We start from the raw sequence: 57,078 nt of genomic DNA, 5'->3' as shown, positions 1-57,078 counted from the left end.
CAGGCCGCCGGAAACGGCGTAGCCGCCGCCTCCGAACTTGCCGCCCGCGTGCAGGACCGTCAGGACGACCTCGACGGCCGGCTTGCCCTCGGACGGAACGATGCCGACCGGGATACCGCGACCGTTGTCGACCACGCGCACCCCACCGTCGGCGAGGATCGTCACGTCGATGGTGTCCGCGTGCCCGGCCAGCGCCTCGTCGACCGAGTTGTCGACGACCTCGTAGACGAGGTGGTGCAGACCACGCTCACCCGTCGAGCCGATGTACATACCCGGCCGCTTGCGGACCGCGTCCAGGCCCTCGAGGACCTGGATCGCACTGGCGTCGTAATTCTTCTCGTTGGAGTCGCCGGAATCGGCCACGAAGCGCCCTTTCTGGCACAGCGCAGCCCGTACTCCGGACCAGCAAATGCGCCGGCGGGAGCGGCCGCGTCGTTCTGCGTTGTCTGCGTGATCCCGCGAACGGGCGGGATTCGCTTCAGTCTACCGGTACCACGGACATGAATGGGGGTTTGCCGGTACCTGAGTCCGCATGTGCCGCCCTGAACCTCCTCTCTCCGACTCCCCACATCCGGGAAGGGGCTCAAAGAGGCTCACGCGGGCACCCAGCCCTTCGGGCTGTCAACCTCCGACTACCGTGAGGGACGCCACCCGAATCTGCCGATCTCCAGCCCCGCCGGCATGCGAGGCACGGGGTCGGGGGCGGAGCCCCGGACCCCGCGGAGCGGGCGGTACGTACCCGCTCGCGCGGGGTCGGAGGGAACCCGGCAGGGCCCGTCAGCCGTAGGTGTCCCCGGGACCCTTGCTGCCCGGCGCCCGCCAGGGCCCGTACCCCTTCGGCCGCCCACCGGGACCGTGCACCTTGATCATCCGCACCGTGCCCTGCCCCAGATCCGCGTTCAACCGCGCGACCAGCTGCGGAGCCAGCAGCTTCAGCTGCGCCGCCCACGCCGAGGAATCGCACCGCACGACGAGTTCACGGTCCTCGTACCGCTGCGGTTCACAGTGGGCCGCGATCTCCGGGCCGACGATCTCCGGCCAGCGCTCCATCACGCCCGCCACCGCCATCGGCATCTCCCAGCCGCGTTCGGTGCGCAGCCGGTCCAGCGCCGCCATCAACGGCATCGGGTCCCGGCCGTCCGCACGGGCCCCCGAGCGCAGCCCCGGCTGGTGGCGCCGCTTCCCGCCGGCCGCGTTGCCCCGGGCCCGCGCCTGCTCCCGCGCCGCCGCCAGGGCCTGGCGTGCGAGGTCCACCCCGGAGACCTCCGGGCTCCTGCGACCCTCCTGCGGGTCCTTGGCCTGCTCGTTCACAGCCGGGTCACCTCACCGCCGGACACCCCGAACCGCGATCCCACCAGCACCCCCGGGACGTCGTCGTCGACCGCCGCCGTCACCAGTACCTGCTCGCCGGGGGCCACCAGCTCCGCCAGCCGCTCCCGGCGCCGTGTGTCCAGCTCCGCGAACACGTCGTCCAGGATCAGCACCGGCTCGCTCCCCTCCGAGCGCAGCAGCTCGTACGAGGCCAGCCGCAGGGCCAGCGCGTACGACCACGATTCCCCGTGGCTGGCGTACCCCTTCGCGGGCATTTCGCCCAGCCGCAGCTGCAGGTCGTCACGGTGCGGGCCCACCAGGGTCACACCCCGCTCGATCTCCTGCTTGCGCACGTCGGCCAGCGCCGCCAGAAGCACCTCGTAGAGGGCCTCGCGGGTGCGCGCCGTACCGCTGTCCACCGGCTCGCCGGCCGAGGACCGGTACGCCAGCCCCAGCGGGCCGCCGCCGGGCGCGAGCTGCTCGTACGCCTTGTCGGCGAGCGGCAGCAGCGTGGCGATCAGATCCAGTCGCTGCGCCAGCATTTCCGCGCCCACGCGCGCGAGGTGCTGGTCCCACACGTCGAGGGTGGACAGGTCCAAGGAGCGCCCGCCGTGCCGGCGGGCCATCGCCGCGGACTTCAGCAGGGTGTTGCGCTGCTTGAGCACCCGTTCGTAGTCGGAGCGGACCGCGGCCATCCGCGGCGAGCGCGCCGTGACCAGCTCGTCCAGGAACCGCCGCCGCTCGCCCGGGTCGCCCTTGACCAGGGCCAGGTCCTCCGGTGCGAACAGCACCGTCCGTATGATCCCCAGCACGTCCCGGGGCCTGACCTGCGAGGACCGGTTGATTCGGGCCCGGTTGGCCCGCCCGGGATTGAGCTCCAGCTCCACGAGCTGCTGTCGCTCGCCCTGGGTGACGGCCGCGCGGATCACCGCGCGGTCCGCGCCCATCCGTACGAGCGGGGCGTCCGAGGAGACCCGGTGGCTGCCGAGGGTCGCGAGGTAGCCGATCGCCTCGACGAGGTTGGTCTTGCCCTGGCCGTTGGGGCCCACGAAAGCGGTGACGCCCGGGTCGAGGGGAACCTCGGCCCGGGCGTACGAGCGGAAGTCGGCCAAAGAGAGATGCGAAACGTGCATACGGCGCCGACCTCCCCCGGCTTCCCACTGCTTGCTGTGGTGCTGTGCTGCTGTCTTCCTGCTGCCGTTCTGCTCCGCCGAGCGCTAGGCCTTCTCGACCGCGTGGCCGCCGAACTGGTTGCGCAGCGCGGCGATCATCTTCATCTGCGGGGAGTCGTCCTGCCGCGAGGCGAACCGAGCGAACAGCGAAGCGGTGATCGCGGGCAGCGGCACGGCGTTGTCGATCGCAGCCTCCACCGTCCAGCGTCCCTCGCCCGAGTCCTGCGCGAAGCCCCGCAGCTGCTCCAGGTGCTCGTCCTGGTCGAGGGCGTTCACGGCCAGGTCCAGCAGCCAGGAGCGGATGACGGTGCCCTCCTGCCAGGAGCGGAAGACCTCGCGGACGTCGGTGACCGAGTCCACCTTCTCCAGGAGCTCCCAGCCCTCGGCGTAGGCCTGCATCATGGCGTACTCGATGCCGTTGTGGACCATCTTCGCGAAGTGGCCGGCGCCGACCTTGCCGGCGTGCACCGCGCCGAACTCGCCCTCGGGCTTGAGGGCGTCGAAGATCGGCTGGACCCGTGCGACGTGGTCCTTCTCGCCGCCGTACATCAGGGCGTAGCCGTTCTCCAGGCCCCACACCCCGCCCGAGACGCCGCAGTCGACGAAGCCGATGCCCTTGGCCGCCAGCTCCGCGGCGTGCTTCTCGTCGTCGGTCCAGCGCGAGTTGCCGCCGTCGACGACGATGTCGCCGACCGACAGCAGTTCGGCGAGCTCGTCGACCGTGGACTGGGTGGCCGCACCGGCCGGGACCATCACCCACACGACGCGAGGGGCCGGCAGGCTGTCCACAAGCTCCCGCAGGCTGTGGACATCCGCGAGGTCCGGGTTGCGGTCGTATCCGATGACGGTGTGGCCTGCGCGGCGGATGCGCTCGCGCATGTTGCCGCCCATCTTGCCGAGACCGACGAGACCAAGCTCCATCAGGTGGTTCCTTAAGCGTTGTGGCCGTCTTTGCCTGGGCTTCCCCGGGGTGTGTCCTCGCCGGACGCGCAGGGGGTCGCCCACCGGATCCGAGCCTACGCCCGGCCGCCTCGGCGGGCCGTACGGGCGCTCCATGGGGGCCGGTCCGGCTTTCGGGGCTTTGCGGGTTCCCGCGTCCAGGGCCCGGCGCCCTGCCCTGCTGTGGACGGCGTCGGGCCCGGTCCCGCTGCGTGCGAGACCGGGCCCGACGTCGACAGGTGGGGCGTCAGCCGGACAGTCGCACCGGCATGATCAGGTACTTGTACGCCTCGTCCGCTTCCGCGTCGATCGCCGGGCGGCCGCTGAGCAGCGCCGGCTTGGTCGACGTGGTGAAGCTGAGCTGGGCCACCGGGGAGGCGATCGCGCTCAGGCCGTCCAGCAGGAAGGTCGGGTTGAAGGCGATCGAGATGTCGTCGCCGTCCAGCTGGGCGTCGACCCTTTCCACAGCCTGTGCGTCGTCGGAGGAACCGGCCTCCAGGATCAGCACGCCCTTCTCGAAGCTGAGGCGGACCGGGGTGTTGCGCTCGGCCACCAGAGCCACGCGCTTGACGGCCTCGACGAAGGGCGCGGTCTCGATCACGGCGATCGAGTTGAACTCCGTCGGGAACAGGGTCCGGTACTTGGGCAGGTCGCCCTCCAGCAGCCGGGTGGTGGTGCGGCGGCCGGCGCCCTCGAAACCGATCAGGCCCTCGCCCGCACCGGATCCGGACAGCGCCAGGGTCACGGTGTCACCGCTGGTCAGCGAGTTGGCGATCTCCTGGAGCGTCTTGGCGGGCACCAGGGCCACGGCGGACGCGTCCGGGTTCTCCGGCTTCCACAGGAACTCGCGGACCGCGAAGCGGTAGCGGTCGGTGGAGGCCAGGGTGACGCGGTCGCCCTCGATCTCGATGCGCACACCGGTCAGCACGGGCAGCGTGTCGTCACGGCCGGCGGCGGTGGCCACCTGCTTGGCGGCGGAGGCGAAGACCTCGCCGGCCACGGTGCCGGTCGCGGTCGGCATCTGCGGCAGTGCCGGGTACTCCTCCACAGGCAGGGTGTGGAGTGTGAACCGCGAGGAGCCGCAGACCACGGTCGCCCGTACACCGTCTGTGGAAATCTCCACCGGGCGGTTGGGGAGGGCGCGGCAGATGTCGGCGAGCAGCCGGCCGGAGACCAGGACGGTGCCGTCCTCCTCGACGTCCGCCTCGACCGAGACGCGGGCCGAGACCTCGTAGTCGAAGCCGGAGAGGCTCAGGGTGCCTTCCTCGGCCTTGAGCAGCAGGCCCGCGAGAACGGGCACCGGCGGCCGGGCCGGGAGGCTACGGGCGGCCCAAGCCACCGCCTCCGCGAGTACGTCGCGCTCCACCCGGATCTTCACCGGAACCGCCTCCTGCTGTTGCTCGCTCGTCTGCCGGCCTTCGTCGTCGGCTCGTCGATGCCTCGACCGATGCCGGGGACCAGTCTGACGCACTGCGCCGACAGTCGGTGCGGCCGGCGGTCAAGTCGGGAGCGAGGCGTCGGGGCGGGCGATCGACGAGTTGTGCACAGGACCCGCTTGAAAACCGAAACCGGCCTAACTCTCTATGGGGGTAGTAGTAGGGCCTGTGGAAACGGTGGATAAGCCTGTTTTCGCAGGTCAACCCCAGTTTTTTATCCACCGACCCTGTGGGCGACACCGGTGGACAACCCCGTGTCTCTGTGGAGAACAGAAAGTTCTGCACAGGCTGTCCCCAGGGGACCCCAACTACTCCACAGGTGTGTCCCCAGCTTTCCCCCGGTACTCCACAACCCAAACGTCTACATCCGTGTGACGGCTTTCACTCCGGGCGGTGAGAGGGGGTGGTGTGTTGCCGAACAGTGGACAAGGGTGTGGAGAAGACACCGGATCCTGTGCACAGGACGTGGAAACCTGTGGGCCGACGGTGGACAACGCCGTGGACAGTGCTGTGGACGAAATATTTGTCCACAGCCTGTGGACAGTCTTTGTGCACAATTCCACAGGGTTCTGACCTGCCCTGATGGGGACTCACCCCGCACCCCTGTGGACAGATTGTGGGCGACGCGGGGCGTCCCCAGGGTGTGGACGGAAGAAAGTCTCCCAATCTGTGGATGAGTTGCTCCCGCGGGGGCGTATTCGAACAGGTCAGGGGCGCGCGAACGAAGAAGGGCGCCCCCGTTGTGGACCGGGAGCGCCCTCTGCATGCGTTTGAAGGGGCCCTGAAGCAGCCCCGAACCAGGTCTCGGCGGGCCGAGCTCAGGCGTTCTTGATGCGGTTCGTGAGCTCGGTGACCTGGTTGTAGATGGAGCGGCGCTCGGCCATCAGAGCGCGGATCTTGCGGTCCGCGTGCATGACGGTCGTGTGGTCGCGGCCGCCGAACTGCGCCCCGATCTTGGGCAGCGACAGGTCGGTGAGCTCCCGGCACAGGTACATGGCGATCTGCCGGGCGGTGACCAGCACCCGGCTGCGCGAGGAGCCGCACAGGTCGTCCACGGTCAGCCCGAAGTAGTCGGCGGTGGCCGCCATGATGTCGGAGGCGGTGATCTCCGGTGCGCTGTCCTCGCCGCCCGGGATCAGGTTCTTCAGGACGTCCTCGGTCAGGCCCAGGTCGACCGGCTGCCGGTTCAGGCTCGCGAAGGCCGTGACCCGGATCAGCGCCCCCTCCAGCTCGCGGATGTTGCGCGAGATGCGGGAGGCGATGAACTCCAGTACCTCCGGCGGGGCGTTGAGCTGCTCCTGGACCGCCTTCTTGCGCAGGATGGCGATACGGGTCTCCAGCTCGGGCGGCTGGACGTCGGTGATCAGGCCCCACTCGAAGCGGTTGCGGAGCCGGTCCTCCAGGGTGACCAGCTGCTTGGGCGGCCGGTCGGAGGAGAGCACGATCTGCTTGTTGGCGTTGTGGAGCGTATTGAAGGTGTGGAAGAACTCCTCCTGCGTCGACTCCTTGCTCGCGAGGAACTGGATGTCGTCGACGAGCAGGATGTCCATCTCGCGGTAGCGCTTGCGGAACGCGTCGCCCTTGCCGTCGCGGATGGAGTTGATGAACTCGTTGGTGAACTCCTCGGAGCTCACGTACCGCACCCGGGTGCCGGGGTACAGGCTCCGCGCGTAGTGCCCGATGGCGTGCAGCAGGTGCGTCTTGCCGAGGCCCGACTCCCCATAGACGAAGAGGGGGTTGTACGCCTTCGCCGGTGCCTCGGCCACGGCGACCGCGGCGGCGTGCGCGAAGCGGTTGGAGGCGCCGATGACGAAGGTGTCGAAGAGGTACTTGGGGTTCAGCCGCGCGGTCGGCTCCAGCGGGCCCGAGGTGGAGCCGCCGGACGGGGACGGGGGCGGCGAGGGCCGGCCCGGGGCCTGGCGCGGCGCGGGCTGTTCGTACTGCTGGGGCTCGTAGCTCTGCTGCTCGTACTGATGGCCCTGGTGCTGCTGCTGGGACTCGTACTTCTGCTGCTCGTACTTCTGCTGTTCGTAGGAGCCCTGGTCGTAGCCGGAGGGCTCGGACTGCTGCATGTAGCCCGGCTGCGGGGAGGCGTACGGGTCGCGCTCGGGGAAACCGCCGAGGCGCGGCTGCTGCCAGCCGTAGTCGTCCTGCTGGCCGCCGCGGGGCCAGGCGCCGGGCTCGGGGCGCTGCTGCTGGTAGTCCGGGTAGGCGGGGCGGGCGGTGGGAAGCTGGTCGTCACCGTTGCCGCCGCCGGGGCGCTGGCCGCCGTAGGGCTCGTAGCCGCCCTGCTGCTGGGGCGGGGAGGGGGGCGCGGGCTCGCCGGCGGAGTCGTCCACCGTGATCGCGATCCGGATGGGGCGGCCGCACTCCCGGCTCAGCGCGTCACTGATCAGCGGGGCGAGGCGGCCTTCGAGGACGCGCTTGCCCCATTCGTTGGGGACGGCGAGCAGTGCGGTGTCGGCGACGAGTGCCAGGGGCTGACAGCGTTCGACCCACTGCTTGTCCTTCGGTTCGATCCCCGGCTGTCCCTCCCCGAGGAGCTTCTCGAGCACCCTTGGCCACACTGCGGCAAGATCGGCAGGTACGTCAGCCACAGAGCACGCTCTCTCACAGGGGTCCCACGAATGTGTGGTTCTTTGGGACGGTCGGGACAAAAAATCCGGGGTCAGGCAACGGTAGTCAGGCCAGCGGGTACGGTTCAAGTCGTTGTCCACAGCCTGTGCACAGTGTGGGGCCACGTCGACTCGGTTTGACCGGATGGCGTAGCCGCGCGTACCGTAACGAGGTCGAGTTGTCGATGGCTGCTGCCGCCTGCCTACCGATGGGCGAAGGTCACTTTCAGTGATCATTTAGCGGTGCCACTCGGGCGAACACGCGAGTTTCCTCGTGGGCGCACGGTGACAGCCAGGCGATGTCCCGCCACAACGATTCATTCTCTGGAGCCCCCGAGTGAGCAAGCGCACCTTCCAGCCGAACAACCGCCGTCGTGCCAAGACCCACGGCTTCCGCCTGCGGATGCGTACCCGTGCCGGTCGCGCGATCCTCGCGAACCGTCGTGGCAAGGGCCGCGCCGCCCTTTCCGCGTAACAACACGCAGGTCGTGACGTCGTGCTGTCTCCCGAAAATCGGCTGAGGCGGCGCGAGGACTTCGCGAGCGCGGTACGTCGAGGTCGTCGGGCTGGTCGCCCGCTCCTCGTCGTCCACCTACGTACAAGCGGTGCAACGGACCCGCACGAGCCGGGGGAGATCGATCCCTCGACGCGTGCGGGTTTCGTCGTCAGCAAAGCTGTCGGCAATGCCGTCATACGTAACCGGGTGAAGCGCCGTCTTCGCCATCTGGTCCGTGAGCGGCTGCCACAGCTGCCCCCCGGTAGCCTGGTGGTGGTACGAGCGTTGCCCGGAGCGGGCGATGCCGGCCCCGACGAGCTGGCCCGGGACCTGGATGCCGCTCTGGTGCGGCTCCTGGGAGGCGTGGCTCGATGAAGTACCCGCTGCTCGCTTTGATCAAGCTGTACCAGTGGACGATCAGTCCGCTGCTCGGGCCGGTGTGCCGCTACTACCCGTCGTGTTCGCACTACGGGTACACGGCCATCGACCGGCATGGTGCGGTGAAGGGGACGGTTCTGACCGCCTGGCGGATCCTGCGGTGCAATCCGTGGTCCCCGGGTGGTGTGGACCATGTCCCACCCCGTAAACGCCCGCGTTGGCACGAGCAGCTGCGCAGTGCGTTGCGTAGATCTCGCAATGCTCAAGGAGCCTGATTAGTGGACACGATCGCCGGTCTGTTCAGCTTTATCACCACACCCGTTTCCTGGATCATCGTCCAGTTCCACTCGCTCTACGGTGCGGTCTTCGGGCCGGACAGCGGGTGGGCCTGGGGCCTGTCCATCGTGTCCCTGGTGATCTTGATCCGTATCTGCCTGATCCCGCTCTTCGTGAAGCAGATCAAGGCGACGCGGGGTATGCAGGCGCTCCAGCCGAAGATGAAGGCGATCCAGGAGCGCTACAAGAACGACAAGCAGCGTCAGTCCGAAGAGATGATGAAGCTGTACAAGGAGACGGGTACCAACCCGCTCTCCTCGTGCCTTCCCATCCTGGCGCAGTCCCCGTTCTTCTTCGCCCTGTACAGCGTGCTCTCCAGCATCGCCAGCGGCAAGGAGATCGGCTACATCGACGGTCCGCTGCTGGCCAGTGCGCGTCAGGCCCACATCTTCGGTGCTCCGCTGGCGGCGAAGTTCACGGACAGCGCCGCGAAGGTCGCGACCCTGGACGCCTCGATCACCGATGTGCGCATCGTCACCGCCATCATGATCATCCTGATGTCGCTGTCGCAGTTCTACACCCAGCGTCAGCTGATGCAGAAGAACGTCGACCTCTCGGTCAAGACGCCGTTCATGCAGCAGCAGAAGATGCTGATGTACATCTTCCCCGTGATCTTCGCGGTCATGGGCATCAACTTCCCCGTCGGTGTCCTCGTCTACTGGCTGACCACGAACGTGTGGACCATGGGCCAGCAGATGTACGTGATCAACCAGAACCCGACGCCGGGCAGCAAGGCGCAGGACCAGTACCTGACCCGCCTGCTGAAGCACATCAGCTCGCACGGTGACGTGAAGGGCCGGAGCAAGAAGAAGATCGTCGCGGCGATCGTTGCCAAGGGCCCGGACCGCAATGACAACGAGCGCAAGTTCATCACCGCCCTCACCAAGCAGGGCCTGGCGGCCCAGCCCGACGGCAGTGTGATCAAGAGTTCCGAGGCCACGGCAGACTCGGATGCGGCGAGCGGCGGTACGGCCAAGCGGCAGCAGCCGAAGCGCCAGTCGAAGTCGCAGCGTCAGACGCCCAGCAAGCCCTCTCCCAAGAAGTAAGAAGGAGTCCCTCCCGTGACGGAAGGCACCACCACCGCCGCCGCTGAGAGTGGCGACACCCTGACCCGCCTTGAGCAGGAGGGTGAGATCGCGGCCGATTACCTCGAGGGTCTGCTGGACATCGCCGACCTGGACGGCGACATCGACATGGACGTCGAGGCCGACCGGGCCGCGGTGTCGATCGTCAGCGACTCGGCCGGCCGCGATCTGCAGAAGCTCGTGGGCCGCGACGGTGAGGTTCTGGAGGCTCTGCAGGAGCTGACCCGCCTCGCCGTGCACCGGGAGACCGGGGACCGCAGCCGGCTGATGCTGGACATCGCCGGGTTCCGTGCGAAGAAGCGCGAGGAGCTGGCGGTGCTGGGCGCCCAGGCCGCGGCGGACGTGAAGGCGTCCGGCGAGCCGATGAAGCTGGCTCCGATGACCCCGTTCGAGCGAAAGGTCGTCCACGATGCCGTGGCGGCCGCCGGTCTGCGCAGCGAGTCCGAGGGCGAGGAGCCGCAGCGCTTCGTCGTTGTGCTTCCGGCCTGATCGCCTGCGAGATGTGTTCGGCCCCGTCTGTGTCGCAGACGGGGCCGATGTTTGTCAGCCTGGCCTGACAGGCGAACGACGCTTCACCTTGAAGACGTGGTTCTTCAGAACCATGCGTACGGAAGGACGGTCCCCGTGACGGAGGCAGCTGAGCTTCCCCCGGCGCCTGAACAGGCGCGCGCGGTGTTCGGTGAGTTTTTCCCGGAAGCTGTGCGGTACGCGGAGCTGCTGGCGGACGCAGGAGTCAAGCGGGGCCTGATCGGGCCGCGCGAGGTGCCGCGCCTGTGGGAGCGGCACCTGCTGAACTGCGCAGTGCTGTCGGAGGTGGTGCCCCAGGGCGTCACGGTGTGCGATGTGGGCTCGGGTGCAGGGCTGCCCGGTATCCCGCTCGCTCTGGTGCGTCGGGATCTCAAGATCACGCTGCTCGAACCGCTGCTGCGGCGTACGACCTTCCTTCAGGAGGCCGTGGAGCTACTGGGTCTGGATCACGTCACGGTGATGCGCGGGCGGGCCGAGGAGGTCCTGGGCAAGCTCCAGCCGGTGCACGTGGTGACGGCGCGGGCGGTGGCTCCGCTGGACCGGCTGGCCGGCTGGGGCGTACCTCTGCTGCGCCCGTACGGCGAGATGCTGGCGCTCAAGGGCGACACCGCGGACGAGGAGCTGGTGTCGGCGAAGACGGCGCTGGCGAAGCTGGGTGTGGTGAAGACCTCAGTGCTCCAGGTCGGCGAGGGCCTGGTGGACCCGCTGACGACAGTGGTGCGGGTCGAGGTGGGAGAGAGCCCCGGCGGGGTGAGGTTCGCGGCCAAGCGGGCTAAGGCAGCCCGGGTGGGACGTACCCGTCGCCGCCGGTGATGGTCGTCTGATTCTCTGCGGACCGGGGCCCGCACGGATATTTGATCCGTGTTGGGCCCTATAGGTATGGATTTCGGAGTGTCGTAGCGGCCCGAAGACCCTGTCTGGGTACTGGCCGGGCATCGTGTTTCACGTGAAACGTCGCTCTCTGCTGCACGGAATCATCAGCCGCGGTCGTGCGGCCGCGTCCCCCCTCAACCGCAAGGACGCAAGGGGGACGGAGTTGTCCACAACGGTGGATTCATCCACAGGAGTACGGGCCCCGCTGGTTCGCGACCCGGGTGACATGGCAGGCTCTGTTCATCGCGAGCCTGATGTCGAGGAGAGTGACACCGTGCGGTCCGACGCCAACCTCGCGGGGCCGATGGCCGATCCGGTCCCCGGTCCCCGCTCTGAATCGGCGGGTGAGGATGTTTCACGTGAAACATTGCCTCCGCCTCTTGTAGACAACGACACCCCCATCGGCCGAGCTGCCCAGCAGGCGGTCGAGGCGCTGGGGCGCGCCGGAGAGAGGCTGCCCCGGCCGAACCAGACGCGGGTCATGGTGGTGGCCAACCAGAAGGGCGGCGTGGGCAAGACCACGACGACCGTGAACCTGGCGGCCTCGCTGGCCCTGCACGGCGCGCGCGTCCTGGTGGTCGACCTCGACCCGCAGGGCAACGCGTCCACGGCGCTGGGGATCGACCACCATGCCGATGTGCCCTCGATCTACGACGTGCTCGTGGACAGCCGGCCTCTGCTGGAGGTCGTCCAGCCGGTGGTGGACGTGGAGGGGCTCTTCTGTGCTCCGGCCACGATCGATCTCGCGGGTGCGGAGATCGAGCTGGTGTCGCTCGTGGCGCGAGAGAGCCGGCTTCAGCGGGCGATCCAGGCGTACGACCAGCCTCTCGACTACATCCTGATCGACTGCCCGCCCTCGCTCGGGCTGCTGACGGTGAACGCGCTGGTGGCCGGCGCCGAGGTGCTGATCCCGATCCAGTGCGAGTACTACGCGCTGGAGGGTCTGGGCCAGCTGCTGCGCAACGTCGATCTGGTGCGGGCCCACCTCAACCCGACGCTCCATGTGTCGACCATCCTGCTGACGATGTATGACGGCAGGACCCGGCTGGCCTCGCAGGTGGCGGAGGAGGTGCGCAGCCACTTCGGCAAGGAGGTGCTGCGGACGAGCATCCCCCGGTCGGTGCGTATTTCCGAGGCGCCGAGCTATGGGCAGACGGTGCTCACGTACGACCCGGGTTCCAGTGGTTCCCTCTCCTATCTGGAGGCAGCGCGAGAGATCGCGTATCGGGGGGTCGGAATGCAGTACGACGCTCGGCACGCCCATCTGGGCCCGGGTATGAACAGCACGCAGAATGTGGCGGAGGGGATCCAGTGAGTGAGCGACGTAGAGGCCTGGGGCGGGGGCTCGGTGCGCTGATCCCCGCAGCCCCGCAGGAGAAGACGCCGCCGGTGATCAGTGCCGGCTCGACGTCTCCGTCGGCGGTGCCGACCTTGGCTTCGGAGCGGGGGGTCGCGGCGGCGAAGCTCGCTTCGCTCGTACAGGCCGATGTTTCACGTGAAACATCGCTCGCGGTTGTCCCGGTGGCAGAGCCGGAGCCCGAGGCCGAGACCAATGTGGTGGCAGGGGCGACGTTCGCCGAGCTCCCGATGGATGCGATCACGCCGAACCCGCGCCAGCCGCGCGATGTGTTCGACGAGGACGCGCTGGCCGAGCTGGTGACCTCCATCCAGGAGGTGGGTCTGCTCCAGCCGGTGGTGGTGCGGCAGTCGGCCCCGGGCCGCTATGAGCTGATCATGGGTGAGCGGCGCTGGCGTGCCTGCCGGGAGGCCGGGCTGGAGGCCATTCCGGCGATCATCCGGGCGACGGACGACGAGAAGCTGCTGCTGGACGCGCTGCTGGAGAACCTGCACCGGGCTCAGCTGAACCCGCTGGAAGAGGCGGCGGCCTACGACCAGCTGCTCAAGGACTTCAACTGCACCCACGACCAGCTGGCCGACCGGATCGGGCGCTCGCGTCCGCAGGTGTCGAACACGCTGCGGCTGCTCAAGCTGTCCCCCTCGGTGCAGCGCCGGGTGGCTGCGGGAGTGCTGTCCGCCGGGCACGCGCGTGCGCTGCTCTCGGTGGAGGACTCCGAGGAGCAGGACAAGCTGGCGCACCGGATCGTGGCCGAGGGGCTCTCGGTGCGTGCGGTCGAGGAGATCGTGACGCTGATGGCCTCAGAGCCGTCGAGTGCGGTGAAGCCGAAGGGCCCGCGTGCGGGTGCCCGGGTGGCTCCGGCGCTCAGCGAGCTTGCGACGCGGCTGTCGGACCGGTTCGAGACGCGGGTGAAGGTGGATCTGGGCCAGAAGAAGGGCAAGATCACCGTCGAGTTCGCCTCGATGGAGGATCTGGAGCGGATCCTCGGAACACTGGCGCCGGGCGAGGGCCGGGTGCTGGAGCAGGGTCTCACCGGGGAGTGATCCCCGGGCCGCCGAGGGGCGGATCGCGACGGTGTGCACCGGCGCGGTCCGCCCCTTCGCTTTGCTGTCGAAGAACGATCGACCAGTGGATACGATGCGTTCATGGGTCGTCGGCTGGTACCGCTCACGCTGGACAACCTCCAGGATCTGCCCCGTCGTTGCCGGTCCTGTGTGTTCTGGGAGCTGGACCCGGTCAGCGGCGAGGCCGCGGTGAAGGCGGGTACGCCGGCGCAGGAGAAGGAGGCGTGGATCTCCGCCGTCCTGCTGGAATGGGGATCCTGCGGCCGAGTGGTCTACGTGGACGAGGTTCCGGTGGGCTTCGTCCTCTACGCGCCGGCGGCGTACGTTCCGCGTGCCACCGCCTTTCCCACCAGCCCGGTTTCACCCGATGCCGTGCAGCTGATCACTGCGTGGATCATGCCGGGGTATCAGGGCCAGGGTCTGGGCAGGGTGATGGTGCAGACGGTGGCGAAGGACCTGCTGCGGCGGGGCTTCCGGGCGATCGAGGCCTTCGGGGACGCGCACTGGGAGGGCCCGGCGTGCCTCCTGCCGGCCGACCACCTGCTCGCGGTGGGCTTCAAGACGGTCCGGCCCCACCCTGTGCATCCGCGGCTGCGGCTGGAACTCCGCTCGACGCTGTCGTGGAAGGAAGACGTGGAGCTTGCGCTGGACCGTTTGCTGGGAGCGGCTCGCAAGGAGCCGGCGCTGCGGCCGCTGTGAGCCCGGTACGCGGAACGGGGCCGCCCCCTGCAGGGGGCGGCCCCGTTCCGCGTGAAACGTCGATTGCCGTCAGGCGGTCTTGACCTCGACGAACTCGGCGAGGTCGCGCAGGATGGCGGCCTTCGGCTTCGCACCGACGATGGTCTTGGCGACCTCGCCGCCCTGATAGACGTTGAGCGTCGGGATGGACATGACGCCGTACTTCGCAGCCGTGGCCGGGTTCTCGTCGATGTTGAGCTTGACGATCTCGATCTCGGGGTGCTCGGCGGCGATCGCCTCGAGGGACGGCGCGATCTGACGGCAGGGTCCGCACCAGGCGGCCCAGAAGTCCACCAGCACGGGCTTGTCGCTCCTGAGGACCTCGGCATCGAAGTCATCGTCGGTCACATTCTTGAGGGTGCCGGCCACAGCGGCCTCCTTCTTCTTTCCTGCGGGGTGTGGGGTGGGGCTGGACGGGGCGGAGCGGCGATCAGACCGCTGCGTGAGCCTTCTCGGCGTCCGCGAGGGCGGCGAGGAAGCGCTCGGCATCGAGGGCGGCGGAGCAGCCGGTGCCCGCTGCCGTGATGGCCTGACGGTAGGTGTGGTCCACGACGTCGCCGGCGCCGAACACGCCGGTGACGCTGGTCCGGGTGGAGGGGGCCTCGACCTTGAGGTAGCCCTCCTCGTCGAGGTCCAGCTGGTCCTTGAAGAGCTCGGTGCGCGGGTCGTGGCCGACGGCGATGAAGAGGCCGGTCACGGGCAGCTCGGAGGTCTCACCGGTCTTGGTGTTGCGCAGGGTGAGGCCGGAGAGCTTCTGCTCGCCGTGGATCTCGGAAACCTCGCTGTCCCAGGCGAACTTGATCTTCGGGTCGGCGAAGGCGCGGTCCTGCATGGCCTTCGAGGCGCGCAGGCTGTCGCGACGGTGGACGATCGTCACGGACTTGGCGAAACGGGAGAGGAAGGTGGCTTCCTCGATCGCGGTGTCGCCGCCGCCGACCACGGCGATGTCGTGGTCCTTGAAGAAGAACCCGTCGCACGTGGCGCACCAGGAGACGCCGCGGCCGGAGAGGGCGTCCTCGTTCGGCAGACCGAGCTTGCGGTGCTGGGAGCCGGTGGTGACGATGACGGCCTTGGCGCGGTGCACGGTGCCGGCGGTGTCGGTGACGGTCTTGATCTCACCGCTGAGGTCCACGGACACGATGTCGTCCGGAACCAGCTCGGCGCCGAAGCGCTCGGCCTGACCCCGCATGTTGTCCATGAGGTCCGGGCCCATGATGCCGTCCTGGAAGCCCGGGAAGTTCTCCACCTCGGTGGTGTTCATCAGGGCGCCACCCGCGGTGACGGCACCTTCGAAGACCAGGGGCTTGAGCGAAGCGCGTGCGGTGTACAGGGCGGCGGTGTAACCGGCCGGCCCGGAGCCGATGATGATCACGTTTCGAACGTCGCTCACGGGTTTCTTCCTCGTCTCTGCGGACTGCGTACTGCCTACCGGGGGCCGGTGCGGACTCTCACCCCACCCAACGGATCCTACGGCGCATGCATTCCCCACCCGCCCCACTACGGCCCCGAACGCCCCGGCTATCGGGGATAGGTGCTCGTCAGGAGGACCTTCCCGGGGGCTCCTGAGGCGGTCTGCTCACACGCGGTGTCGACGAGGTAGGCGTCCACGCGCGCGGAGTCGGCCGGATGGGGCAGGACGACGAGATAGACGGAGGCGCCCTGGTAGTTGCCGCGTTCGGCGGCGATCGGGGCGTCGGGGCGGCCAGTGGCCTGCTGGACGCAGCTGGGCAGGGCAGGCGACACCCGCTTGTCGCCGGGAGCGACCCCCGGGGCGGGGCTGGTGTTCTCCAGCCCGAGCGTGTTGTTCCCCTCTTCGGGGGCGGTCTTGGCGCCCCGGTCGGCCGCGATGAGCTGCCGGACGTTCTCCTGCAGGCCCTGAGCGGTGTAGTCGCGGCCACCGGAAGCGACGGACGGCTGCTCGGCGGAGTCCGACGCCTCGCCGCGGGTGGCGGTGTCATGGGCGGGCGTGCCCGCGAAGTCGCCGAACAGGAACAGGCCCAGGGCGCAGGCGGCGGCTCCGGCCAGACCCGCCAGGACGGCGATCCTGCGGCGCGCGCGACGGCGCCCGGGGCCCGTTGGGCCGGTCGGGTGACCGGCGGGCGATGTTTCACGTGAAACATCGCGGTGCGGCGTGCGGGTGCGGTCGGCCGGTACGGCCCGGTCCCGCGGCTGCGTGGAGTCGAGGAGGGCCTCCGCAGCGAGGGCCGCGTCGATGCGCCCCGCGATGTCGGCGGGCATCCGGGCCGGGCCGGGGAGGGTGCCGAGGAGGGAGCGGATCTCCTCCAGAGAGTCACGGACATCGGCGCACAGGGTGCACTCGTCGAGGTGGCGGGTGATCTCGGTGGTTCGGGACGGCGAGAGAAGACCTTCGGTCAGGTCGGAGATCTCCGAGACGTCCGGGTGCCGGATCGTGCCGGTCGTGCCGGTCGTGCCGGTTGTGGGGCTCACGGTCGTCCACCTCCGCCCTTCACAGCGTCTGGGTCTGAATGCCGGGGTTCTGCCGCTGGTGGGACGGGTGGGCCCGGCGTCCGGTTCCTTCCCCGCTCGGTGGCGGTGTTATCCCCGGCATTCGTGCGCAGATGAGTGAGGAGCGGTACGAGTTTTGCCCGGCCCCGCGCGCACCGGCTCTTTACGGTGCCGGTGGGGATGTCGAGGATCCGGGCGGCCTCGGCGACGGGGTATCCCTGCATGTCGACGAGGACCAGCGCGGCCCGCTGATCGGCCGGGAGGGTGCTCAGGGCGGCCAGGAGCTCACGGTGGAGGTCCTGGCGCTCTGCGGGGGCCTCCGCGGACTCGTGCGGCTCCAGGAGGCGCTCCAGGCGGTCCGTGTCGTCGAGGGGCGCGGTCCTGCGGGACGCGGCCTTGCGGGCCCGGTCCAGGCAGGCATTGACGGTGATCCGGTGCAGCCAGGTGGTGACAGCGGATTCCCCACGGAAGGTGTGGGCGGCCCGGTAGGCGGAGACCAGAGCGTCCTGCACCGCGTCCGCGGCCTCCTCACGATCGCCGAGGGTCCGCAGGGCCACGGCCCACAGCCGGTCGCGGTGCCGCCGCACGATCTCGCCGAAGGCATCGGGATCACCGGCGGCATGCAGCGCCAGGAGTTCCTGGTCACTGCATGCGCCGGGCGTCGTGTCGTTCAACGATGAGCCCCTCCCGGTCCTGCGGTCAGCCCGTGAACTTCACGTCCGTGATGGCCTGCTTGTATCCCGGATCGCTGAAGTCGTCGAGGGGCGCGTGCGGCATGGCGGTGATCCACACGAGTACGTACCGCGTCTTGACCGGTTTCTCGGCAGTCAGCTGGAGGGCGGTCTCCGAGGTGGTGGTTCCGGCGATCTTCGTCATGGAGCCGACGGAGCCCTTGGGAGACTTGGAGTCGGTGGCGTACAGCGTGAGGGTCGTGTGCGCGCCGCCGAACTTCAGCGCTATCGAGGCCCCATTGACCTCCTGCTCGGACCCGAGGTCGTAGACGATGCCGAGGCCGTCCTTGATCTTCACTTCGGGGCCGTCGTAGAAGCTCTTGGTTCGCCAGTAGGTGGCGGGGTTCCCGTCGTACGTGTTCGAGACGTTCTCGGCATTCTGCGGCTTGCCGTCCGGGGCGTACTCCTGGGCACCGGCGATCGTCAGGGGGGTCGGCTCCTTCTTCTCCCCGCTGTCGTCGGTTCCGGTGTTGGTGTTGTTGTTGGTGCCGCTGTTGCCCTTCTGGGTACCGCGCTCCAGGAGGGTGTCGGCCAGCTGCCAGCTGCCCAGGCCGAGGGCGGCGATCAGCAGGGCGGCGACGCCCCACTTGAGGGCCCGGCCCGTACGGCTCTGCAGCGGGGGCGGCGGAGGCGCCACGGGGCGGCTCTGGACGGTGTTCCCGCCGGGAGGCGTGGGACGGCCGTAGTTGCCCTGCTGGTAGGTGGTGTGCTGGTACTCGGGCGGGGCGGTGAAGGCGGGCTCCGGCGGCCGGATGCGGGGCATCGCGGCCACGGCCTTGGCCAGCTCGTCCGGGGTGGTGCAGGCGGGCTCCTGACGGGAGGCGGTGGCCCCGTCGTTGGCGAGTGCGCGCATGGCGAGTTCGCCCAGGCCGCGGTGGACACCGGCGCGTACCTGGTCGGGGGCGATCAGGCCCACGCCCTTGGGCAGGCCGGTGAGCCCGTACGCGTCGCTCTCGTACGGCCAGCGCTGGGTGAGGGCGGCATAGAGCAGGGCGCCGATGGCCTCGGTGTCGGCGCGCTGCGGGGTCTCGCTGGTGATGCCGCGCAGGGCGGCGTTCACGGCGAGGCCGCGGATCCGGTACTGGCCGGTGGAGGTGCGCAGTATCGCGCTCGGCGTCAGCCGCAGATGGGCGAGCCCTTCGCGGTGGGCGGCGGCCATGGCCTGGGAGACCTGGCTGACGAGCTGGTAGGCCTCGTGGGCCTCCAGCGGGCCCGACGCGAGGAGCGCGGTGAGTTCGGTGGCGTCGGGCAACCACTCGTGGACGACGTAGACGAGGTCGTTCTCCTCCACGGCGTCGAGGACCTGCACGAACCGTGGGTCGCCCAGGAGGGCGGAGGAACGCGCGGCGGCCAGGACGGAGCGTGCCCGCGCGTGGTCGGCGGGCATGAGGTGCACGCCCACGGCCCGGCGCAGTTTCTCGTCCATCGCGCGCCAACTGCTGAATCCGTCCACACGGGTGACGCACTCTTCCAGCCGGTAGCGTCTGGCGAGCTTGTGACCGCTGTGCAGTTCGGGTGCGGCCGCAGGGGCCGGGTTGGTGCGTTCGCCGTCCTTGTCGGGCATGGGTCCGTCCGCGGCTCGTCCGTTCTGGGTGTCCACCCCGTCGGACGTGGCCTGTGCCGCCTGAGCGGCCAGCGGCTCATCGCCGCTGTTGTCGGCCACGTCGACGGCAGCCGTGCTACGTTCCGCCACCGTCGTTCCTGCCTCCCCATCCGTTGCGCGCTGAAAGCCAGTCTGCGAAGCCATGCCAATTGTGCCCACAGTCCGACGCTAAGCACGACACACGAAAGGGGGCGACGGTTGTGCGCATCAGCGCCCCAAACGTCCGCGGACCATTCCGACCATCGCGTTGAGCTCCTCGATCCGCATGCGCTTGGCGGCGATGAGGAACACCGCGGCCAGGGCGATCCCGCCGGCGAGGAGGGCGGCGGCGGAACCGGTGACTCCGCTGCCGAGCCACTGGGTGACCCCGTAGGCGGCCGCGCCGGCCACGGCGGCAGCCGGGACGCAGGCGCCGGTGAGGCGGGCGTAGGTGCGCATCACGTGCGCGCCGTCGAGGTCGCCGCCGAGCCGGGTGCGCAGGCGGCGCCAGGCCACGCCGACGCCGACGGCGTAGCCGAGGCCGTAGGCGGCGGCCATGCCCACCACCGCCCAGCGGGCGGGGAGCACGAAGAACGACACCGCGGAGACCGCCGCGTTGACCGCGGCGACGATGACGGTGTTGTAGAAGGGCGTGCGGGTGTCCTCGTAGGCGTAGAAGCCGCGCAGGACGACGTACTGGATGGAGTACGGGATCAGGCCGAGGCCGAAGGCCATCAGGATGTAGCCGATGTTCTGTGCTCCCGAACCCGAGCCGGCGTACAGCAGCGTGGCCATCGGGACACCGAGGGCGAGGAACGCGAAGGCGCAGGGCACGATCGCGACGGCCGAGGTGCGCAGCCCGTAGGAGATGTCGTCGCGGACCGCCGCGGCGTCGCCGTCGTGCGCGGAGCGGGAGATGCGGGGCAGGACCGCCGTCATGACGGAGACGGTGATGATCGCCTGCGGCATCTGCCACAGCAGCAGTGCGTAGTTGTAGGCGGTGATGCCGGTACCGGGGTGGCCCTGCTTCTCGGCGACGGATCCGGCCCAGGTGGCGAGCTGGGTGACGACGACCAGGCCGACCTGGTTGGCGAGGACGAAGAAGAACGTCCACTTGGCCAGGCGGGCGGCCTTGCCGAGGCCGTGGCCCCGCCAGTCGAAGCGCAGGCGCGGCTTGAAGCCCGCGTCGCGCAGGTACGGCAGCATCGCCAGGGCCTGGACGGTGAGGCCGAGCAGGGTGCCCAGGCCCAGCAGGCGCACGCCTTCGGCGGTGACCGTGGTGGCGTTCACACCGGAGGTGGTGAAGCCGCCGAAGGCCCAGATGAAGGCGCCGAAGGTGGCGATGACGACGATGTTGTTGAGGACCGGGGTCCACATCATCGCGCCGAAGCGGCCGCGGGCGTTGAGGATCTGACCCAGGACCACGTGGATGCCCATGAAGAACATGGTGGGCAGGCAGTAGCGGGCGAAGGCGACCGCGACTTCCATCTGCTGGGGGTCGGAGGCGATCTTCGGCGACATCATCGTGATGAACACCGGTGCGGCCAGGACACAGATGGTGGTGATGCCCGCCAACAGCACCACGACGAGGGTCAGCAGCCGGTTGGCATACGCCTGGCCCCCGTCGCTGTCGTTCTTCATGGCCCGGACCAGCTGCGGGATGAAGACGGCGTTGAGGGCGCCGCCGCCGACCAGCACATAGATCATCGTGGGCAGGGTGTTGGCGATCTGGTACGTGTCGTTGAAGGTGCCGACACCAATGGCACCGGCGATGACCAGGGTCCGCAGGAAGCCGGTGATGCGGGAGACGATCGTGCCCGCGGCCATCAGCGCACTGGACTTCAGGAGGCTGGAGGCGCGTCCGGCGGGCTTGCTCGGCGCCGGCGCGGCCACGGGGGCCTCCTCGGCGGGGGTGCGGGGAGCCGCCTCCTGGTCCCGGTACAGGTGCGCGAACGCGTCCGGCTCGGGCTGCTCGTCCGCGGCGTTGGTGACGAGGGCGTCCACTCCGACGAACTGGGTGGTGGTGGCGTGGTCGCCGTACGGCAGGTGGCGCGAGGGGCCGTCCGGCTCGGGCGGCGGGGTCTGGGCCCAGACGTGCGGATCGGGAGCGTACGAGGGCGCGGACGGCGCCGCGTAGAGCGGGCCGGGCTCCTGGTAGGTGCCGGGCGGCGGCGGCGGGTGGGCGGACCGGTCGTAGAGCACCTCGGCGACGGGATCCTGGGCCGACAGGTCCTGGGACCGGTACGGGTCGTGGTCGTAGGCGTCCTGGACGTATGGGTCACGGTCCGGCGCGGGCGCAGGCACGGGAACCTGCCCGGGCACCGGGGTGCCCGGGGCAGTGCCCTGGGAGGGCGCAGGCCCACCAGTGCCCTGCGCGCGGTCACCGTCGTACGGCGCGTTCATCGAAACCCCACCTCATCGTCCCCAGGCCGACCGGCCACGGCGTCAATCAACGGTTCACTGTCTCACTCGTGTCGGACCCGTCCGCGCTTTGCGGTCCGGTGTCCGGGGACTCGTCACTCGGCTGCGTGCTCTCCTCGGCGGCCGCGCGTGCCGCGACGCGCTTGCGGCTGGCGTACATCTTGATGCCTGCCAGGACCAGGAGGAGCACACCGCCGGCGATCACGAGCATGACGGTGGGCGTGATCTCGGTGGCCTCGACGGTGAACCGGCGTTCCTTGCCGTAGGGAACGCCGTCCTTGGTGTACAGCTGCGCCGTGACCTCGACGGGGCCGCTCGCCGTGGCGTTGGCGGGGAACTTGACGGTCTGGGTGTGGTCGCCCTGGACGGTGACCTGCTGCTCGGCCTCGCCCTTGTCGCCGAACATCAGGCGGCTCGGGTTGGCGGACTTCACGCGCAGGACGAGGTCGTGGACGTCCTGGACCAGGCTGTTCTGCACGCTGACCGGGATGGTGGCGCTGTGACCGGACAGCGTGGCGTCGGACTTCGGGATGACCTTGACCTTCTCGGTGAGACCGATCAGGTACTCCTGCACTTGGTCCCGGTAGGCGCGGGCCTCGTCCGGACGCCCGCGCCAGGACGTGGACATCTCCCGGTTGGTGGTGTTGCCGAAGGGGATCTCCACGCGGTCGGGCGCGGCGAGGATGACCTTGAATCGGTCGAGGGTGCTCTGCGTGGTGCGGATCTTCTCGAAGGCCGAAACCGGCAGCTCCTGCTTGCGCAGGGCCTCGGGGTACTGACCGGCGCCCGGTACCTGGGTGGTGGCTCCCGGATCGGGCTTGGCGGCGGCCGCGGCCTCGAGGTCCCCGGGCTGTGTCCAGCGGCCCGCCTGGAGGCCGCGTACGGCCGCGGCCATCGTCTGCACCTGGCTGACATTGGGCATCCGCTGCGGGGCGACGACGACGCTGCGCTGTTCGTCGGTCTTCTGCAGGTTCAGGGCGAGGCTGTGGGCGAGGAACCGCTGCACGGCGAGCGTGGAGGGCCCCGCGTTCAGCATGTCGCCCTGGAAGGCGGTGGACAGGTCGGCGTCCGCCACGACGGCGGTGGTGCCGGCGCCGATGGGCCGGGCGGCCGAGGGCGTGTAGCCGAGGGCGCCGCTCTCCACGAGGCTGTCACTGCGGGTGAGGACGTTGTGGGCGCCCGCCGAGGTGGCGACGTTGACGATCGAGGGGTCGATGGCGCCGTCCACGGGCCAGGAGAAGTCGGTGGACACCGGGACGTGCAGCACCGTCTCGACGGCCTGCTTGGCCTTGTCGGTGGCCGGGCGCAGCTGGCCCAGGGTGCCCGAGACGTCCTTGCCGTGGTGGGCGAGGGAGGCGAGGTCGGGGTCGGCGAACGGCAGGGCGACGACCTTCTTGCCCTGGACGGCGGCCTCGAGGGAGCTCAGCCACTGCTCGGCGACGGCCCTGTTCTTGCCCTGGACGGGCTTGCCGCCCGGCGTGCGGACCCGGTAGCCCTTGGTCATCGCGTCGACCGTGTAGAGCAGGTCGGGGTCGATGACCCAGGTGATCGGCAGGTCCTTGCCGAGGGTGACCATCTGCTCCAGGCGTCCGCCCGACTTGAGCTCATCGGCGAGGGAGTCGTCGAGGAAGACCGGGGTCTGAAGCTCGTCGGAGCCCGTCTCCGCCGTTACGCGGGTGGTGGAGATCAGCGGCCAGACGTAGGTGAGCTGGGAGCGCTTGGCGGCGGCCTCGGGCTGCCAGGGCAGGAAGGTCCGCTTGATACCCAGGACCTGCTCGGACGGCCGGCTGTCGGTCACTCCGGACAGGGAGACACCGAGCGGGTAGACGCCGTCCTTGTCCAGCTCCAGCTTGTTCACCGGGATCGTGAGCGTGAACTCCTGCCTGATCTTGGAGGGCAGGGAGGCGATCTTCACCGCGTAGGCCGGATCGATCTCGCTCGGGTCGGCGCCGGCCCGGAAACCGGTCCGCTCCGCCGCCTCGTCGATGGACGATCGGTCCGCGAGTGCGGGCCCGACCCGCAGGCCGACATGAGCGTCGGTGATCGTCTCGGCGCCGGTGTTGAGCACGGTGCCGTGGATGGTGAGGGTGTCGCCCTTGACCGGCGCGGTGGGGGCCATGGAGACCAGCTGGACATCCACGGAGGAGGCCTGCGCGGCCTCCGCCGGGGGCGCGGGAGAGTAGATCAGCGCGGCCAGCACCGGCGTCCCGGCGAGCAGAACGATCGCGCGCCGCAGCCACCGGCGCCGGACAGGAGCGGGGCACGCCCCCTGGATGTCTGCCGCCTCGGCCACGCGCTAGCCCGTCCCTCGAAGTGTCAGTGGTCGTCTTTTGTGCGTCTACGCATGGTAACGAGGCCCGCTGTGTGCGAGTGCCGCGCCTTGCTCCACATGATCGGCTCGGGAGCGGAGCCGCCGGGTACCGGGGTGGCTGCAAAACGGGGCGGCCCCCGGTGGGTCGGGCACGTACCCTTTTCAGTTGTGCCGAATGCCAACGAAGACAACCCCAGTGCCCTGAGTCAGGTGCAGCTCCGCGCGGTCAGTGAACTGCTGCGGGTCGCTCCTGTCGCCGACGAGCTCGGCCGCCGGTTCCAGGAGGCGGGCTTCCGCCTCGCCCTGGTCGGTGGGTCCGTCCGCGACGCGCTGCTGGGGCGTCTCGGCAACGATCTCGACTTCACCACCGATGCCCGCCCCGAGGACGTTCTGAAGATCGTCCGGCCCTGGGCGGACTCGGTGTGGGACGTCGGTATCGCCTTCGGCACCGTCGGGGCGCAGAAGAACGCCCGCGTCGGGGGCGCCGTCCGGAACTTCCAGATCGAGGTGACGACGTACCGCTCGGAGGCCTACGACCGTACGTCGCGCAAGCCCGAGGTCTCCTACGGGGACTCGATCGACGAGGACCTGGTCCGTCGGGACTTCACGGTCAACGCCATGGCCCTGGCCCTGCCCGAGCAGCAGTTCATCGACCCGCACGGCGGCCTGGAGGACCTGGCCGCCGGCGTGCTGCGCACTCCCGGAACCCCGGAGGACTCCTTCTCCGACGATCCGCTGCGGATGCTGCGCGCGGCTCGGTTCGCCGCTCAGCTCGACTTCGAGGTCGCCCCGGAGGTCGTGGCGGCCATGAAGGCGATGTCCGAGCGGATCGAGATCGTTTCCGCGGAGCGCGTTCAGGGCGAGCTGAACAAGCTGATCCTTTCCGCCCACCCGCGCAAGGGTCTGGGACTGCTGGTGGACACGGGGCTGGCCGACCGGGTGCTCCCCGAGCTGCCCGCGCTGCGGCTGGAGAGTGACGAACACCACCGGCACAAGGATGTCTACGACCACTCGCTGATCGTGCTGGAGCAGGCGATCGCACTCGAGGAGGACGGTCCGGACCTGGTCCTTCGGCTCGCGGCCCTGCTGCACGACATCGGCAAGCCCCGCACCCGCCGCTTCGAGAGCGACGGCAGGGTCTCCTTCCACCACCACGAGGTGGTGGGAGCGAAGATGACCAAGAAGCGGCTGATCGCTCTGAAGTACAGCAACGACATGGTCAAGGACGTGTCGCGGCTGGTGGAGCTGCACCTGCGCTTCCACGGCTACGGAGACGGGGAGTGGACCGACTCCGCGGTGCGGCGCTACGTCCGTGACGCCGGCCCGCTGCTGGAGCGTCTGCACAAGCTGACCCGGTCCGACTGCACCACGCGCAACAAGCGCAAGGCCAATGCCCTGTCCCGGACCTACGACGGGCTGGAGGAGCGCATCGCGCAGCTCCAGGAGCAGGAGGAGTTGGACGCGATCCGGCCCGACCTGGACGGCAACGAGATCATGCAGGTGCTCGACGTGGGCCCGGGCCCGGTGATCGGGAAGGCCTACGCCTTCCTGCTGGAGCTGCGGCTGGAGAACGGGCCGATGGAGCGCGATGCGGCTGTCGTCGCGCTGAAGGAGTGGTGGGCCGCGCAGGCCTGAGGCAGGAACGCCGGGGGATGTTTCACGTGAAACATCCCCCCGAGCGGATGGTCAGCGGTGATGTTTCACGTGAAACGTCGCTCCTGCCGGGCCAGCAGTACCGCGGTCGCGGCGTAGAGCACGGACACGATGAGGATCAGGATCACCGAGCGCCCGTCGGTGGGGAGCATCAGGGAGGCCACGGCCGCCGCACCGACGAACGCCACGTTGAACAGCACGTCGTAGACCGAGAAGACACGGCCGCGGTAGTCGTCGTCCACCCGGGACTGCACCTCCGTGTCCGTGGCGATCTTGGCGCCCTGGGTGGCGAGACCGAGTACGAACGCGGCGACCAGCATCGGTCCCGGGGCGAAGAACAGGCCGAGGGCGGGCACCAGGACCGCAGCGCCCGCGGAGCAGGCGGTGATCCAGCCGAGCGGGCCCAGTCGGCCCACCGCCCAGGGGGTCACCACGGCGGCCGCGAAGAACCCGGCCCCGGAGGCGCCGACGGCGACTCCCAGCAGGGCCAGCCCGTCGGACTCGTTGTCCGACCAGGAGTAGCGGCAGAGCATCAGCAGCATGACGAACAGGGCCCCGTAGCAGAACCGCATCATGGTCATCGCGCTGAGCGCCCGGGCCGCCTCGCGCCTGGAAGCGAGGTGCCGCAGGCCCTCGGCCATCCCCCGCACAGTGAGGGCGACCCCTTCGGTGACCGAGGGGTGGGCCCGCCCGGCGGGGTGGTCCGGCCCGAGGAGCCCGATGGCCAGCTGCAGGGAGACGAGGGCCGCGAAGAGGTAGAGCCCGGCTCCGAGGAGGACGACGAGGGCGTTGGAGTCGGAGGCGAGCAGCCGGACGAGGAAGGCGAGCCCTCCGCCGGCCACCGCCGCGAGGGTTCCGGCGGTGGGGGAGAGCGCGTTCGCGGTGACCAGCTGATCGGGCCCGACGACGCGGGGAAGCGACGCGGCGAGCCCGGACAGCACGAAGCGGTTCACGGCGGTCACGGACAGCGCGGAGGCGTAGAAGAGCCAGTCGGGCACCTGCGCGACGATCAGCATCCCGGTGACGCAGGCGAGGAAGGCCCGCAGGAGATTGCCGTAGAGGAAGACCTGGCGGCGGCGCCAGCGGTCGAGCAGCACCCCGGCGAAAGGGCCGATCACCGAATAGGGCAGCAGCAGTACCGCCATGGCGGAGGCGATGGCCGCCGGCGAGGTCTGCTTCTCCGGGGAGAAGACGACGTAGGTGGCGAGTGCGACCTGGTAGACGCCGTCGGCGGCCTGGGAGAGCAGCCGTACGGCAAGCAGGTTGCGGAAATCCCTCAGGCGCAGGAGTACGCGCAGATCACGTACGACAGGCATGAGGGCAAGGGTCACATACGCGGAGGGTCCCCGGGCACATTGCCCGGGGACCCTCCGCGGAAGAACAGCCGAAGTCCAGGTGTCGGTATGACCCTTGGGTTCGGTTAGCGCTCGACCTCGCCCTTGATGAACTTCTCGACGTTGGCCAGGGCCTCGTCGTCGAAGTACTGCACCGGCGGGGACTTCATGAAGTAGCTGGACGCCGACAGGATCGGGCCACCGATACCGCGGTCCTTCGCGATCTTCGCGGCGCGCAGGGCGTCGATGATGACACCGGCCGAGTTCGGGGAGTCCCACACCTCGAGCTTGTACTCGAGGTTCAGCGGGACGTCGCCGAAGGCGCGACCCTCGAGGCGGACGTAGGCCCACTTGCGGTCGTCGAGCCACGCGACGTAGTCGGACGGGCCGATGTGGACGTTCTTCTCGCCGAGGTCACGGTCGGGGATCTGCGAGGTGACGGCCTGCGTCTTGGAGATCTTCTTCGACTCGAGGCGGTCGCGCTCGAGCATGTTCTTGAAGTCCATGTTGCCGCCGACGTTGAGCTGCATGGTGCGCTCAAGACGGACACCGCGGTCCTCGAACAGCTTCGCCATCACGCGGTGCGTGATGGTGGCGCCGACCTGCGACTTGATGTCGTCGCCGACGATCGGGACACCGGCCTCGGTGAACTTGTCCGCCCACTCCTTGGTGCCGGCGATGAAGACCGGGAGGGCGTTGACGAAGGCGACCTTGGCGTCGATGGCGCACTGCGCGTAGAACTTCGCCGCGTCCTCGGAGCCGACCGGCAGGTAGCAGATCAGGACGTCGACCTCGCGGTCCTTGAGGACCTTGACCACGTCGACCGGAGCCTCGGCGGACTCCTCGATCGTCATGCGGTAGTACTTGCCCAGGCCGTCGTAGGTGTGGCCGCGCTGAACGGTCACACCCGCGCTCGGGACGTCGCAGATCTTGATGGTGTTGTTCTCGCTGGCGCCGATGGCGTCCGAAAGGTCGAGGCCGACCTTCTTCGCGTCGACGTCGAACGCGGCGACGAACTCGATGTCACGCACGTGGTAGTCGCCGAACTGGACGTGCATCAGACCGGGGACCTTGGCCGCCGGGTCGGCGTCCTTGTAGTACTCGACGCCCTGCACCAGCGAGGCGGCGCAGTTGCCTACGCCGACGATGGCTACGCGAACCGAACCCATTCCGGTTGCTCCCTGTTTGTTCTCGGACGAGGTCTGCGAGGTGCAGGCCTCATTTTTCAGTTTCGTCGGACGGACCGGTTCGTCTCCGATCCCGTCCCGCCCGCTCACTCTCGATGAGCTCGTTCAGCCAGCGCACTTCGCGCTCCACGGACTCCATGCCGTGCCGCTGCAGCTCCAGCGTGTAGTCGTCGAGGCGCTCCCGCGTCCGGGCGATCGAGGCGCGCATCTTCTCCAGGCGCTCCTCCAGCCGGCTGCGGCGGCCCTCCAGTACCCGCATCCGCACGTCTCGTTCGGTCTGGCCGAAGAAGGCGAAGCGGGCGGCGAAGGACTCGTCTTCCCAGGTGTCGGGGCCCGTGTGGGAGAGGAGCTCCTCGAAGTGCTCCTTACCCGCGGCCGTCAACCGGTAGACGATCTTGGCGCGGCGCCCTGCGAGTGAAGCGGCGAGAGCGTCCTCCGGGGCGTTGCCCGGTTCTTCGATCAACCAGCCGTTGGCGACCAGCGTCTTGAGGCAGGGGTAGAGCGTCCCGTAGCTGAAGGCTCTGAACACCCCCAGCGAGGTGTTGAGCCGCTTGCGCAGCTCGTAGCCGTGCATGGGGGATTCGCGAAGCAGGCCGAGGACGGCGAACTCGAGGATGCCTGAGCGTCTGCTCATCCGCCTTCCCCTCCTCCGCCCCTGAGTCTTTATACCGAGCTGATGTATCGACTCGATACATCCAGACGATAGAACGGGGCGCCCTGATCGACAAGGGGAGGCGTAGTGACCGGTGTCACATCACCGATTCGCACCAGGCAGGTTGCCTGATTTGGGGTGAACTTCGGCACTGAGCGCGTTTTGAGCGTGCGTAGTCTGTGGGCGATGACACCGGGGGGAGACCGGAATTAATCTGCCGCTTCCAGGCCACTCGCCTGCCCGAGGAGTAGTCGTTCGATGAGCGAGCACCGCCGCAAACCGCCGCAGCCCCAGGGTGCTGGACGCGCCTCAGCCCGCCGCGCCGCCCAACAGCGCCCTGCAAGGGGCCCGGCCGGACGTGACGTCGCCACGGCGTCGCACAGCGGCCCCTACGCGCCGCGGCCCGGCCAGGGCCGCGCCGAGGGCCGCCGGGCTGCCCAGAGAGGGCCCGCAGGCCGCGGCAGAGGCACCGCCGCGCGCGGTGCCGGGCGCCCGGACAAGCGGCTCATCAATTACCCGCGGTCCGACCGGGACGGCTGGAAGCGCTTCGTGCCGTCCTGGAAGTTCGTCTCCGGTACGGCCCTGGGCTTCTTCGCGGTGATCATCGCGGGTGCCGGCATCGGCATCGCCATGGTGAGCACGCCCGACCCGAACAAGGCCGCCCAGGCGCAGAACAACGTCTTCTACTGGGCCGACGGCAGCCAGATGGTCGCCACCGGCGGTTCGATGAACCGGCAGATCGTGCCCATCTCCAGCATCCCCCGGTCGATGAGGGACGCCGTGATCGCGGCGGAGAACGAGTCCTTCGAGACGGACAAGGGCGTGGACCCGATGGGCATCGCCCGCGCCGTGTGGAACATGGCCACGGGCGGCTCCACCCAGGGCGGCTCGACCATCACCCAGCAGTACGTGAAGAACACCTACCTGGACTCCGACCAGACGCTCAAGCGGAAGGCCACCGAGCTCTTCATCGCGATGAGGCTGGGCGTGTCCGAGGAGAAGGACACCGTCCTCGCGGGTTACCTGAACACCGCCTACTACGGCCGGGACGCCTACGGGATCCAGGCCGCTGCCCGCGCCTACTTCGGCAAGGACAGCCAGGACCTCAACCCCGCCGAATGCGCCTTCCTCGCCGCGGTGCTGAAGGGCCCCAACCTCTACAACCCGGACGGCGGCATCGGCGCCTCGGCCACCCCCGCACTCAACGAGAAGCGGGCCCGGGAGCGCTGGTCCTGGGTGCTGGACCGCGAGGTCGAGGTCGGCCGGATGGACAAGGCCGAGCGGGCGAAGTACACGGACGCCGACTTCCCGCCGCGCGCCGAGTCGGAGTCGGCCCGCGGTATGACCGGCCAGATCGGCTACCTGGTCGACACGGCCAAGGCGTACGTGATGAAGACCAAGAGCATCACCCCCGAGCAGATGGCCCTGGGCGGCTACCGGATCCGGACCACCTTCCAGAAGCCCAGGGTGGACGCCCTGGTCAAGGCGGTCGAGGACACCCGCAACGGTTTCATCAACGAGAAGGAACGCCCGGAGACCGATACCTTCGTGCAGTTCGGCGGGGCCTCCGTGGACGTGAAGACCGGAGCCATCGTCGCCCTGTACGGCGGCCCGGGCTGGGACCACAAGTACTTCAGCAACAACGCCAACACCAGCGGTGTCCCGGTCGGCTCGACCTGGAAGCCGTACGTGCTGGCGGCCGCGATGGAGTACGGCACCCAGAACTCCAAGGGCAAGGGCATCTCGGTCGACAGCAAGTACCAGGCCAACGACCTCACGGTGATCAACAACCGCGAGGGCAAGCCGCTGCGGGACGCTTCCGGCAGGCCCTTCAAGCAGAAGAACGAGAGCCCCACCGCCTTCGGGTACGTGACCCTCAACGAGGCGATGGAGAAGTCCATCAACGTCCCGTTCGCCCAGCTCGTCTTCGATGTCGGTCACGACAAGGTCAGGGCCCTGGCCAAGTCCACCGGCATCCTCGAGGAGTCGATGAACCCGAACCCCGACGCCTCCTGGGCCCTCGGCACCTCGACCCCCAGCGCCATCCGCATGGCCGACTCGTACGCGACCTTCGCCGCCTCCGGCACGCACCGCGAGCCGTTCTCCGTGACCGAGGTCATGAAGGACGGCGACAAGCTGTCCGGCTTCGAGAAGCCCAAGGACCAGCGGGCGATGGACAGCGCCATCGCGGACAACGTCACCGAGGTCCTGCAGAACGTGGTCCAGAACGGCACCGCGACCAAGGTCAAGAAGCTGGGCCGGCCGGCCGCCGGCAAGACCGGTACCACGGACGAGAACAAGTCTGCGTGGTTCGTCGGCTACACCCCGGAGCTGTCCACCTCGATCGTCCTCTTCCGCACCGACCCCAACTCGGCGGACAAGAAGCTGATCTCCATGAACGGCGTGGGTGACATCCCCTCCATCCACGGTGGTGACATCCCGGCCGTGATCTGGACCGAGTACATGCGCGAGGCGCTCAAGGACGTCCCGGTCTCGAAGTTCCCGGAGGCCGAGGACCTCGGCGTCACCGCCGACTCCGCCGGGGCCCCCTCCCCGTCGCCGTCGGCCGTGGCCCCGCCGTCGCCGTCCGCGTCGACGATCCCGCCGAGCTCTCCGCCGCCGTCCCCCTCCCCGTCCAAGGGCGGCAAGCCGTCCTGCCGGCCGTGGGAGCTGTACTGCGACCCGGAGACCACACGAGGGACCACCAACGGGGGCACGAACACCGGCACCACTACCGGGACCATCACCGGTACCACCGGCGGATCCAGTGGATCGCCGTCCCCGTCCCAGTCGGGCCGCCCGGGCCGCCCGGGCGGCGTCACCAGCGGGATCAGCGACTCCGGCGAGGAGTGACCCGCTCCGCCGCTCCGTGAGCCGAGGAAGGCCGTCGCACCCTCCGTGCGACGGCCTTCTCCCATGTCCGGCCCGGTACGGCAGGATGAGCCCCATGACCAAGGTGCACGAGGACCGCCCCGTACTGCCCACGCAGCAGGACGAGGTTGCCGCAGCCGGTAGTGAGCTCATCGGCGGCCCCCTGGGCCGCTACGCCAGGCTCGGCGGCCACTGGCTGGGCCCGGTCCGCGTCGTGGCCCTCATCGCCATCGGCATGTTCGCGCTCGGCATGGTCCAGAAGCTGCCCTGCTACGACTGGGCGTGGTTCCGGGGAGCCGGCTCCCAGTACACCCACGCCTGCTACTCCGACATCCCGCACCTGTACGCGGTGCGCGGGTTCGCCGACAACCTGACGCCCTACTTCGACCGGCTGCCCGGCGACATGGAGTACCTGGAGTACCCGGTCCTCACCGGGCTCTTCATGGAGATCGCCTCCTGGCTGACCCCCGGCAGCGGGTCCATGCAGCACCGCGAACAGATGTACTGGATGGTCAACGCCGGCATGCTGATGGCCTGTGCGGCCGTCATCGCCGTCTGCGTCGCCCGAACGCACCGCCGCCGCCCCTGGGACGCACTGCTCTTCGCCCTGGCGCCCGCCTTCGCCCTGACGGCGACGATCAACTGGGACCTGCTGGCCATTGCCCTGACCGCAGCCGGGATGCTCATGTGGTCCCGCGGCAGGACCCTCCTCTTCGGCATCCTCATCGGGCTCGCCACCGCCGCCAAGCTCTACCCGGTGCTGCTCCTCGGGGCACTGTTCGTGCTCTGCTGGCGAGCCGGGAAGTGGCGCGCCTTCGGCGCCGCCGTGCTCGGCGCGGCCGGAGCCTGGTTCCTGGTGAACCTGCCCGTCATGCTCTTCGCCTGGGACGGCTGGACGAAGTTCTACACCTTCAGCCAGGAACGGCCGATCGACTTCGGGTCGGTGTGGCTGCTGATCTCCCAGCGCTCGGGCAACCCCCTGGAAGGCGCGAACACGTACGCGACCGGGCTGACGCTCCTGCTCTGCGGCGCCGTCGGACTGCTCACCCTGACCGCCCCGCGGCGCCCCCGGTTCGCGCAGCTGGCCTTTCTCGTCGTCGCCGCCTTCATCCTCTGCAACAAGGTCTACTCGCCGCAGTACGTGCTGTGGCTCATCCCGCTCGCCGCGCTGGCCCGGCCGCGCTGGCGGGACTTCCTGATCTGGCAGGCCGGCGAGGTCGTCTATTTCCTCGGGATCTGGTTCTACCTGGCCTACACGTCCAGCGGCGACAAGCACCAGGGCCTGCCCGTGGAGGGCTACCAGCTGGCGATCGCCGCCCACCTGCTGACCACCCTGTACCTGTGCGCGGTCATCGTCCGGGACATCCTGATGCCCGAGCGGGACGTCGTACGGCGGGACGGCTCGGACGACCCCTCCGGTGGCGTTCTGGACGAGGCCGACGACGTGTTCGTGCTGTCGGACGCGGCGAGGGCGCCGCGATACGCGACGCCCTCGGAGGAACAGCGGGTCGCCTGGGGCACGAGCTCCCAGGACTGACCGGTCGGACTCAGGCGTCGAGCACCCGGTCGAACTGCGTGGTGGTGTGGCGCAGGTGGGCCACCAGCTCGTCGCCCACCTTCGGCTCGGTCGCGTCCGAAGGCACGAAGAGGATCGACACCTGCATGTGCGGCGGCTCCGCGAACCAGCGCTGCTTGCCCGCCCACACGAAGGGCGAAAGGTTCCGGTTGACCGTGGCCAGGCCGGCCCGGGCGACACCCTTGGCTCGCGGCATCACACCGTGGAGCGCCTTGGGGGCCTCCAGTCCCACGCCGTGCGAGGTACCACCGGCGACCACGACCAGCCAGCCGTCGGAGGCGGCCTTCTGCTGGCGGTAGCCGAACCGGTCGCCCTTGGCCACGCGCGTGACGTCGAGTACCGCGCCGCGGTACTCGGTGGCCTCGTGGTCGCCCAGCCACAGCCGGGTCCCGATGCGCGCCCGGAAGCGGGTCTGCGGGAACTGCTGCTGCAGCCGCGCGAGTTCCTCGGCCCGCAGGTGGCTGACGAACATGGTGTGCAGCGGCAGCCGGGCCGCGCGCAGCCGGTCCATCCAGCCGATGACCTCCTCGACGGCGTCCGAGCCGTCCGGGCGGTCCAGAGGCAGGTGGAGGGCGAAGCCCTCCAAGCGGACATCCTCGATCGCGGCGTGCAGCTGGCCGAGGTCCTGCTCGGAGATTCCGTGGCGGCGCATCGAGCTCATGCACTCGATGACCACCCGGGCCCCCACCAGACCCCGCACCCCGTCCAGCGAGGCGACCGAGCGGATGACCCGGTCGGGCAGCGGAACCGGGTCCTCGCCCCGCCGGAACGGGGTGAGGACGAGCAGGTCGCCGCCGAACCAGTCCTTGATGCTGGCGGCCTCGTACGTCGTTCCCACGGCCAGGATGTCGGCGCCCATGCGGGTCGCCTCCTCGCAGAGCCGCTCATGGCCGAAGCCGTAGCCGTTGCCCTTGCAGACCGGGATCAGTCCGGGGAATCGGTCCTGGATCTGCTTCTGGTGCGCACGCCAGCGCGCGGTGTCGACGTAGAGCGTGAGCGCCATGCCCGTCCGGAACCTCTCCTGAGAAGCTGCGTGGTGCAGCGGTGCTGTCTGTCTGTGTGTGGGGCGGGGTGCTGCCGGGTCAGCGGCGCGACATGTAGATGTCGAGGGCCTTGTGCAGCACCTTGTTGAGCGGGAAGTCCCACTCGCCGACGTACTCCACGGCCTCGCCGCCGGTGCCGACCTTGAACTGGATCAGACCGAACAAGTGGTCGTTCTCGTCCAGCGTGTCAGAGATGCCGCGCAGGTCGTAGACGCTTGCGCCGAGGGCGTACGAGTCGCGCAGCATGCGCCACTGCATCGCGTTCGAGGGGCGGACCTCGCGCTTGTGGTTGGCCGAGGCGCCGTACGAGTACCAGACGTGCTGGCCGACGGTGAGCATCGTGGCGGCGGCCAGCGGCTCTCCCTCGTGCGTGGCGATGTAGAGGCGCATCCGGTTGGGGTCCTCGGAGTTGAGGGCCGTCCACTGGCGCTGGAAGTAGCTGAGCGGACGCGGGCGAAACTTGTCGCGCTCGGCCGTGATCTCGTACAGGTGCTGCCAGGTCGGCAGGTCGTCGTAGCCGCCCTGGACGACCTCGACGCCGGCCTTCTCGGCCTTCTTGATGTTGCGGCGCCACAGCTGGTTGAAGCCCTTGAGGACGTCGTCCAGGGAGCGGTTGGCCAGCGGTACCTGGAACACGTAGCGGGGCTGGACGTCACCGAAGCCGGCGCCGCCGTCCTCGGCCTGCTGCCAGCCCATGCGGCGCAGCTTGTCCGACACCTCGAAGGCGCGGGGCTCGATGACGGAGGCCTCCACGTCGCGCAGGCGCTTCACGTTCGGGTCCTGGATACCGGCCTTGATGGCGGTCGAGTTCCAGCGACGGATGACGACGGGCGGGCCCATCTTCACGGTGAAGGCGCCCTGCTGCTTGAGGTGGGCCAGCATCGGCTGGAGCCACTCCTCCAGGTTCGGGGCGTACCAGTTGATGACCGGGCCCTCGGGCAGGTACGCGAGGTACCGCTTCACCTTGGGCAGCTGCCGGTACAGCACGAGGGCCGCTCCGACGAGTTCGTCGGACTCGTTGAACCATCCGAGGTTCTCGGAACGCCACTCGTTCTTCACGTCGGCCCACGCCGGGACCTGGCAGTGGCTCGCCGAGGGCAGGCTCTGGAGGTAACCCAGATGCTGCTCTCGGCTGATGGTCCTCAGGGACAGGCTCATGCGGGGCGTCTCCTCCGGCGGCTTCGCTGGCTATGGCGCGAAGCCTACTGCGACAAGGGCGCCACCCTTCTGGGGGACGGGCCGTGGGCCCGGGCCGGTGCACGTCCGGCGCCCTGCCGCGGAGGTGTCCCGCTCCGACCGGTCAGCCCCCGAAGAGGCCGCCGTGGAACATGCCGAGGTAGAAGCCGATGGCAGACGCACCAAGGCCGATGATCAGCGCGAAGCGCTCGCGTGTCGTGACGGAGACGAACTGTCCGTACGCGCCGGTCAGGATGCCGATCAGCCCTGCCCACGAGCTGATCAGGTGCAGGTTGTGGAAGAAGGCCGTGACGAACGCCACGGCGCCGAGGGTCAGAGTGACCGCCATCAGGGTGTCCTGCAGCGGGTGGGGCTTGCCGTCGGTGGACAGCAGGGAGATCTGAGGGGGCCGCATTGCCTGTGCCATCGGAAGGCACCTCCTGGCTGAAGCTGGCGGTGCTGCGGGCTGCCTCCGGCAAGGGGCCGAGGGCATAGCACCGAGCACACCCGATGGATACAGATTGTGGCCCTCTCCCGCCGGATTTCAACCGGAAGGACGTGAGCAGGTAGTCTGTACAGCTGCGCGGTGTCTGCTCTGCGGACGCCGTGCTTACGCATCACGACCCTCCTGCCACGGAACGACCGTGGCCGCTGAGTCCAAAGGAGGTGGGTTCCACATGCGTCACTACGAAGTGATGGTCATCCTCGACCCCGATCTCGAGGAGCGCGCTGTCTCCCCGCTGATCGAGAACTTCCTTTCTGTCGTCCGTGAGGGCAACGGAAAGGTCGAGAAGGTCGACACCTGGGGCCGTCGTCGTCTCGCTTACGAGATCAAGAAGAAGCCCGAGGGCATCTACTCGGTCATCGACCTTCAGGCCGAGCCTGCGGTCGTCAAGGAGCTTGACCGACAGATGAACCTGAACGAGTCGGTTCTCCGGACCAAGGTCCTTCGCCCCGAGACCCACTGAACTTCGGTTCAGCGGTAATCGGGATCGAGTAGCACAGCAGCCCAGCAGCAATCCCCGCCGAGAGGTTCATCCATGGCAGGCGAGACCGTCATCACGGTCGTCGGCAATCTCGTCGACGACCCCGAGCTGCGCTTCACCCCCTCGGGTGCGGCGGTCGCGAAGTTCCGTGTCGCGTCCACCCCCCGCACCTTCGACCGTCAGACCAATGAGTGGAAGGACGGCGAGAGCCTGTTCCTGACCTGCTCGGTGTGGCGGCAGGCGGCGGAGAACGTCGCCGAGTCCCTCCAGCGAGGCATGCGCGTCATCGTGCAGGGCCGGCTGAGGCAGCGGTCGTACGAGGACCGTGAGGGTGTCAAGCGCACGGTCTACGAGCTGGACGTCGAGGAAGTCGGCCCCAGCCTGAAGAACGCCACGGCCAAGGTCACCAAGACCACCGGTCGCGGTGGCCAGGGTGGATACGGCGGCGGCGGTCAGCAGCAGGGCGGCGGCGGTGGCAACTGGGGCGGAGCCCCTGGTGGCCAGCCGCAGCAGGGCGGCGGAGCTCCCTCCGACGACCCGTGGGCGTCCAGCGCGCCGGCCGGTGGCCAGCAGCAGGGCGGCGGCGGGGGCGGTTGGGGCGGAAGCTCCGGCGGCTCCGGCGGTGGCTACTCGGACGAGCCGCCCTTCTAGGGCAGCTCGCATCCCCACTTCTTGATCACACAGGAGAGACACAATGGCGAAGCCGCCTGTGCGCAAGCCTAAGAAGAAGGTCTGCGCATTCTGCAAGGACAAGACCGCGTACGTGGACTACAAGGACACGAACATGCTGCGGAAGTTCATTTCCGACCGCGGCAAGATCCGTGCCCGCCGCGTTACCGGCAACTGCACGCAGCACCAGCGTGACGTCGCCACGGCCGTCAAGAACAGCCGTGAGATGGCACTGCTGCCCTACACGTCCACCGCGCGATAAGGAAAGGGTGACCGACTAATGAAGATCATCCTGACCCACGAGGTTTCTGGCCTCGGTGCCGCCGGCGATGTCGTCGACGTCAAGGACGGTTACGCTCGCAACTACCTGGTCCCGCGTGGTTTCGCGATCCGCTGGACCAAGGGTGGCGAGAAGGACGTGGCGCAGATCCGCCGCGCCCGCAAGATCCACGAGATCGCGACCATCGAGCAGGCCAACGAGGTCAAGGCCAAGCTCGAGGGTGTGAAGGTCCGTCTGGCCACCCGCGCGGGTGACGCCGGTCGTCTCTTCGGTTCCGTGACCCCGGCCGACATCGCCACGGCGATCGAGTCCTCGGGCGGCCCGAAGGTCGACAAGCGCCGCGTCGAGCTCGGCTCCCCGATCAAGACCCTCGGTTCGTACCAGGTCTCCGTGCGTCTGCACGCCGACGTGGCCGCGAACGTGGGCATCGAGGTCGTCGCCGCCTAAGGGCTGCGCACGAAGGGCCGCACCCCACTGGGGTGCGGCCCTTCGTCGTTGTCGGCGGTGTTTCACGTGAAACACCGCGGAGCCGGTCCCGATGTTTCACGTGAAACACACCCTGGACGGCCCGCTGCCCGGACGCCCTAGCGGGTGGCCCCCGTGATGAGCCACCGCCCCGAGCCGACGCGCAGTCGGAGGGTGACCATCCGGACCACCATCATCAGCGTCATGGCCCACCAGAGCGCCGTCAGGCCACCGCCGAGGGCGGGCACGAGCAATGCGACGGGGGCGAACACGGCGAGCGTCAGGAGCATCGCCCGGGCCAGGTAGCGGCCGTCCCCCGCACCCATGAGGACGCCGTCGAGCACGAAGACGATGCCGGAGACGGGCTGGGAGAGGGCCACGACCAGCAGGCCGGGCAGCAATGCTGCCTCGACCGCCGGATCACTGGTGAACAGCGGAATGAACACGGGGCGGGCCAGGACGACCAGCAGCCCGAGTACGACACCCGTGGCGATCCCCCACTGCACCATGCGGCGGCAGACAGCCTTGGCACCCTCGGTATCAGCCGCTCCGAGGTAGCGGCCGATGATCGCCTGTCCGGCGATCGCGATGGCGTCCAGAGCGAAGGCGAGCAGGCTCCACAGCGAGAGCAGGATCTGATGGGCGGCGATGTCGGCGTCGCCGAGCCGGGCGGCCACTGCGGTCGCGATCAGCAGGATGGCGCGCAACGACAGGGTGCGCACCAGCAGGGGCGCGCCGGCATGGGCGCAGGCCCGGATCCCCGTGGCGTCGGGTCGCAGCGAGGCGCCGTGCCGTCGGGCTCCGCGTACGACCACGAACAGGTAGGCGGCGGCCATGGCGCACTGGGCGAGGACAGTGCCCCAGGCGGAGCCGGCGATCCCGAAGCCCGCACCGTAGACGAGGGCGACGTTCAGGCCCGCGTTGAGGGCGAAGCCGCCGATGGCGACGTAGAGCGGCGTACGGGTGTCCTGGAGGCCGCGGATGACTCCGGTGGCGGCCAGCACCATGAGCATGGCCGGGATGCCGAGGGCGGAGATCCGCAGATAGGTCAGCGCGTACGGAGCGACGGTGTCGGACGCCCCGAAGAGCGATATCAGGGAGGGGGCCGCAGGCAGCACCACGGCGACGACCGCCGCGCCCAGCAGGAGGGCGAGCCAGATGCCGTCGATCCCCTGCCGGATGGCCGCCTGGAGGTCTCCCGCGCCGACGCGGCGGGAGACGGCCGCGGTGGTGGCGTAGGCGAGGAAGACGAAGACGCTCACGGCGGTGGTGAGTACCGCGGCGGCGATGCCGAGGCCGGCCAGCTGGGGGGTGCCGAGGTGCCCCACGATGGCGCTGTCGGCCATCACGAAGAGGGGCTCGGCGACGAGGGCACCGAAGGCGGGGAGGGCGAGCGTGAAGATCTCTCGGTCGTGCCGTCCCCGCCCTGCCTTGGGTGCTGCGAGGGCCTGTGTCATGCGCTCAATCTAATCTTCCACAGGTAATGGATGCAACCGCTCTAGGATCCTTACCTGCCTGTCGACCGGGGCCTTCTGTGCACCTCGTTGGAGGCGATCTCGAGACAGTGGCCAAGAATTTTCTCCACTCCCTTCCCGGGAGAAGGAAAATGCAGGTCAGGTGGGGTGTAAGGGTGTCGCGGGTGATTTTGTCCACAGCGTCGTCCCCCGGTCCGTGCACAGCTTCCGGCGACTTACCCACAGCATTGGCGCCGTCATCCACATGTCATCCACAGACCCTGTGGATAACAAGATTGGCTGACGCCGCTCCCGGGCCTACCGTGGTTCGTTGCCCGACTCGCCGACGGCGGATTCGGGTGCCCCAAATGTCAGAGCCGTGTCGTAGAAAGAGTGACACGGCGAGGTCCGCGTAGCGGACGGGAGGAGGCGGCCCGGTGAGCATGCCCGAGCCCATGGACGACCCCTGGGCCGACAGCGGTCCGGGTGACCGTCTGCCCGCCCGTTCGCGCCGTAACAGTGAAGGCCGCGGCCGCGGGGACGAACAGCACGACCGGGGCCGCGAGGGCGGCTCCTGGGACTCCGGCGGGGGTGGCGGCTTCGAGCGCGTCCCTCCGCAGGACCTCGATGCCGAGCAGTCGGTGCTCGGCGGCATGCTGCTGTCCAAGGACGCCATCGCGGACGTCGTCGAGGTCCTCAAGGGCCACGACTTCTACCGGCCCTCGCACGAGACGATCTACCAGGCCATTCTCGACCTGTATGCCAAGGGCGAGCCGGCCGACCCGATCACCGTCGGCGCCGAGCTGACCCGGCGCGGCGAGATCAGCAAGGTGGGCGGGGCCTCGTACCTGCACACCCTGGTCCAGTCCGTCCCGACGGCGGCGAACGCCGAGTACTACGCGGAGATCGTCCACGAGCGGGCCGTCCTGCGCCGCCTCGTCGCGGCCGGTACGAAGATCACGCAGATGGGCTACGCGGCCGACGGCGACGTCGACGAGATCGTCAACAGCGCCCAGGCCGAGATCTACGCCGTCACCGAGCAGCGGACCTCCGAGGACTACCTGCCGCTCGGCGACATCATGGAGGGCGCCCTCGACGAGATCGAGGCGATCGGCTCGCGCAGCGGCCAGATGTCGGGCGTCCCCACCGGCTTCACCGACCTGGACTCGCTGACCAACGGTCTGCACCCGGGTCAGATGATCGTCATCGCCGCCCGTCCCGCCATGGGTAAGTCCACGCTCGCCCTGGACTTCGCCCGGGCCTGCTCCATCAAGAGCAACCTGCCGAGCGTGATCTTCTCCCTCGAAATGGGGCGCAATGAGATCGCCATGCGCCTGCTCTCGGCGGAGGCTCGGGTGGCGCTCCACCACATGCGCTCCGGCACGATGACGGACGACGACTGGACCCGGCTGGCCCGCCGGATGCCGGACGTCTCGGCCGCGCCGCTCTACATCGACGACTCCCCCAACCTGTCGATGATGGAGATCCGGGCCAAGTGCCGCCGGCTCAAGCAGCGCAACGACCTCTCGCTCGTGGTCATCGACTACCTCCAGCTGATGCAGTCGGGCGGTTCGCGCCGTCCCGAGAGCCGCCAGCAGGAGGTCTCGGACATGTCCCGAAACCTCAAGCTGCTGGCGAAGGAGCTCGAGGTCCCCGTGATCGCGCTCTCCCAGCTGAACCGTGGTCCGGAGCAACGCACCGACAAGAAGCCGATGGTCTCCGACCTGCGTGAATCGGGCTCCATCGAGCAGGACGCCGACATGGTGATCCTGCTGCACCGCGAGGACGCGTACGAGAAGGAGTCCCCCCGCGCAGGTGAGGCGGACCTGATCGTCGCGAAGCACCGTAACGGCCCCACGGCCACGATCACGGTGGCCTTCCAGGGCCACTATTCACGCTTCGTGGACATGGCCAACACGTAGCATCCGATCATGGATGAGCTTGCTGGGGACCTGGAACTTCTCCCTTCCACGCGGCGCGCGCTGCGGCACAGGATCGCCGTCGCGCAGAGCGAAGGGCGGGCGCCTTCCGTGGTGGCGGCCGTCCTGCGCGGTGGCGAGGTGGTCTGGGAGGGCTCCCGGACCTCGGTCGAAGGGCACGGTCCGGACGGCGACGTCCAGTACAGGATCGGGTCGATCACGAAGACCTTCACGGCGGTCCTCGTGATGAGGCTGCGGGACGAGGGCCTGCTCTCGCTCACGGACCCCCTGGACAAGCACCTGCCGGGCACCGGCGCCGGCGGGGTGACCGTCGCGCAACTGCTTTCCCACACAGGCGGATTGGCGGCGGAGACGCCCGGGGAGTGGTGGGAGCGCACCCCCGGTGAGCAGCGGCCCGGCCTCGCCGACGTGCTGGGGGAGGAGCCGTTCAAGGTCACCCCGGGAAGTAGGCACCACTATTCCAACCCCGGTTACACCCTGCTGGGTTCGCTGGTCGAGGCGGTGCGCGGAAAGCCCTGGGAAGAGGTGCTGCGGGCCGAGGTACTGGAACCCCTGGGGCTGGAGCGTACGAGCGGACTGCCGCAGGCCCCGCACGCGGGCGGCTGGGCGGTGCATCCCTGGGCGGACGTGATGATGCCCGAGCCGCTGGAGGACCTGGGTCTCATGGCCGCCGCCGGCCGGCTGTGGTCCACGACGCTGGACCTGGCGCGGTTCGCCGACTTCCTCCTGCGGGGTGACGAGCGGGTCCTGTGCGCCGAGTCCGTACGGGAGATGCGCACGGCGGCCGCTCCCCCGGAGCCCGGCCTCGCCGAGATGGGCTACGGATTGGGCATGCAGCTGATGGCCGTCGGCGCCCGCCGGCTCGTGGGGCACAGCGGATCGCTGCCCGGCTTCGTTGCGGGCCTGTGGCTGAGCGAGGCCGACGACGTGGCGGCCGTGGTGCTGGCGAACTGCACGTCGGGGCTGCCGGCCTCGACGGTGGCCGCGGATCTCGTGGGGATCGTGGCGGATGCCGAGCCGCGCTTCCCGCGGCCCTGGCGGCCGTTCCTGGAGTCGGACCGGGTGCCGCTGGAGGTGTGCGGCCCCTGGTACTGGGGAACTTCGGCCCAGGTGGTGCGCCTGGGGGCGGACGGACTGCTGGAGCTGGGACCGGTGGGCGCGACCGGGCGCACGGCTCGCTTCCGGGCCGAGCCGGACGGCACCTGGACCGGGCTCTCCGGCTACTACGCCGGCGAGACGCTCCGCGCGGTGCGGCGTGAGGACGGCTCGGTGAGCCATCTCGACCTGGCGTCCTTCGTGTTCACCCGTGAGCCGTACGATGCCGACGCCCCGGTGCCCGGCGGGGTGGACCCGCAGGGCTGGCGGGGCATCGGCTGACGGCCCGGGCGGGTTCAGGCGACGAGTTCCCGCTCCAGCGGGGTGCGGAAGCGCGGGGTGATCCGGGCGGCGCCCACCCATGCGGCGAGCCGGGAGGCCTCGGCGGTGATCGCCCGTTCGGCGGCGCGGCCGGGGGCGGCCAGCAGCCGCCAGACGATCTCGCCGTCGGGGCGCTGTGCCCAGCCGCCGACGATCTCGCCGTTCCACCACACGGTGGGGCCGATGTTGCCCGCGTAGTCGAACAGGGCGCTTCGGTGGGCGGGGTCGAGGTGGAAACCGCGGTCGGCCCAGCCCATGGCGGTGGGGTCGAGGCCGGGCAGCAGGGCGGCCCAGGGTTCGGGGGCGGGTTCGGGTGCGGTGTCCCCGGGGCTGACGAGGGCGGTGGTGCCGTCCTCGAGGCGGACCTGGTCGGGTCCCACGGCGGCGAGGGCCTTGCGGGTGTCCGTGAGGGTCCACCCGGTCCACCACTTGAGGTCGGCCTCGGTGGCGGGGCCGTAGGCGTGGAGCCAGCGGCGGGCGATCTCCGCACGGGACTCGGCGACGGGCAGGGCGGGCCAGGGCTCGGTGTGGACCCAGCGGTACTGGCTGGAGGTCCAGGAGCCGCGCGGCCGGTCGCGGCGGATCCGTCCGTCGGCGGCGAGCAGCCGGATGACCCGCGTCGCCACCCCCTGCTCGGTCTCGTACTTCTTGCCGCGGCCGATGGTGATCTTCTGCCGGAGCGCGGGTACGGCGGCGGACAACTGGCCCCCGGTGGAGGGCCCGTGGGTGTCGAGGGCGTCGAGTACGGCGGTCTCGGCCCGGGCCAGCCACGCGGCGTCGAGCCCCTGTCCGTCCTCGTCGAGGTGCTTGAGGAGGGTACGGCGTTCCTTCACGGCGATCGCGCGGGCGGTGGAGCAGTCCACGTGCGGGGCGAGTTCGGCAGAGACCGCGAAGAGCGTGTTGCGCATGCTGAGCAGGCGGACCAGGCTTACGTCCTCGTAGAGCGCCCGCTCGATCAGGTCCGGGCCGCCTTCGGTGAGCCGGGCCCGGGCCGAGAGGAAGACGGTCGCGGCATCCGTGGCGTGCAGGGCGACGACGGAGTCAGCAGCCTCCGCCACTGTCGCTGCGCGGGCCGACGGAGCGAGGCGGTGGCGTCGGCCGAGCCGATGGCGTCGCTCGGCGGTGGTGACGAGAGGGAGACTCATCCTCCCGATCGTAGGCCGGGCCGCCGACACGGCGGCCCGGCTTGCCGGAACGATCGGTCAGAGCTGGAGCTTGAACCCGACGTGCGAGGCGGAGAACCCGAGCCGTTCGTAGAAGCGGTGGGCGTCGGTCCGGGTCACGTCCGAAGTCAGCTGTACGAGCGAGCAGTTCTCGCTGCGGGATTTCTCGACGGCCCAGTCGATGAAGCGGGTGCCCAGACCGCTGCCGCGCTCTTCGGCGTGTACGCGGACGCCCTCGATGATGGAGCGGGTGGCTCCCTTCCGGGAGAGTCCCGGGACGATCGTCAGCTGGAGGGTGCCCACGACACGGTCGGCGCGGACGGCGACGACCACGTGCTGGTTCGGATCGTCGGTGAGGCGCTTCAGGGCCGTGAGGTACGGGGCGAGGTCGTCCGGGGACTCACGGGTGGCGCCGAGCGGGTCGTCTGCCAGCATGGCGACGATGGCGGGTACATCGGCCGCGGTCGCGGGCCGGATCGTCAGCTCGGGAATGTCGGTCACGATGGCGTGCTCCTCTCAGCCCGCGGCCACGGTGAGCGGCGCCCAACGGCGGGTCCAGTCGCCCGGCAGGCCGGGGATGTCTCGGGTCATCACGGTGTTGAAGGCCACGGAGGCCAGTCCGCGGTCCTTGAGCCAGGCGAGGAGTTCCTCGTGCCGTACGTCGACGTCGGTGCGCAGCACCCGGTCGGTGCCCCGGGCGAGCGCGGTGACCAGCGACTGGGCGGTCGCAGTGTCCTGGGCGATCAGTGGGCCGATGACCTGGGTGTCCAGATTGGGCCAGGCCGCCGCATAGCCGGTGAGCTCGCTGCCCGAAGGTTCCTCGGCGACGACCAGACGGTCGGCGAAGGCCGGGAGCCGGGTGATCATGTGCGTTCGGTCGGTGCCGAAGATCTCCGCGTCCAGACGCAGGATGCGGGGGAGGTCCTCGGCGTTGGCCGGTCGGACCCGAGCGGTGCCGTAGGTGCCGGGGGTGCCCTCGTGCGTGAAGGTGCCCATCAGCATCTCGGCGCGTCCGGTCGTCTCGAAGCCCAGCTCCTCGTAGAGGGGGCGACCGTACGGGGTGGCGTGCAGGGTGAGAGGGACGCCCTTGAGTACGTCGTTGCAGACGTGGGTCATCAGACGGCGGCCCAGGCCCTGGCGGGCGAAGCGGTCGGCCACGAGGACCATCCCGATGGCGGCGAGCTCAGGTCCGGCATGCGTGGTGCCGTACCGGGTGACGACACAGGAGGCCGCGAGCCCCTGGCCGTCCGGGGCATCGATGCCGTAGCCGGTTCCGGCGGCGAGGAGCAGACGCCACTTGTGGTCCTCGCGCAGCCATCCGCGATCTTCGGACAGGTCGGCGCAGCGGTGGAGATCGTCCACGGTCAGCGCCCGGATCGGTAGATCGGTGATGTGTGGTGGTGTCACCGGCCCAGACTGGATCATGGACCGGGAGTCGTCCAGAGGATTTGGGGTGGATGTTCAGGCCGATGTTTCACGTGAAACATCGGATGCGCCGCCTCGGGCCGCCGGCCGGTGTTTCACGTGAAACACGGTGTTTCGCGTGAAACGGACCGACTAGCCTCATGGGCTATGACTCTCCTGCACCTCTTCGATCTCGACGGGACGCTGATGTACGGCTCGGCGGCGCCGGTCGAAATCTCCCGGCAGCTCGGGCTGAGCGCCGAGATCGCCGAGCTGGAACGGGCCTTCGGTGCACAGAAGATGGGGCCGCACCAGTTCTCGGTGGCCGCTCACGCTCTGTGGGCCGAGCTGACGCCCGCGCACGTGCGGGCCGCGTTCGACGCGGCCCCCTGGCTCACCGGCATCCGGGATGTGTGGCAGGAGATCCGGGACCGCGGGGACTACTGCGCCGTGATCTCGCTGTCGCCCTCCTTCTTCGTTGAGCTGCTGCTGGAATGGGGTGCGCACGCCGCACACGGGTCGGTCTTCCCGGAGGTGCCCTTCACGCGGCCCGTGGAGGAGTCCGGGATCCTGACGCCCGAGGGCAAGGTCATGGTGGCGGATCGGCTCTGCACGGAGTTCGGTGTGAGCCGGAGCGACTGCGTCGCGTACGGGGATTCGGTGACCGACGCGATGCTCTTCGACGTGGTGCCGGTCTCGGTGGCGGTCAATGCGCGGCCTTTTCTGGCCGAGCGAGCGACCCATGTCTACGAGGGTCGTGATTTGCGCGAGGCATACCAGCTTGTAGGGCTGACGCGCCCGGGAGTTGACGCATCTTAGGAGGAAAGTGGGTTCGAAACGCGGACTTTCCGCGTTTCCCCGCAGGCCTCTGAGTCGGCTGGCACGCTGTGAAACCCGGAACCACGGATTCACAGGCCGTGGCGTGTGCAGACCGACCGAGATGCTCGAAGCGAGGCACCGCATGGACGCTCCGCCCACCAGATCGGCCAGACGCGAACCGGCCCGGATACCCGGCGGGGGCGGCGCGACCGAGCCCTCGCCGGATGCCGTGCTCATCCGCCGGACCCTCGCGGAGATCGCCCCCGTCGCCGACAGGGTGACCTCGTACTTCTACGCTCTGGTGTTCACCGGGCACCCGGAAGTACGCGGCATGTTCCCCGCAGCCATGGACGTCCAGCGCGACCGGCTGCTGAAGGCGCTGCTCACCGCCGCCGAGCACATCGACAACCCTGACGTACTCGTGCCCTACCTTCGCCGGCTGGGCACGGGGCACCGCAAGTACGGCACCATGGCCGGTCACTATCCGGCGGTGGGCGAGGCTCTCGTCGCAGCACTGGCCCGGTACGCGCACAGCAGCTGGGGCCCGGAGACGCAAGCCGCGTGGGTGCGGGCGTACACGGCGATCTCCCAGATCATGATCGACGCGGCGGCGGAGGACGAGGTGAAGGCTCCCGCGTGGTGGCATGCGGAGGTGGTCTCCCACGATCTGCGCACCCCGGACATCGCGGTGCTGACCGTCCGCCCCGATCAGCCCTACGCCTTCGTGGCCGGCCAGTACGCGAGCCTGGAGACCCCGTGGTGGCCGCGGGTGTGGCGGCACTACTCCTTCGCCTCGGCCCCGCGCGCCGACGGACTGCTGTCCTTCCACGTCAAGGCCGTCCCCGCGGGGTGGGTGTCCAACGCGCTGGTGCGCCACGCCCGCCCAGGGGACGTACTGCGCCTGGGACCGCCGGCCGGGTCGATGGTGGTGGACCACTCGACGGACAACGGCATGCTGTGCCTCGGCGGGGGCACCGGGATCGCTCCGATCAAGGCACTGATCGAGGACGTGGCCGAACACGGTGAGCGGCGGCCGGTGGAGGTGTTCTTCGGGGCCCGCAGCGACAACGATCTGTACGACAAGGACACCCTGCTGGGTCTCCAGCGCTCGCACCCGTGGCTGTCGGTGCGCCCGGTGGTCGGTGACGGACTGGCCGGTCAGCTGCCGCAGGCGGTGGGCGAACACGGCCCGTGGAGCTCGTACGACGCCTTCATCTCGGGTCCGCCGGCGATGATCCGCAACGGGGTGGACGAGCTCCTGCGGATCGGCATTCCCTGTGAGCGGATCCGGCACGACGCGGTCGAGGAGCTGGCGGGCATCGCCGGCTGAGACCGGACGGCAGCCTCCGGTCTCAGCCCGCTCTCAGCCCAGGTCGGGGGCGTGCATGGCGCGTACTCCCTCGATGTTGCCGTCGAGGTAGTGCCGCAGGGACAGCGGGACGAGATGGACGGCGGCGATGCCCACCCGGCTGAAGGGCACGCGGACGATCTCGTACTCGCCCTCGGGCTGGTCGACTTCGGGGCCGTGCCGGAGGTTCGGGTCCATGGATTCGAGGCGACAGACGAAGAAGTGCTGCACCTTCACGCCGGTCACCCCCCGCTCGGCGATGTGCTCGACGGTGTCGACGAAGCAGGGCACCACATCGGTGATCTTCGCGCCGAGTTCTTCGTGGACCTCCCGGTGGAGAGCATCGACGACGGTGGAGTCCGAGGGCTCCACTCCCCCGCCGGGGGTGAGCCAGTACGGATCGACGCCGGGCCTGGTGCGTTTGATGAGGATCAGGTCGTCACCGTCGAGCAGGATCGCGCGGGCGGTGCGTTTGACCACGGGACGTTCGGTCATGGGAGAAGAGTGGCCCGCCACTCCACTTCTGAAACGCGCCACGGGCCGGAAATGAAGGGGCTCACCAGTGCACGGCGGCTTCGAGCAGCCGGTCGTGAGCCCGGGCGAGGTGGGAGAGGGCCAGGCTCCCGGTCCGTACGACCAGGAACCAGGTGCGCAGCGGCGGCACCGCGGGCTCCGCCAGCGCGACGATCCGACCGCTGTCGAGGGCCTCCTGGCACAGGTAGCGGGGCAGGACGGCGAGCCCGGCACCGGCCCGGACGCATTCCAGCACGGCCCGCAGGTCGGGCACGACCACGGTGGCGGCCAGGGACCGGGCATCGGGCAGGGTGTCGAAGACGGCGGCCCAGTACCGGGTGACGAGCGGCAGGCTCTCGTGGACCTCGACGAGCGGGATGCCCTCCAGGGCGGCGGGACCCTCCGCGCGCAGCCGGTCCCTGTCGACGAGTGCGGCCCAGTAGTGCGCGGCGACCAGGACGTGCTCCTCGTCGCACAGCGGGGTCGCGGAGAAGAGACCGCCCCGCGGATGGGCGGTGGTGACGACGAGGTCGTGATGGCCCGCGGCGAGCCCGTCGAGGGTCGCCTCGGCGTCGGTCTGCGGGGCGGCGCGCAGGGTGTGGCCCTGGCCGACGAGGAGCGCGAGGGCGGGTAGTACGCGCAGGCACAGGAACTCGGGAGATCCGGCGACGAGGAGCGTGCGTAACGCGCCGGCGGCCTCCCGCTCGGTCTCGGTGATCCGCAACAGGGCGTCGAGGTGCGGAGCCGCCTTGTGGGCCAGCTCGTCACCGATGGCGGTGGGAGTGACGCCACGCGCCCGGCGGTGGAAGAGGGGCCGCCCCAACTGGCGCTCCAGCGTGCGGATCTGCGAGGTCACGGCCGGCTGGGACAGTCCGAGGAGGCTGGCGGCCCGCGTGAACGAGCCGGCCCGGTGGACGGCGACGAAGGTGCGCAGCAGGGTCAGGTCCATCGCTGCACCTCTCGGTGGGGGCCTTCAACTATAAATATGCAGATAGGTCCCTGTCGTTACCGTGATTGGACTCTGACGCAGGGGCAATTAGCCTTGTCGCGTGGTTCTTCGCGCGCGGAACCAGGGGCGGTCCGAGCCACTAGGGGGGAGGCTCGGACCGCTTTTCCCTAGGCGCCCGCGTGGTCGAGGGCGCGCAGCACGTCCGCGACGAGGTCCTCGGTGTCCTCGGCTCCGGCGGAGAAGCGGATGAAGCCCTCCGGCACGGCGTCGCCGCCCCACCGTCCGCGCCGCTCGGCGGTGGACCGTACCCCGCCGAAACTCGTGGCGTCCTCGACCAGCTGCAGAGCGGCCATGAAGCGCTCCGCGTGCGCGCGGTCGGGCAGCGTGAAGGAGACCACCGAGCCGAAGCCGCGCATCTGCCGGGCCGCCGTCTTGTGGGAGCGGTCCGTGGCCAGCCCCGGGTAGCGCAGCCCGCTCACGTCGGAGCGGTGCGTCAACGCCTCGGCGACGGCCAGTGCGTTGGCCCACTGGCGCTGGGCGCGCAGCTGGATCGTGGCGAGGGAGCGGTGGGCGAGCCAGGCCTCCATGGGGCCCGGGATCGCACCGACGATCTTGCGCCACCGCCGGACGCGGGCGGCGAGCTCCGGATCACGGCACACGACGTAGCCGAGCAGGACGTCCCCGTGGCCGGTGAGGCCCTTGGTGCCGCTCGCCACCGAGAAGTCCGCCCCCAGCTCCAGGGGGCGCTGCCCGAGCGGGGTGGCCAGGGTGTTGTCGACGGCGACCAGGGTCCCGCCGGCGTGTGCCGCGTCCACGAGGCGGCGTACGTCGCACACGTCCAGGCCGGGATTGGACGGGGTCTCGATCCACAGCAGCCGGGCCCCGTCGAGGGCCGCGAGCTGACCGTCGTCACCGGTCGGCGCGGTGCGCACGTGGATCCCGTACGCCTCCAGCTGCTCCCGCAGCAGCGGCAGCGCCTGGTAGCCGTCGTCGGGCAGCACCACGGTGTCGCCGGTGTGCGCCTGGGAGAGGAGGACTGCGGAGACCGCCGCCATGCCGGAGGCGAAGACGATGGTGTGCGCGTCCTCGCCGGGAGCCTCCAGTTCCCCGATGGCCCGTTCCAGCAGGGTCCAGGTGGGGTTGGTGTCGCGGCCGTAGGCGTACGGGCCTTCGACATCGCCCGGGAGGTGGAAGTGGGCGGCGAAGACGGGTCCGGGCAGTGGCGGCTCGTTCTTGACGGCCGCGGGCAGTCCGGCCCGGACGGCCCGGGTGCCGTCGCCGAGAGCGGCCTGTCCGGACTCCTGGGGGGCGTAGTCGTTCACGCGGTGTGCTCCTTCATGGCATCACGTACGGCATCCAGCAGACCGGGGCTCGCGGCCTCGACCAGCTCCAGGCACTCCTCGAACCCGTCGAGCGGCCCGTAGTAGGGATCCGGTACGTCGGTCTCCGCGGCCGTGGCCGCCGGATCGTAGGACCGCAGCAGCCGCACCTTTGCGGCGTCCTGCGCAGTGGGAGCGAGTGCCCGGAGGTCCCGCTGGTGCCTGGCGTCGAGCGCGATGACGAGGTCCAGGCGGGCGAACCAGGAGGAGCGGAACTGGCGGGCCCGGTGGTCCTGTTCGTAGCCGGCCGCCTCCAGGACGGCGATGGTGCGGGAATCGGCCCCGTCCCCCTCGTGCCAGCCGCCGGTTCCGGCGCTGTCCACTTCGACCAGGGCATCCAGCCCGGCCGTCGCCACGTGGGCGCGGAAGACGGCCTCGGCCATGGGGGAGCGGCATATGTTGCCCGTGCAGACGAAGCAGACGCGGTACATGTCCGACCCGTTCAGTTCTTTTCGGGCAGGACCATGTTCACGGCCCAGGAGACGATGGAGATGATCAGGCCGCCGAGGATCGCGGTCCAGAAGCCGTCGACGTGGAAGCTGAGGTCCAGCTGGGTGGCCAGCCAGGAGGTCAGCAGCAGCATCAGGGCGTTCACGACGAGGGTGAACAGGCCCAGGGTCAGCACGAACAGCGGCAGTGAGAACAGCTTCACCACCGGCTTGACGAGCAGGTTGACCAGGCCGAAGACCAGTGCGACAAGGATCAGGGTGAGCGTCCGGCGCCCCGTGCTGCTGCCGTCGTCGAGGGTGATACCGGAAAGCAGCCAGATGGCGACGGCCAGGGCCGCCGCATTGGCGAGCGTCTTGACTACGAAATTCGTCATGTGTCTGATCGTGGCAGAGAAGATCCCGGTGGGACATCCGCAGATCAGCGGATGCGAAGGAACGATCGAGTACAAGGGGCGCAACGACGATGAAAGCCTTCCGGCTTGACGAGCTCGAAGCGGAGCGGGCCGCCAACGACGGCGCCTACCTGCAGTTCCTGCGCGAGCGGAACATGTCGGTCGGGCTGTACGCGCTCGACGCCGGACAGATCGATCCGCAGCTGCCGCACCGGCAGGACGAGGTGTATTTCGTCGTCAGCGGGCGGGCCTCGATCACGGTCGGGGAGGAGACGGGGACCGTGGCGCGCGGCAGTGTCGTCTACGTCCCGGCCGGCGTCCCGCACAAGTTCCACCACATCACCGAGGACCTGAAGGTGATGGTGGTGTTCTCCCCGCCGGAGAGCTGAGCGGCACGGGCGGATGAGGGTCGCTGCCCCGATCCCCCTAAGGGGCGGATCAGGGGACTCCGGGGGCTCGCGGGCCCCGATCCGTGTCCGTGGACTCCTAGCATCGGGAGCAGGAAGTCACGGACGAGGAAGAGGTCGAGGACATGGACGGCATCCGACAGATATTCGCAGGTATGCCCTGGTGGGTTAAGTGGGTCGCGGTTCCGTTGCTGGCGCTCTTCGTCTTCGGCGGTGTGATCACCAGCATCCTGGGCGCGTTGATCGGGTTCGTCTTCAAGCTGCTCCTCTTCGTCGGTCTCGTCAGCGGCCTGGTCTTCGTCGTGAAGAAGTTCAGCGGCAGCGGATCGAAGTCCTCCTCCGGAGAGTGGTAGACGGGAGGGGGCCGGGGTTCCGGGATTGAGCCAGGTGAGGGAACGTGACTCGCCAAACGGCTCACATCCCCGGAATCGGTGGATAGAGTGGCAATCTGTGCCGTTCCCTGGGCACCGAAAGCCGGTACCGCCGCTCCGACCTGCCGCCCTGACCTGCGGCGATGAAAACGAGCCGCCGAGTACGACCCCCAGGGGCCACGGCACGCGCGGGGGCGGCCCCCGCAGGGCGGGCCTCCCCAACGGCTCGCCGCCACGCCTGGGGGTGAGCTTTGTCTCCGGTTCACAATGCCGGTGTGCCGACTCTGATCGGTTCGGTGCAGCGCGCGCTGAGGCTGCTCGAAGCGGCGGGGTCCCATAGCGAGGGAGCCCCGGCGAAACAGCTGGCGCGCGAGGCCGGGCTCCCGCTTCCCACCGCGTACCACCTGCTGCGCACCCTCACGCACGAGGGCTATCTGCACAGGGCGGGAGGAGTCTTCGTACTGGGCGAGGCCGCGGGTCGGCTCGCCGGTGGGGGACTACAGCAGAAACGTCGCAGCATGATCCTCGACTCCCTCGCGCACTTCCGCGACGCGGTCGGGGCCCCCGTCTACTTCGCGGTCTACCGCGAGGGTGAGATCGAGGTCGTGGGTGTCTCGGACACTCCGGCCAGCCCGGCCTGCGAGGAGTGGGCCGACTTCCGTGCGACCGGCCATGCGCACGCCATCGGACAGTGCCTGCTCGGGCAGCTCGACGAGAAGACGCGCCAGGACTACTACGACCGCCATCCGGTCGAGCCCATCACCCCTTATACGGTGCGCGATCAACGGTCCCTGGAAAACCGGATCGCGGCGCTCGGGCGAATGCAACCGGTGATCGAACGCCAGGAATATGCCCTTGGCATCATCTGCGCGGCCATCCCCATTACGGCCGGCGATACGGCCGCGACGATGGCTATTTCTCTACCCCTCCACCAAGAAGAACGATTGCTCTATGTAGTCGATCGGCTACGGAGTGAAGTAGGCGCGCTGTTGAGCACCCTCTCGTTCTCTATCAGTATCTGAAAACTCACTCCTTGTGATCTGCTACCGCTTCCACCACTCTTGTCAAGTGGGTCCTGGGGGATCATTCCTGGCCACTTCAACTACAGCGGGGTAGTCAATGCGCGAGTCGGTACAGGCAGAGGTCATGATGAGCTTCCTCGTTTCCGAGGAGCTCTCGTTCCGGATTCCGGTGGAACTCCGGTACGACGCACGCGACCCCTACGCAGTCCGCCTGACCTTCCACCTTCCCGGAGATGCGCCCGTGACCTGGGCGTTCGGTCGGGAACTTCTCCTCGACGGCATCAACAAGCCATGCGGTGACGGCGATGTGCACATCGCCCCCACCCACCCCGAAGATCTGTCCGACGTCCACATCCGGCTCCAGGTCGGCGGCGACCGGGCCCTGTTCCGGGCCAGCGCGGCGCCGCTCGTCGCGTTCCTCGACCGCACCGACCGGATCGTTCCGCTCGGACAGGAGCGGAACCTGGGCGACTTCGAGGAGAACCTCGACGAGGCCCTCGTCAAGATCCTCGCCGAATCGCACCAGAACGAGCAGAACGCCGGCTGACCTTCAGCGCTTGCGCCGCCGGCCCCGGCCGCGGACCGGCCCTGTGGCCGGGACGCCGGCCGGGGATCCCGGTCGGTCGGCAGAAACCACCAGCGCGGCCAGCGCCGTCGTCACGGGGACCGAGGCCACCAGCCCGATCGAGCCCACGAGGGTCCGTACGATCTCCTCCGCAACCAGCTCGCTGTTGGCCACCGAACCCATGCTGCTGTTCGCGATCGAGAACAGCAGGAGCAGGGGCAGTGCGGCACCCGCATAGGCCAGCACCAGGGTGTTGACCACCGACGCGATGTGGTCACGGCCGATCCTGATGGCCGCCCGGTAGAGGGCTCGCGGCCCCATCGACGGGTCCGCCTGGCGCAGTTCCCACACCGCCGAGGTCTGGGTGACCGTCACGTCGTCGAGTACGCCGAGCGATCCGATAATCACGCCTGCGAGCAGCAAACCGCTCATGTCGATGTCCGGGTACAGCCCGTGGATCAGCCCGGTGTTGTCATCGGTGTTGCCACTGAGGAACGCCCAGTCGATGAACCCCGAGCCGAGTAGCCCGATCAGCAACAGCGAGACGAGCGTGCCGAGAACGGCCACCGAGGTACGGGCGGTCAGCCCGTGGCACATGTAGAGCGCGATCAGCATGATCGCGCTCGCCCCGATCACCGCGACCACCAGCGGGTTCGAACCCTGCAGGATGGCCGGGAGGATGAAGAGGGTCAGCACGCCGAAGCTGACCACCAGCGCGATCAGCGCGAACAGCCCGCGCATCCGTCCGACCACGACGACCGCGACCGCGAAGATGCCGGCCAGCAGCGCCATCGGCAGCTTGCGGTTCACGTCGATCACCGAGTACTGGAGGTCGCGCGGGGCATCCGGCGCGTACGCCACCACCACCTCCTGGCCGTCCTCCAACTGCCGTGGCGCACCGGGCTGGACGATCTCCACGAAGGTGCGGCCCTTGTCCGGGCCGCTGGTGACCTCGACAGTGGCCTTCTTGCACTCGCCGGTCTGCTCGGCCTGCGCCTGGCGGCCCGAGGGCGTGGAAGGAGCCGCGGTCGTCGGTACCTGGGCGGCGTTCACGGACTTGCAGTCGACCTGTTCGAGCGAGGTGACCACACCCTGCTGGGTCTGCCGGTCGAAGCCCACCCCGCTGCGCTCGTGGTCGGGGGCGCCGCCCGGCCAGAGCACCGCCATGCCGACGAAGACGGCGGCCGCGAAGGGGATCAGTACGGCCGCGATGACCTTGCGCAGGTGCTTCGAGACGGGGGCGGCCGGCCCGTGACCGTGGCTGTGGCCGTGGGCATGCCCCGCCGAGGAGTGCCCGCCGGAATGACCGCCGGGCTGCCCCGGCGAGTCTCCGGCGGACTGCCCGGGGCTCCCGTGCTCGTGGCCGTCGTGCTCGTGGCCGTCGTGGCCGTCGTGGCCGTTGTGGCCACGGGTCTCTGTGGGCTCGGTGGGGGGCTGCAGCGAGGGCGTCACCAGCAGATCATCGCAAGAGATGAGGGGGCCCACTGTTCAGCACGCCATGGATGACGCTAGCGTGGGGGCACCTTTGCACAACGCGGGAGCTCGGAGCACCGGGCTGAGAGGACGCTGATCACCGTACGAGCATCACGGATGCGTACGGGAAGAGGCTGCGTCGACCGCCGAACCTGTTACCGGGTAATGCCGGCGTAGGGAGATCAGGTCTCATGACCATTCAGGATGCACGCACGCCTGCCGTCAGCCAGGACGCCGACGACCGGACCGAGCGCCAGCCCGGCTGGCACAAGGGATACCTGGCGGGCTCCCGGCCCGACCTCCGGGTGCCGGTCCGCCAGGTCCACCTCACCAACGGCAAGGACGTGACGCTCTACGACACGTCCGGCCCGTACACCGACCCGCAGATCGAGACCGACGTCCGCCGCGGCCTCGCGCCGCTGCGCGAGAACTGGATCATCAGCCGCGGTGACACCGAGGAGTACGCGGGTCGCCCCGTGCGACCCGAGGACGACGGCATCAAGCACACCTCGCCGCGCGGCGGCCTCAAGAACCTCGACGCCGTCTTCCCGGGTCGCCCCCGGCAACCCCGCCGCGGCCGGGGCGGCGCCGCCGTCACGCAGCTCGCGTACGCCCGCCGCGGTGAGATCACCCCGGAGATGGAGTACGTCGCGATCCGCGAGAACGTCTCCCCCGAGGTCGTTCGCGAGGAGATCGCCGCAGGTCGCGCGGTGCTTCCGGCGAACGTGAACCACCCCGAGATCGAGCCGATGATCATCGGCAAGCGCTTCCTGGTGAAGGTCAACGCCAACATCGGGAACTCCGCGGTCACCTCCTCCATCGAGGAGGAGGTCGACAAGATGACCTGGGCGACCAAGTGGGGCGCCGACACGGTCATGGACCTCTCGACCGGCCGCAACATCCACACCACCCGCGAGTGGGTGCTGCGCAACTCCCCCGTCCCGATCGGCACCGTGCCGCTCTACCAGGCGCTGGAGAAGGTCGACGGTCGCGCCGAGGACCTGACCTGGGAGATCTACAAGGACACGGTCATCGAGCAGGCCGAGCAGGGCGTCGACTACATGACGGTCCACGCCGGCGTGCTGCTGCCCTATGTGCCGCTGACCGCCCGCCGCAAGACCGGCATCGTCTCGCGCGGCGGCTCGATCATGGCCGCGTGGTGCCTGGCGCACCACAAGGAGAACTTCCTCTACACGAACTTCGAGGAGCTCTGCGACATCCTCGCGACGTACGACGTCACGTACTCCCTCGGCGACGGCCTGCGCCCCGGCTCGATCGCCGACGCCAACGACGCGGCCCAGTTCGCCGAGCTGAAGACGCTGGGCGAGCTGAACACGATCGCCAAGCGGCACAACGTCCAGACGATGATCGAGGGCCCGGGCCACGTCCCGATGCACAAGATCAAGGAGAACATCGACCTCCAGCAGGAGATCTGCGAGGAGGCGCCGTTCTACACGCTCGGCCCGCTGACCACGGACGTCGCGCCCGCGTACGACCACATCACCTCGGGCATCGGCGCTGCGATGATCGCCTGGTGGGGCACCGCGATGCTCTGCTACGTCACGCCCAAGGAGCACCTGGGCCTGCCCAACCGCGACGACGTCAAGACCGGCGTCATCACGTACAAGATCGCGGCGCACGCCGCCGACCTGGCCAAGGGCCACCCGGGCGCGCAGGAGTGGGACGACGCCCTGTCCGACGCGCGGTTCGAGTTCCGCTGGGAGGACCAGTTCAACCTGGCCCTCGACCCGGACACGGCCCGCGAGTTCCACGACGAGACCCTCCCGGCCGAGCCGGCCAAGACCGCGCACTTCTGCTCCATGTGCGGTCCGAAGTTCTGCTCGATGAAGATCTCGCAGGACATCCGCCGTGAGCACGGTGGTGACCTGAAGGCCGAGGAGATCCAGGCGGGCATGGCCGAGAAGTCCGCCGAGTTCGCGGCTTCGGGCAGCCGCGTCTACCTGCCGATCGCCGACTGAGCGCGGGAGCGACACAGGACGGACCCGCGACCCATGGGGGGAGCCGCGGGTCCGTCCTGTGCCCGGGGCGCCCGGGCGGTGGCGACGCGCCGTGCGTCACTCCCGCTCGTGCTCCGGGCCGCCGAAGTCCGGGCTCGTGAAGTCCGGAGGCGTGTAGCCGGGCCGCGGGGTTTCCGACGGGGAGCCCGGGCTCGTGAAGTCGGGTCGGCTGTATCCCAGGTTGGGGATCCGCCCCGCCGCCGGGGTGCGGGGGGTGGGAAAGCCCGGGCCCGCACTCGGGTCGGCCAGCGCGTCCCGCAGGAAG

The 57,078-nt window shown here is 69.4% G+C and carries 54 protein-coding genes and 2 pseudogenes (2 of these 56 cut by a window edge); 25 read left to right on the top strand and 31 right to left on the bottom strand.

Going from position 1 to position 57,078, the window contains the following annotated elements; genetic code table 11:
• The 7 genes and pseudogenes from gyrB to dnaA (IE257_RS39525) all read right to left on the bottom strand — a co-directional run.
• Positions 1-384: the beginning of a DNA topoisomerase (ATP-hydrolyzing) subunit B gene (gyrB, locus tag IE257_RS27205; RefSeq protein WP_030383918.1), read on the bottom strand. It extends 1,638 nt beyond the left edge of the window; 384 of the gene's 2,022 nt are visible here — the first part of the coding sequence; its start codon is at positions 382-384; the stop codon falls past the left edge of the window.
• A 393-nt stretch (positions 385-777) separates the two neighbouring features.
• Positions 778-1,311 carry a DciA family protein gene (locus tag IE257_RS27200; RefSeq protein WP_189972532.1) on the bottom strand — a complete coding sequence of 178 codons (534 nt, stop codon included), beginning with the start codon at positions 1,309-1,311 and terminating at the stop codon, positions 778-780.
• Positions 1,308-2,444 (bottom strand): DNA replication/repair protein RecF, encoded by a 1,137-nt coding sequence (recF, locus tag IE257_RS27195; RefSeq protein ID WP_189972531.1) that lies wholly within the window; start codon positions 2,442-2,444, stop codon positions 1,308-1,310. Before recF ends, IE257_RS27200 begins: the two co-directional genes overlap by 4 nt.
• 84 nt (positions 2,445-2,528) lie before the next feature.
• Positions 2,529-3,404, bottom strand: coding sequence for a phosphogluconate dehydrogenase (NAD(+)-dependent, decarboxylating) (gnd, locus tag IE257_RS27190; protein ID WP_189972530.1), 876 nt, complete (start codon positions 3,402-3,404; stop codon positions 2,529-2,531).
• 265 nt (positions 3,405-3,669) lie between these two features.
• Positions 3,670-4,800 (bottom strand): DNA polymerase III subunit beta, encoded by a 1,131-nt coding sequence (gene dnaN, locus IE257_RS27185; protein WP_030956769.1) that lies wholly within the window; start codon positions 4,798-4,800, stop codon positions 3,670-3,672.
• Positions 4,801-5,676: 876 nt separating this feature from the next.
• Positions 5,677-6,846: pseudogene (gene dnaA / locus IE257_RS27180) on the bottom strand (chromosomal replication initiator protein DnaA); the annotation flags it as partial.
• An 11-nt stretch (positions 6,847-6,857) separates the two neighbouring features.
• Positions 6,858-7,455 (bottom strand): annotated as a pseudogene (gene dnaA, locus IE257_RS39525) (chromosomal replication initiator protein DnaA); the annotation flags it as partial.
• Between the two features lie 355 nt (positions 7,456-7,810).
• Here dnaA (IE257_RS39525) and rpmH point away from each other — a divergent pair.
• The 9 genes from rpmH (at position 7,811) to IE257_RS27135 (ending at position 14,289) form a co-directional block, all read left to right on the top strand.
• Entirely contained in the window at positions 7,811-7,948 is a 138-nt protein-coding gene (gene rpmH / locus IE257_RS27175) for a 50S ribosomal protein L34 (protein WP_008741645.1), read from the top strand.
• Between the two features lie 21 nt (positions 7,949-7,969).
• Positions 7,970-8,344 (top strand): ribonuclease P protein component, encoded by a 375-nt coding sequence (gene rnpA, locus IE257_RS27170; RefSeq protein WP_189972528.1) that lies wholly within the window; start codon positions 7,970-7,972, stop codon positions 8,342-8,344.
• Positions 8,341-8,622: a membrane protein insertion efficiency factor YidD gene (gene yidD, locus IE257_RS27165; protein WP_075970728.1), complete on the top strand. Its 282-nt coding sequence runs from the start codon at positions 8,341-8,343 to the stop codon at positions 8,620-8,622. Before rnpA ends, yidD begins: the two co-directional genes overlap by 4 nt.
• A 3-nt stretch (positions 8,623-8,625) precedes the next feature.
• The gene (yidC, locus tag IE257_RS27160) at positions 8,626-9,729 is read left to right on the top strand and encodes a membrane protein insertase YidC (protein ID WP_189972527.1); all 1,104 of its coding nucleotides are present in this window, start codon (positions 8,626-8,628) and stop codon (positions 9,727-9,729) included.
• 15 nt (positions 9,730-9,744) lie between these two features.
• A complete protein-coding gene (locus tag IE257_RS27155) occupies positions 9,745-10,257 on the top strand; it encodes a Jag family protein (protein WP_189972526.1) in 513 nt (170 codons plus the stop codon).
• 135 nt (positions 10,258-10,392) lie between these two features.
• Positions 10,393-11,109 carry a 16S rRNA (guanine(527)-N(7))-methyltransferase RsmG gene (gene rsmG / locus IE257_RS27150; protein ID WP_189972525.1) on the top strand — a complete coding sequence of 239 codons (717 nt, stop codon included), beginning with the start codon at positions 10,393-10,395 and terminating at the stop codon, positions 11,107-11,109.
• Positions 11,110-11,395: 286 nt separating this feature from the next.
• On the top strand, positions 11,396-12,484 hold the full coding sequence (locus IE257_RS27145) for a ParA family protein (RefSeq protein WP_189972524.1): 1,089 nt from the start codon (positions 11,396-11,398) through the stop codon (positions 12,482-12,484).
• A complete protein-coding gene (locus tag IE257_RS27140; protein ID WP_030383927.1) occupies positions 12,481-13,569 on the top strand; it encodes a ParB/RepB/Spo0J family partition protein in 1,089 nt (362 codons plus the stop codon). The genes IE257_RS27145 and IE257_RS27140 overlap by 4 nt, the downstream gene beginning before the upstream one ends.
• Positions 13,570-13,671: 102 nt before the next feature.
• A complete protein-coding gene (locus IE257_RS27135; protein ID WP_189972523.1) occupies positions 13,672-14,289 on the top strand; it encodes a GNAT family N-acetyltransferase in 618 nt (205 codons plus the stop codon).
• A gap of 69 nt (positions 14,290-14,358) precedes the next feature.
• Here IE257_RS27135 and trxA read toward each other — a convergent pair whose 3' ends face one another.
• From trxA to IE257_RS27100, 7 genes are all read right to left on the bottom strand, one after another.
• Complete coding sequence (gene trxA, locus IE257_RS27130; protein WP_189972522.1) at positions 14,359-14,697, bottom strand: thioredoxin; 339 nt, start codon at positions 14,695-14,697, stop codon at positions 14,359-14,361.
• A 61-nt stretch (positions 14,698-14,758) separates the two neighbouring features.
• Positions 14,759-15,718: a thioredoxin-disulfide reductase gene (gene trxB / locus IE257_RS27125; RefSeq protein ID WP_189972521.1), complete on the bottom strand. Its 960-nt coding sequence runs from the start codon at positions 15,716-15,718 to the stop codon at positions 14,759-14,761.
• 128 nt (positions 15,719-15,846) lie between these two features.
• Positions 15,847-16,776 carry an RsmA family anti-sigma factor gene (locus tag IE257_RS27120; protein WP_189972520.1) on the bottom strand — a complete coding sequence of 310 codons (930 nt, stop codon included), beginning with the start codon at positions 16,774-16,776 and terminating at the stop codon, positions 15,847-15,849.
• A complete protein-coding gene (gene sigM, locus IE257_RS27115) occupies positions 16,773-17,468 on the bottom strand; it encodes an RNA polymerase sigma factor SigM (protein WP_189972519.1) in 696 nt (231 codons plus the stop codon). Before sigM ends, IE257_RS27120 begins: the two co-directional genes overlap by 4 nt.
• A gap of 25 nt (positions 17,469-17,493) precedes the next feature.
• A complete protein-coding gene (locus IE257_RS27110) occupies positions 17,494-19,218 on the bottom strand; it encodes a protein kinase family protein (protein WP_189972518.1) in 1,725 nt (574 codons plus the stop codon).
• 117 nt (positions 19,219-19,335) lie between these two features.
• Entirely contained in the window at positions 19,336-21,510 is a 2,175-nt protein-coding gene (murJ, locus tag IE257_RS27105; protein WP_189972517.1) for a murein biosynthesis integral membrane protein MurJ, read from the bottom strand.
• A gap of 46 nt (positions 21,511-21,556) precedes the next feature.
• Positions 21,557-23,821, bottom strand: a complete 2,265-nt coding sequence (locus IE257_RS27100; RefSeq protein WP_189972516.1) for a DUF6049 family protein — start codon at positions 23,819-23,821, stop codon at positions 21,557-21,559.
• Between the two features lie 186 nt (positions 23,822-24,007).
• Here IE257_RS27100 and IE257_RS27095 point away from each other — a divergent pair, with 186 nt between their 5' ends.
• A complete protein-coding gene (locus IE257_RS27095) occupies positions 24,008-25,474 on the top strand; it encodes a CCA tRNA nucleotidyltransferase (RefSeq protein WP_189972515.1) in 1,467 nt (488 codons plus the stop codon).
• 65 nt (positions 25,475-25,539) lie between these two features.
• Here IE257_RS27095 and IE257_RS27090 read toward each other — a convergent pair whose 3' ends face one another.
• The 3 genes from IE257_RS27090 to IE257_RS27080 all read right to left on the bottom strand — a co-directional run bounded on the left by IE257_RS27090 (position 25,540) and on the right by IE257_RS27080 (position 28,647).
• Entirely contained in the window at positions 25,540-26,808 is a 1,269-nt protein-coding gene (locus tag IE257_RS27090; protein ID WP_189972514.1) for an MFS transporter, read from the bottom strand.
• Positions 26,809-26,912: 104 nt separating this feature from the next.
• The gene (locus tag IE257_RS27085) at positions 26,913-27,995 is read right to left on the bottom strand and encodes an inositol-3-phosphate synthase (protein ID WP_189972513.1); all 1,083 of its coding nucleotides are present in this window, start codon (positions 27,993-27,995) and stop codon (positions 26,913-26,915) included.
• Positions 27,996-28,044: 49 nt separating this feature from the next.
• A complete protein-coding gene (locus tag IE257_RS27080) occupies positions 28,045-28,647 on the bottom strand; it encodes a PadR family transcriptional regulator (protein ID WP_030383938.1) in 603 nt (200 codons plus the stop codon).
• Between the two features lie 276 nt (positions 28,648-28,923).
• Here IE257_RS27080 and IE257_RS27075 point away from each other — a divergent pair, with 276 nt between their 5' ends.
• Positions 28,924-31,518, top strand: a complete 2,595-nt coding sequence (locus IE257_RS27075; RefSeq protein WP_189972512.1) for a transglycosylase domain-containing protein — start codon at positions 28,924-28,926, stop codon at positions 31,516-31,518.
• Positions 31,519-31,612: 94 nt separating this feature from the next.
• Positions 31,613-33,073 (top strand): glycosyltransferase family 87 protein, encoded by a 1,461-nt coding sequence (locus tag IE257_RS27070; RefSeq protein ID WP_189972511.1) that lies wholly within the window; start codon positions 31,613-31,615, stop codon positions 33,071-33,073.
• A gap of 10 nt (positions 33,074-33,083) precedes the next feature.
• On the opposite strand, the gene IE257_RS27065 is transcribed toward IE257_RS27070, so the two are convergent.
• From IE257_RS27065 to IE257_RS27055, 3 genes are all read right to left on the bottom strand, one after another.
• The gene (locus IE257_RS27065; protein WP_030383941.1) at positions 33,084-34,115 is read right to left on the bottom strand and encodes an alanine racemase; all 1,032 of its coding nucleotides are present in this window, start codon (positions 34,113-34,115) and stop codon (positions 33,084-33,086) included.
• Between the two features lie 79 nt (positions 34,116-34,194).
• Positions 34,195-35,313, bottom strand: coding sequence for a lipid II:glycine glycyltransferase FemX (locus IE257_RS27060; protein ID WP_030383942.1), 1,119 nt, complete (start codon positions 35,311-35,313; stop codon positions 34,195-34,197).
• Positions 35,314-35,455: 142 nt separating this feature from the next.
• Positions 35,456-35,758: a hypothetical protein gene (locus IE257_RS27055; RefSeq protein ID WP_030008388.1), complete on the bottom strand. Its 303-nt coding sequence runs from the start codon at positions 35,756-35,758 to the stop codon at positions 35,456-35,458.
• Between the two features lie 250 nt (positions 35,759-36,008).
• Between IE257_RS27055 and rpsF the strand changes: the two genes are divergently transcribed.
• From rpsF to rplI, 4 genes are all read left to right on the top strand, one after another.
• The gene (gene rpsF, locus IE257_RS27050; RefSeq protein ID WP_004950685.1) at positions 36,009-36,299 is read left to right on the top strand and encodes a 30S ribosomal protein S6; all 291 of its coding nucleotides are present in this window, start codon (positions 36,009-36,011) and stop codon (positions 36,297-36,299) included.
• 72 nt (positions 36,300-36,371) lie between these two features.
• Positions 36,372-36,968, top strand: coding sequence for a single-stranded DNA-binding protein (locus tag IE257_RS27045; RefSeq protein ID WP_053167464.1), 597 nt, complete (start codon positions 36,372-36,374; stop codon positions 36,966-36,968).
• A gap of 43 nt (positions 36,969-37,011) precedes the next feature.
• Positions 37,012-37,248 (top strand): 30S ribosomal protein S18, encoded by a 237-nt coding sequence (gene rpsR / locus IE257_RS27040; protein WP_005315025.1) that lies wholly within the window; start codon positions 37,012-37,014, stop codon positions 37,246-37,248.
• Positions 37,249-37,266: 18 nt separating this feature from the next.
• Positions 37,267-37,713: a 50S ribosomal protein L9 gene (gene rplI, locus IE257_RS27035; protein ID WP_030008386.1), complete on the top strand. Its 447-nt coding sequence runs from the start codon at positions 37,267-37,269 to the stop codon at positions 37,711-37,713.
• 137 nt (positions 37,714-37,850) lie between these two features.
• Here rplI and IE257_RS27030 read toward each other — a convergent pair whose 3' ends face one another.
• On the bottom strand, positions 37,851-39,188 hold the full coding sequence (locus tag IE257_RS27030) for an MATE family efflux transporter (RefSeq protein WP_189972510.1): 1,338 nt from the start codon (positions 39,186-39,188) through the stop codon (positions 37,851-37,853).
• A 452-nt stretch (positions 39,189-39,640) separates the two neighbouring features.
• Here IE257_RS27030 and dnaB point away from each other — a divergent pair, with 452 nt between their 5' ends.
• Positions 39,641-41,107, top strand: coding sequence for a replicative DNA helicase (gene dnaB, locus IE257_RS27025; RefSeq protein ID WP_030755420.1), 1,467 nt, complete (start codon positions 39,641-39,643; stop codon positions 41,105-41,107).
• A 9-nt stretch (positions 41,108-41,116) separates the two neighbouring features.
• Complete coding sequence (locus tag IE257_RS27020) at positions 41,117-42,502, top strand: serine hydrolase domain-containing protein (protein WP_189972509.1); 1,386 nt, start codon at positions 41,117-41,119, stop codon at positions 42,500-42,502.
• A gap of 14 nt (positions 42,503-42,516) precedes the next feature.
• Here the strand turns inward: IE257_RS27020 and IE257_RS27015 are convergent, their stop codons facing one another.
• The 3 genes from IE257_RS27015 to IE257_RS27005 are packed head-to-tail and all read right to left on the bottom strand — an operon-like array spanning position 42,517 to position 45,111.
• The gene (locus IE257_RS27015; RefSeq protein WP_189972508.1) at positions 42,517-43,686 is read right to left on the bottom strand and encodes a winged helix DNA-binding domain-containing protein; all 1,170 of its coding nucleotides are present in this window, start codon (positions 43,684-43,686) and stop codon (positions 42,517-42,519) included.
• A 57-nt stretch (positions 43,687-43,743) separates the two neighbouring features.
• Positions 43,744-44,196, bottom strand: a complete 453-nt coding sequence (locus tag IE257_RS27010; RefSeq protein ID WP_189972567.1) for a GNAT family N-acetyltransferase — start codon at positions 44,194-44,196, stop codon at positions 43,744-43,746.
• Positions 44,197-44,220: 24 nt separating this feature from the next.
• Entirely contained in the window at positions 44,221-45,111 is an 891-nt protein-coding gene (locus tag IE257_RS27005; protein WP_229920682.1) for a GNAT family N-acetyltransferase, read from the bottom strand.
• A 165-nt stretch (positions 45,112-45,276) separates the two neighbouring features.
• Here IE257_RS27005 and IE257_RS27000 point away from each other — a divergent pair, with 165 nt between their 5' ends.
• Together IE257_RS27000 and IE257_RS26995 are read left to right on the top strand one after the other, a co-directional pair.
• On the top strand, positions 45,277-45,927 hold the full coding sequence (locus IE257_RS27000) for an HAD family hydrolase (protein ID WP_189972506.1): 651 nt from the start codon (positions 45,277-45,279) through the stop codon (positions 45,925-45,927).
• A gap of 121 nt (positions 45,928-46,048) precedes the next feature.
• A complete protein-coding gene (locus tag IE257_RS26995; protein WP_189972505.1) occupies positions 46,049-47,257 on the top strand; it encodes a globin domain-containing protein in 1,209 nt (402 codons plus the stop codon).
• A 33-nt stretch (positions 47,258-47,290) separates the two neighbouring features.
• Here the strand turns inward: IE257_RS26995 and IE257_RS26990 are convergent, their stop codons facing one another.
• The 5 genes from IE257_RS26990 to IE257_RS26970 all read right to left on the bottom strand — a co-directional run bounded on the left by IE257_RS26990 (position 47,291) and on the right by IE257_RS26970 (position 50,939).
• Positions 47,291-47,770: an NUDIX domain-containing protein gene (locus IE257_RS26990; protein WP_189972504.1), complete on the bottom strand. Its 480-nt coding sequence runs from the start codon at positions 47,768-47,770 to the stop codon at positions 47,291-47,293.
• A gap of 61 nt (positions 47,771-47,831) precedes the next feature.
• Positions 47,832-48,737 carry a LysR family transcriptional regulator gene (locus IE257_RS26985; RefSeq protein WP_189972503.1) on the bottom strand — a complete coding sequence of 302 codons (906 nt, stop codon included), beginning with the start codon at positions 48,735-48,737 and terminating at the stop codon, positions 47,832-47,834.
• A gap of 167 nt (positions 48,738-48,904) precedes the next feature.
• Complete coding sequence (locus tag IE257_RS26980; RefSeq protein ID WP_189972502.1) at positions 48,905-50,059, bottom strand: cystathionine gamma-lyase; 1,155 nt, start codon at positions 50,057-50,059, stop codon at positions 48,905-48,907.
• The gene (locus IE257_RS26975; protein ID WP_189972501.1) at positions 50,056-50,547 is read right to left on the bottom strand and encodes a low molecular weight protein-tyrosine-phosphatase; all 492 of its coding nucleotides are present in this window, start codon (positions 50,545-50,547) and stop codon (positions 50,056-50,058) included. The genes IE257_RS26980 and IE257_RS26975 overlap by 4 nt, the downstream gene beginning before the upstream one ends.
• Positions 50,548-50,558: 11 nt before the next feature.
• A complete protein-coding gene (locus IE257_RS26970) occupies positions 50,559-50,939 on the bottom strand; it encodes a phage holin family protein (RefSeq protein ID WP_189972500.1) in 381 nt (126 codons plus the stop codon).
• A gap of 89 nt (positions 50,940-51,028) precedes the next feature.
• On the opposite strand from IE257_RS26970, the gene IE257_RS26965 reads away from it, so the two are divergent.
• From IE257_RS26965 to IE257_RS26950, 4 genes are all read left to right on the top strand, one after another.
• Positions 51,029-51,346 carry a cupin domain-containing protein gene (locus IE257_RS26965; RefSeq protein ID WP_189972499.1) on the top strand — a complete coding sequence of 106 codons (318 nt, stop codon included), beginning with the start codon at positions 51,029-51,031 and terminating at the stop codon, positions 51,344-51,346.
• Between the two features lie 143 nt (positions 51,347-51,489).
• Complete coding sequence (locus IE257_RS26960) at positions 51,490-51,717, top strand: DUF5326 family protein (protein ID WP_189972498.1); 228 nt, start codon at positions 51,490-51,492, stop codon at positions 51,715-51,717.
• 293 nt (positions 51,718-52,010) lie between these two features.
• Positions 52,011-52,757 (top strand): IclR family transcriptional regulator, encoded by a 747-nt coding sequence (locus IE257_RS26955; protein ID WP_229920681.1) that lies wholly within the window; start codon positions 52,011-52,013, stop codon positions 52,755-52,757.
• Between the two features lie 97 nt (positions 52,758-52,854).
• The gene (locus IE257_RS26950) at positions 52,855-53,304 is read left to right on the top strand and encodes an SsgA family sporulation/cell division regulator (protein WP_030383960.1); all 450 of its coding nucleotides are present in this window, start codon (positions 52,855-52,857) and stop codon (positions 53,302-53,304) included.
• Between the two features lie 3 nt (positions 53,305-53,307).
• On the opposite strand, the gene IE257_RS26945 is transcribed toward IE257_RS26950, so the two are convergent.
• On the bottom strand, positions 53,308-54,774 hold the full coding sequence (locus IE257_RS26945) for a YibE/F family protein (protein ID WP_229920680.1): 1,467 nt from the start codon (positions 54,772-54,774) through the stop codon (positions 53,308-53,310).
• A gap of 212 nt (positions 54,775-54,986) precedes the next feature.
• On the opposite strand from IE257_RS26945, the gene thiC reads away from it, so the two are divergent.
• Complete coding sequence (gene thiC, locus IE257_RS26940) at positions 54,987-56,774, top strand: phosphomethylpyrimidine synthase ThiC (RefSeq protein WP_229920679.1); 1,788 nt, start codon at positions 54,987-54,989, stop codon at positions 56,772-56,774.
• A gap of 96 nt (positions 56,775-56,870) precedes the next feature.
• Here the strand turns inward: thiC and IE257_RS26935 are convergent, their stop codons facing one another.
• Positions 56,871-57,078 carry the end of a hypothetical protein gene (locus IE257_RS26935; RefSeq protein WP_189972495.1) on the bottom strand. It continues 611 nt past the right edge of the window, so the window shows 208 of its 819 coding nt (coding positions 612-819); the start codon falls outside the window, past its right edge — the gene reads right to left on this strand; it ends in the stop codon at positions 56,871-56,873.

Origin of the sequence: Streptomyces avidinii (assembly GCF_014650695.1) — a bacterium.
GTDB classification, from domain to species: Bacteria; Actinomycetota; Actinomycetes; order Streptomycetales; family Streptomycetaceae; genus Streptomyces; species Streptomyces avidinii.
The sequence above is the reverse complement of the archived record's forward strand: the minus strand, read 5'-3'. Positions and strand labels throughout refer to the sequence as shown.

Coding starts and splice junctions, on each gene's coding strand:
- IE257_RS26950 (WP_030383960.1), top strand. CDS start 52,855: ATGCGCGAGTCGGTACAGGCAGAGGTCATGATGAGCTTCCTCGTTTCC.
- IE257_RS27030 (WP_189972510.1), bottom strand. CDS start 39,188: ATGACACAGGCCCTCGCAGCACCCAAGGCAGGGCGGGGACGGCACGAC.
- rpsR (WP_005315025.1), top strand. CDS start 37,012: ATGGCGAAGCCGCCTGTGCGCAAGCCTAAGAAGAAGGTCTGCGCATTC.
- IE257_RS26965 (WP_189972499.1), top strand. CDS start 51,029: ATGAAAGCCTTCCGGCTTGACGAGCTCGAAGCGGAGCGGGCCGCCAAC.
- rpsF (WP_004950685.1), top strand. CDS start 36,009: ATGCGTCACTACGAAGTGATGGTCATCCTCGACCCCGATCTCGAGGAG.
- IE257_RS26995 (WP_189972505.1), top strand. CDS start 46,049: ATGCTCGAAGCGAGGCACCGCATGGACGCTCCGCCCACCAGATCGGCC.
- thiC (WP_229920679.1), top strand. CDS start 54,987: ATGACCATTCAGGATGCACGCACGCCTGCCGTCAGCCAGGACGCCGAC.
- IE257_RS26990 (WP_189972504.1), bottom strand. CDS start 47,770: ATGACCGAACGTCCCGTGGTCAAACGCACCGCCCGCGCGATCCTGCTC.
- IE257_RS26985 (WP_189972503.1), bottom strand. CDS start 48,737: ATGGACCTGACCCTGCTGCGCACCTTCGTCGCCGTCCACCGGGCCGGC.
- IE257_RS27090 (WP_189972514.1), bottom strand. CDS start 26,808: ATGCCTGTCGTACGTGATCTGCGCGTACTCCTGCGCCTGAGGGATTTC.
- IE257_RS27000 (WP_189972506.1), top strand. CDS start 45,277: ATGACTCTCCTGCACCTCTTCGATCTCGACGGGACGCTGATGTACGGC.
- IE257_RS26970 (WP_189972500.1), bottom strand. CDS start 50,939: ATGACGAATTTCGTAGTCAAGACGCTCGCCAATGCGGCGGCCCTGGCC.
- IE257_RS27060 (WP_030383942.1), bottom strand. CDS start 35,313: ATGAGCCTGTCCCTGAGGACCATCAGCCGAGAGCAGCATCTGGGTTAC.
- IE257_RS27080 (WP_030383938.1), bottom strand. CDS start 28,647: ATGAGCAGACGCTCAGGCATCCTCGAGTTCGCCGTCCTCGGCCTGCTT.
- IE257_RS27070 (WP_189972511.1), top strand. CDS start 31,613: ATGACCAAGGTGCACGAGGACCGCCCCGTACTGCCCACGCAGCAGGAC.
- IE257_RS26975 (WP_189972501.1), bottom strand. CDS start 50,547: ATGTACCGCGTCTGCTTCGTCTGCACGGGCAACATATGCCGCTCCCCC.
- IE257_RS27135 (WP_189972523.1), top strand. CDS start 13,672: ATGGGTCGTCGGCTGGTACCGCTCACGCTGGACAACCTCCAGGATCTG.
- IE257_RS26960 (WP_189972498.1), top strand. CDS start 51,490: ATGGACGGCATCCGACAGATATTCGCAGGTATGCCCTGGTGGGTTAAG.
- dnaB (WP_030755420.1), top strand. CDS start 39,641: ATGGACGACCCCTGGGCCGACAGCGGTCCGGGTGACCGTCTGCCCGCC.
- gnd (WP_189972530.1), bottom strand. CDS start 3,404: ATGGAGCTTGGTCTCGTCGGTCTCGGCAAGATGGGCGGCAACATGCGC.
- IE257_RS27145 (WP_189972524.1), top strand. CDS start 11,396: ATGGCAGGCTCTGTTCATCGCGAGCCTGATGTCGAGGAGAGTGACACC.
- recF (WP_189972531.1), bottom strand. CDS start 2,444: ATGCACGTTTCGCATCTCTCTTTGGCCGACTTCCGCTCGTACGCCCGG.
- IE257_RS27015 (WP_189972508.1), bottom strand. CDS start 43,686: ATGAGTCTCCCTCTCGTCACCACCGCCGAGCGACGCCATCGGCTCGGC.
- IE257_RS27065 (WP_030383941.1), bottom strand. CDS start 34,115: ATGGCGCTCACGCTCTACGTCGACACCGCGCGCTGGCGTGCGCACCAG.
- IE257_RS27045 (WP_053167464.1), top strand. CDS start 36,372: ATGGCAGGCGAGACCGTCATCACGGTCGTCGGCAATCTCGTCGACGAC.
- IE257_RS27085 (WP_189972513.1), bottom strand. CDS start 27,995: ATGGGTTCGGTTCGCGTAGCCATCGTCGGCGTAGGCAACTGCGCCGCC.
- yidD (WP_075970728.1), top strand. CDS start 8,341: ATGAAGTACCCGCTGCTCGCTTTGATCAAGCTGTACCAGTGGACGATC.
- rplI (WP_030008386.1), top strand. CDS start 37,267: ATGAAGATCATCCTGACCCACGAGGTTTCTGGCCTCGGTGCCGCCGGC.
- IE257_RS27020 (WP_189972509.1), top strand. CDS start 41,117: ATGGATGAGCTTGCTGGGGACCTGGAACTTCTCCCTTCCACGCGGCGC.
- murJ (WP_189972517.1), bottom strand. CDS start 21,510: ATGAACGCGCCGTACGACGGTGACCGCGCGCAGGGCACTGGTGGGCCT.
- IE257_RS27055 (WP_030008388.1), bottom strand. CDS start 35,758: ATGGCACAGGCAATGCGGCCCCCTCAGATCTCCCTGCTGTCCACCGAC.
- IE257_RS27075 (WP_189972512.1), top strand. CDS start 28,924: ATGAGCGAGCACCGCCGCAAACCGCCGCAGCCCCAGGGTGCTGGACGC.